The organism is Kluyvera sp. CRP (assembly GCF_019930565.1).
Taxonomy (GTDB): Bacteria; Pseudomonadota; Gammaproteobacteria; order Enterobacterales; family Enterobacteriaceae; genus Kluyvera; species Kluyvera georgiana_A.
In genome coordinates this window covers 4,880,585-4,938,255 of record NZ_CP082841.1, presented here as the reverse complement: position 1 = coordinate 4,938,255, position 57,671 = coordinate 4,880,585, and the positions used below count along the sequence as shown (strand labels likewise).

The 57,671-nt window shown below is 57.0% G+C and carries 48 protein-coding genes (1 of these 48 cut by a window edge); 32 read left to right on the top strand and 16 right to left on the bottom strand.

Going from position 1 to position 57,671, the window contains the following annotated elements; all coding sequences use genetic code 11:
- Both pepB and sseB read left to right on the top strand, forming a co-directional pair.
- Positions 1–1,094: the 3' portion of an aminopeptidase PepB gene (pepB, locus tag K7B04_RS23345; RefSeq protein WP_223803129.1), read on the top strand. Its footprint begins 193 nt before the window's first position; only the last 1,094 of its 1,287 coding nucleotides appear in the window; its start codon lies beyond the left edge, outside the window; the stop codon is at positions 1,092–1,094.
- 121 nt (positions 1,095–1,215) lie between these two features.
- A complete protein-coding gene (sseB, locus tag K7B04_RS23340) occupies positions 1,216–1,992 on the top strand; it encodes an enhanced serine sensitivity protein SseB (protein ID WP_163448281.1) in 777 nt (258 codons plus the stop codon).
- A 36-nt stretch (positions 1,993–2,028) separates the two neighbouring features.
- Here sseB and timP read toward each other — a convergent pair whose 3' ends face one another.
- The 5 genes from timP to K7B04_RS23320 form a co-directional block, all read right to left on the bottom strand.
- A complete protein-coding gene (gene timP, locus K7B04_RS24490; protein ID WP_249221866.1) occupies positions 2,029–2,151 on the bottom strand; it encodes a small toxic inner membrane protein TimP in 123 nt (40 codons plus the stop codon).
- Between the two features lie 362 nt (positions 2,152–2,513).
- A complete protein-coding gene (locus K7B04_RS23335) occupies positions 2,514–3,287 on the bottom strand; it encodes a MurR/RpiR family transcriptional regulator (protein ID WP_163448280.1) in 774 nt (257 codons plus the stop codon).
- Positions 3,287–4,132 (bottom strand): 3-mercaptopyruvate sulfurtransferase, encoded by an 846-nt coding sequence (gene sseA, locus K7B04_RS23330; RefSeq protein WP_163448279.1) that lies wholly within the window; start codon positions 4,130–4,132, stop codon positions 3,287–3,289. Before sseA ends, K7B04_RS23335 begins: the two co-directional genes overlap by 1 nt.
- A gap of 73 nt (positions 4,133–4,205) precedes the next feature.
- Complete coding sequence (locus K7B04_RS23325; protein ID WP_167575239.1) at positions 4,206–5,570, bottom strand: 6-phospho-alpha-glucosidase; 1,365 nt, start codon at positions 5,568–5,570, stop codon at positions 4,206–4,208.
- Between the two features lie 13 nt (positions 5,571–5,583).
- On the bottom strand, positions 5,584–7,128 hold the full coding sequence (locus K7B04_RS23320; protein ID WP_223803128.1) for a PTS transporter subunit EIIC: 1,545 nt from the start codon (positions 7,126–7,128) through the stop codon (positions 5,584–5,586).
- Between the two features lie 260 nt (positions 7,129–7,388).
- Here K7B04_RS23320 and K7B04_RS23315 point away from each other — a divergent pair, with 260 nt between their 5' ends.
- The 13 genes from K7B04_RS23315 to pxpA all read left to right on the top strand — a co-directional run bounded on the left by K7B04_RS23315 (position 7,389) and on the right by pxpA (position 26,387).
- Entirely contained in the window at positions 7,389–12,329 is a 4,941-nt protein-coding gene (locus K7B04_RS23315; protein ID WP_223803127.1) for an alpha-2-macroglobulin, read from the top strand.
- 1 nt (position 12,330) lies between these two features.
- Positions 12,331–14,649: a peptidoglycan glycosyltransferase PbpC gene (gene pbpC, locus K7B04_RS23310; RefSeq protein WP_223803126.1), complete on the top strand. Its 2,319-nt coding sequence runs from the start codon at positions 12,331–12,333 to the stop codon at positions 14,647–14,649.
- Positions 14,650–14,882: 233 nt separating this feature from the next.
- Positions 14,883–15,314, top strand: coding sequence for a nucleoside-diphosphate kinase (gene ndk, locus K7B04_RS23305; protein WP_064543541.1), 432 nt, complete (start codon positions 14,883–14,885; stop codon positions 15,312–15,314).
- Between the two features lie 167 nt (positions 15,315–15,481).
- Complete coding sequence (locus K7B04_RS23300; protein ID WP_163448274.1) at positions 15,482–16,648, top strand: bifunctional tRNA (adenosine(37)-C2)-methyltransferase TrmG/ribosomal RNA large subunit methyltransferase RlmN; 1,167 nt, start codon at positions 15,482–15,484, stop codon at positions 16,646–16,648.
- Between the two features lie 278 nt (positions 16,649–16,926).
- Positions 16,927–17,952: a cytoskeleton protein RodZ gene (gene rodZ, locus K7B04_RS23295; protein WP_223803125.1), complete on the top strand. Its 1,026-nt coding sequence runs from the start codon at positions 16,927–16,929 to the stop codon at positions 17,950–17,952.
- A gap of 26 nt (positions 17,953–17,978) precedes the next feature.
- Positions 17,979–19,097, top strand: a complete 1,119-nt coding sequence (ispG, locus tag K7B04_RS23290; RefSeq protein ID WP_223803124.1) for a flavodoxin-dependent (E)-4-hydroxy-3-methylbut-2-enyl-diphosphate synthase — start codon at positions 17,979–17,981, stop codon at positions 19,095–19,097.
- Between the two features lie 93 nt (positions 19,098–19,190).
- Positions 19,191–20,465, top strand: coding sequence for a histidine--tRNA ligase (gene hisS, locus K7B04_RS23285; RefSeq protein WP_163448272.1), 1,275 nt, complete (start codon positions 19,191–19,193; stop codon positions 20,463–20,465).
- Between the two features lie 33 nt (positions 20,466–20,498).
- Positions 20,499–21,116: a YfgM family protein gene (locus K7B04_RS23280; RefSeq protein WP_064543551.1), complete on the top strand. Its 618-nt coding sequence runs from the start codon at positions 20,499–20,501 to the stop codon at positions 21,114–21,116.
- 10 nt (positions 21,117–21,126) lie between these two features.
- Positions 21,127–22,305, top strand: coding sequence for an outer membrane protein assembly factor BamB (gene bamB, locus K7B04_RS23275; protein ID WP_163448271.1), 1,179 nt, complete (start codon positions 21,127–21,129; stop codon positions 22,303–22,305).
- An 86-nt stretch (positions 22,306–22,391) separates the two neighbouring features.
- A complete protein-coding gene (der, locus tag K7B04_RS23270) occupies positions 22,392–23,867 on the top strand; it encodes a ribosome biogenesis GTPase Der (protein ID WP_163448270.1) in 1,476 nt (491 codons plus the stop codon).
- A gap of 210 nt (positions 23,868–24,077) precedes the next feature.
- Positions 24,078–24,734 (top strand): 5-oxoprolinase subunit PxpB, encoded by a 657-nt coding sequence (gene pxpB / locus K7B04_RS23265; protein ID WP_064543672.1) that lies wholly within the window; start codon positions 24,078–24,080, stop codon positions 24,732–24,734.
- Positions 24,728–25,660, top strand: a complete 933-nt coding sequence (gene pxpC, locus K7B04_RS23260; protein WP_223803123.1) for a 5-oxoprolinase subunit PxpC — start codon at positions 24,728–24,730, stop codon at positions 25,658–25,660. The genes pxpB and pxpC overlap by 7 nt, the downstream gene beginning before the upstream one ends.
- Positions 25,650–26,387, top strand: coding sequence for a 5-oxoprolinase subunit PxpA (gene pxpA / locus K7B04_RS23255; RefSeq protein ID WP_223803122.1), 738 nt, complete (start codon positions 25,650–25,652; stop codon positions 26,385–26,387). The genes pxpC and pxpA overlap by 11 nt, the downstream gene beginning before the upstream one ends.
- Before the next feature lie 39 nt (positions 26,388–26,426).
- Here pxpA and K7B04_RS23250 read toward each other — a convergent pair whose 3' ends face one another.
- On the bottom strand, positions 26,427–26,975 hold the full coding sequence (locus tag K7B04_RS23250) for a winged helix DNA-binding protein (protein WP_163446550.1): 549 nt from the start codon (positions 26,973–26,975) through the stop codon (positions 26,427–26,429).
- Between the two features lie 265 nt (positions 26,976–27,240).
- On the opposite strand from K7B04_RS23250, the gene K7B04_RS23245 reads away from it, so the two are divergent.
- From K7B04_RS23245 to K7B04_RS23210, 8 genes are all read left to right on the top strand, one after another.
- The gene (locus K7B04_RS23245; RefSeq protein ID WP_163446551.1) at positions 27,241–27,963 is read left to right on the top strand and encodes a DUF969 domain-containing protein; all 723 of its coding nucleotides are present in this window, start codon (positions 27,241–27,243) and stop codon (positions 27,961–27,963) included.
- On the top strand, positions 27,960–28,946 hold the full coding sequence (locus K7B04_RS23240; protein WP_223803121.1) for a DUF979 domain-containing protein: 987 nt from the start codon (positions 27,960–27,962) through the stop codon (positions 28,944–28,946). Before K7B04_RS23245 ends, K7B04_RS23240 begins: the two co-directional genes overlap by 4 nt.
- Positions 28,947–28,972: 26 nt before the next feature.
- A complete protein-coding gene (locus tag K7B04_RS23235) occupies positions 28,973–29,968 on the top strand; it encodes a DUF2891 domain-containing protein (RefSeq protein ID WP_223803120.1) in 996 nt (331 codons plus the stop codon).
- Positions 29,969–30,143: 175 nt separating this feature from the next.
- Complete coding sequence (locus K7B04_RS23230; RefSeq protein WP_223803119.1) at positions 30,144–31,661, top strand: cyclic diguanylate phosphodiesterase; 1,518 nt, start codon at positions 30,144–30,146, stop codon at positions 31,659–31,661.
- Positions 31,662–31,751: 90 nt separating this feature from the next.
- Positions 31,752–31,997: a YmjA family protein gene (locus tag K7B04_RS23225; protein ID WP_163446555.1), complete on the top strand. Its 246-nt coding sequence runs from the start codon at positions 31,752–31,754 to the stop codon at positions 31,995–31,997.
- Between the two features lie 45 nt (positions 31,998–32,042).
- Positions 32,043–33,224, top strand: a complete 1,182-nt coding sequence (gene metC, locus K7B04_RS23220) for a cystathionine beta-lyase (protein ID WP_223803118.1) — start codon at positions 32,043–32,045, stop codon at positions 33,222–33,224.
- Positions 33,225–33,311: 87 nt separating this feature from the next.
- Positions 33,312–34,403, top strand: a complete 1,092-nt coding sequence (locus tag K7B04_RS23215) for a Gfo/Idh/MocA family oxidoreductase (RefSeq protein ID WP_223803117.1) — start codon at positions 33,312–33,314, stop codon at positions 34,401–34,403.
- 43 nt (positions 34,404–34,446) lie between these two features.
- The gene (locus K7B04_RS23210) at positions 34,447–34,668 is read left to right on the top strand and encodes a zinc ribbon domain-containing protein (protein WP_223803116.1); all 222 of its coding nucleotides are present in this window, start codon (positions 34,447–34,449) and stop codon (positions 34,666–34,668) included.
- Positions 34,669–34,710: 42 nt separating this feature from the next.
- Here K7B04_RS23210 and xseA read toward each other — a convergent pair whose 3' ends face one another.
- Positions 34,711–36,087, bottom strand: coding sequence for an exodeoxyribonuclease VII large subunit (xseA, locus tag K7B04_RS23205; protein WP_163446559.1), 1,377 nt, complete (start codon positions 36,085–36,087; stop codon positions 34,711–34,713).
- A 160-nt stretch (positions 36,088–36,247) separates the two neighbouring features.
- Here xseA and guaB point away from each other — a divergent pair, with 160 nt between their 5' ends.
- Entirely contained in the window at positions 36,248–37,714 is a 1,467-nt protein-coding gene (gene guaB / locus K7B04_RS23200; RefSeq protein WP_064543580.1) for an IMP dehydrogenase, read from the top strand.
- Positions 37,715–37,783: 69 nt separating this feature from the next.
- Entirely contained in the window at positions 37,784–39,361 is a 1,578-nt protein-coding gene (gene guaA / locus K7B04_RS23195; RefSeq protein ID WP_163446560.1) for a glutamine-hydrolyzing GMP synthase, read from the top strand.
- A 50-nt stretch (positions 39,362–39,411) separates the two neighbouring features.
- Here the strand turns inward: guaA and K7B04_RS23190 are convergent, their stop codons facing one another.
- Both K7B04_RS23190 and K7B04_RS23185 read right to left on the bottom strand, forming a co-directional pair.
- Positions 39,412–39,936: a GNAT family N-acetyltransferase gene (locus K7B04_RS23190; RefSeq protein WP_223803115.1), complete on the bottom strand. Its 525-nt coding sequence runs from the start codon at positions 39,934–39,936 to the stop codon at positions 39,412–39,414.
- A 5-nt stretch (positions 39,937–39,941) separates the two neighbouring features.
- Positions 39,942–41,135 carry an MFS transporter gene (locus K7B04_RS23185; protein WP_223803114.1) on the bottom strand — a complete coding sequence of 398 codons (1,194 nt, stop codon included), beginning with the start codon at positions 41,133–41,135 and terminating at the stop codon, positions 39,942–39,944.
- 97 nt (positions 41,136–41,232) lie between these two features.
- On the opposite strand from K7B04_RS23185, the gene K7B04_RS23180 reads away from it, so the two are divergent.
- Positions 41,233–42,126, top strand: coding sequence for a LysR family transcriptional regulator (locus K7B04_RS23180; RefSeq protein WP_223803113.1), 894 nt, complete (start codon positions 41,233–41,235; stop codon positions 42,124–42,126).
- Here the strand turns inward: K7B04_RS23180 and mscS are convergent.
- Positions 42,123–43,001 carry a small-conductance mechanosensitive channel MscS gene (gene mscS / locus K7B04_RS23175; protein ID WP_163446563.1) on the bottom strand — a complete coding sequence of 293 codons (879 nt, stop codon included), beginning with the start codon at positions 42,999–43,001 and terminating at the stop codon, positions 42,123–42,125. The two genes, K7B04_RS23180 and mscS, sit on opposite strands and share 4 nt — an antisense overlap.
- Before the next feature lie 315 nt (positions 43,002–43,316).
- Positions 43,317–43,520: a YfgG family protein gene (locus tag K7B04_RS23170; RefSeq protein ID WP_167575254.1), complete on the bottom strand. Its 204-nt coding sequence runs from the start codon at positions 43,518–43,520 to the stop codon at positions 43,317–43,319.
- A gap of 351 nt (positions 43,521–43,871) precedes the next feature.
- Here K7B04_RS23170 and K7B04_RS23165 point away from each other — a divergent pair, with 351 nt between their 5' ends.
- Positions 43,872–46,157 (top strand): EAL domain-containing protein, encoded by a 2,286-nt coding sequence (locus K7B04_RS23165; RefSeq protein ID WP_223803112.1) that lies wholly within the window; start codon positions 43,872–43,874, stop codon positions 46,155–46,157.
- On the opposite strand, the gene ppx is transcribed toward K7B04_RS23165, so the two are convergent.
- From ppx to purM, 4 genes are all read right to left on the bottom strand, one after another.
- Positions 46,110–47,657, bottom strand: a complete 1,548-nt coding sequence (gene ppx, locus K7B04_RS23160) for an exopolyphosphatase (protein ID WP_163446566.1) — start codon at positions 47,655–47,657, stop codon at positions 46,110–46,112. The two genes, K7B04_RS23165 and ppx, sit on opposite strands and share 48 nt — an antisense overlap.
- A gap of 3 nt (positions 47,658–47,660) precedes the next feature.
- The gene (gene ppk1 / locus K7B04_RS23155) at positions 47,661–49,721 is read right to left on the bottom strand and encodes a polyphosphate kinase 1 (RefSeq protein WP_163446567.1); all 2,061 of its coding nucleotides are present in this window, start codon (positions 49,719–49,721) and stop codon (positions 47,661–47,663) included.
- A 250-nt stretch (positions 49,722–49,971) separates the two neighbouring features.
- Positions 49,972–50,613 carry a phosphoribosylglycinamide formyltransferase gene (gene purN / locus K7B04_RS23150; protein WP_163446568.1) on the bottom strand — a complete coding sequence of 214 codons (642 nt, stop codon included), beginning with the start codon at positions 50,611–50,613 and terminating at the stop codon, positions 49,972–49,974.
- On the bottom strand, positions 50,614–51,651 hold the full coding sequence (gene purM, locus K7B04_RS23145) for a phosphoribosylformylglycinamidine cyclo-ligase (protein ID WP_223803111.1): 1,038 nt from the start codon (positions 51,649–51,651) through the stop codon (positions 50,614–50,616).
- Between the two features lie 287 nt (positions 51,652–51,938).
- Between purM and bglK the strand changes: the two genes are divergently transcribed.
- The 5 genes from bglK (at position 51,939) to K7B04_RS23120 (ending at position 57,256) form a co-directional block, all read left to right on the top strand.
- A complete protein-coding gene (bglK, locus tag K7B04_RS23140; protein WP_163446570.1) occupies positions 51,939–52,829 on the top strand; it encodes a beta-glucoside kinase BglK in 891 nt (296 codons plus the stop codon).
- 12 nt (positions 52,830–52,841) lie between these two features.
- Positions 52,842–54,272: a 6-phospho-beta-glucosidase gene (locus K7B04_RS23135; protein WP_163446571.1), complete on the top strand. Its 1,431-nt coding sequence runs from the start codon at positions 52,842–52,844 to the stop codon at positions 54,270–54,272.
- Positions 54,273–54,458: 186 nt separating this feature from the next.
- Entirely contained in the window at positions 54,459–55,085 is a 627-nt protein-coding gene (gene upp / locus K7B04_RS23130; RefSeq protein WP_064543612.1) for a uracil phosphoribosyltransferase, read from the top strand.
- An 83-nt stretch (positions 55,086–55,168) separates the two neighbouring features.
- Positions 55,169–56,458 carry a uracil permease gene (gene uraA / locus K7B04_RS23125; protein ID WP_064543614.1) on the top strand — a complete coding sequence of 430 codons (1,290 nt, stop codon included), beginning with the start codon at positions 55,169–55,171 and terminating at the stop codon, positions 56,456–56,458.
- Positions 56,459–56,554: 96 nt separating this feature from the next.
- Positions 56,555–57,256: a DnaA inactivator Hda gene (locus K7B04_RS23120; RefSeq protein ID WP_074398749.1), complete on the top strand. Its 702-nt coding sequence runs from the start codon at positions 56,555–56,557 to the stop codon at positions 57,254–57,256.
- Here the strand turns inward: K7B04_RS23120 and K7B04_RS23115 are convergent.
- The gene (locus K7B04_RS23115; RefSeq protein WP_065355895.1) at positions 57,253–57,591 is read right to left on the bottom strand and encodes an anti-adapter protein iraM; all 339 of its coding nucleotides are present in this window, start codon (positions 57,589–57,591) and stop codon (positions 57,253–57,255) included. The two genes, K7B04_RS23120 and K7B04_RS23115, sit on opposite strands and share 4 nt — an antisense overlap.
- Positions 57,592–57,671: the final 80 nt, after the last annotated feature.

Here is a 57,671-nt window from a genome sequence, read left to right as displayed (position 1 = left end):
GCTGGAACGTTGACCTCGCCTGGGCTTTCTGGGCGGGTTACAAAGGGCCGAAAGGCACCCGTCAGGTTGCATGGCCTGAGCTTGACGATGCACAGCGCCAGGAGCTGGATAACCGTCTGACCTACATCGACTGGGTTCGCGATACCATCAACGCCCCGGCGGAAGAGTTAGGCCCGGAGCAACTGGCGCAGCGTGCGGTAGATCTGCTGTGCGGCGTGGCGTGCGACAACGTCTCTTATCGCATCACCAAAGGTGAAGATCTGCGCGAGCAGGGCTACGCTGGCCTGCATACCGTAGGCCGTGGTTCTGAACGTCCGCCGGTTCTGCTGGCGCTGGATTACAACCCAACGGGCGATAAAGACGCGCCGGTTTACGCCTGCCTGGTCGGTAAAGGTATTACCTTCGACTCTGGCGGCTACAGCATCAAACAGAGCGCATTCATGGACTCCATGAAGTCCGACATGGGCGGCGCGGCGACCGTGACCGGCGCGCTGGCGCTGGCGATCACCCGTGGTCTAAACAAGCGTGTAAAACTGTACCTGTGCTGTGCGGACAACCTGATCAGCGGCAATGCATTCAAGCTGGGCGATATCATCCACTACCGTAACGGTAAAAATGTGGAAGTGATGAACACCGATGCGGAAGGGCGTCTGGTGCTGGCCGATGGCCTGATTGACGCCAGCGCGCAGAAACCGGAGTTGATTATCGATGCGGCGACCCTGACCGGGGCGGCAAAAACCGCGCTGGGTAATGATTACCACGCGCTGTTCAGCTTTGACGATAAGCTGGCTAACCGCCTGCTGGCGAGCGCCAGTGCGGAAAATGAAGCCTTCTGGCGTCTGCCGCTGGCTGAGTTCCATCGTCACCAGCTGCCATCTAACTTTGCTGAACTGAACAACACCGGCAGCGCGGCCTACCCGGCGGGCGCGAGCACGGCGGCGGGCTTCCTGTCCCACTTCGTGGAAAATTATCATGAAGGTTGGCTGCACATCGACTGCTCCGCGACCTACCGTAAAGCTGCCGTTGAGCAGTGGTCGGCGGGCGCGACCGGGCTGGGCGTGCGGACGATTGCTAACCTGTTGACTGCCGAGTAATTTGTTCCCCTCACCCTAACCCTCTCCCCAAAGGGGAGAGGGGACTGTTCGGTTTTCTCCCTCGCCCCTTTGGGGAGAGGGCCGGGGTGAGGGGAATATACCCATACCTTCTGGAACCACTATGTCCGAAACCAAAAACGAACTCGAAACGCTGCTGGAACAAGCGGCGACGGAACCTGCTCATCGCCCGGCGTTTTTCCGCACCCTGCTGGAGTCTACCGTCTGGGTACCCGGCGCCGCCGCCGATGACCAGCAGGTTGTCGACGACAGCGCCTTAGAGCTACAGCACTGGGAAAAAGATGACGGCACCTCCGTTATCCCGTTCTTCACCTCACTGGAAGCCCTGAAACAGGCGGTAACCATCGAGCAGTCGTTCGTCGTCATGCCAGTACGCTCGCTGTTTGAAATGACCCTCGGCGAGACGCTGTTCCTCAACGCCAAACTGCCGACCGGCAAAGAGTTCACCCCGCGTGAAATCAGCCACCTGATTGGTGAAGAGGGTAACCCGCTCAGTACGCAGGAAGTACTGGAAGGCGGTAGCGCGCTGTTGCTTTCTGAAGTGGCGGAGCCACCGGCACAGATGGTGGAATCGCTCACCACGCTGTTCAAAACCCTGAAAACGGTCAAACGCGCGTTCCTGTGCTCGATTAAAGAGCATGCGGACGAGCAGCCAAACCTGCTGATTGGCATTGAAGCGGAAGGGGATATCGAAGAGATTATCCACGCCGCGGGCAGCGTCGCCACCGACACCCTGCCGGGTGATGAGCCGATTGATATCTGCCAGGTGGTGGAAGGCGAGCCGGGGATCAGCCACTTTATGCTGGCGCACATCACGCCGTTCTATGAAAAACGTTGGGGCAGCTTCCTGCGCGATTTTAAGCAGAACCGGATTATCTGACCCGAGGAAAGCCGCCCCGAAGGGCGGCATCCTGGCTTACTTGCCCTGCGCGTTGCTTATCACGCCAACAGCGCTGACGGAGTGACTCCGTTCGCTGTCGGTGCGAAGAAACAAGGCGGCAGAAACAATCAGCACGATACAGAAGTATCGTCTGTTCATTGCGCGGTCCATGCGAAGACCGCATCACAGCAGCACCGCTGGCGATAATGTTGCGATAGCAAGCGCTATGGTGTGCCTGCATTTACGGCCATGGGACATCCTTTCCCGAAGCCAGCGCCCGTTTGCGAGACGGCGGAAAGGGCCGGGATGGATTATACATCAACAGCCAAATAGTCACTCTTGTTACTACCTTGACTTTATCCGATTTTAAAGCCACTATGATGCACACTATGGTGTGCCTGCATTGCTTTAGCAATGTAGCTTGCTGGAAAGGCCGCGAACCGGACCAGCACAAAATAACCGCTGTTACAGGCGGTTTTTTTGTGGCTGAAAAACGTGAAATATCCGACGAGCGGGGAAATTTATCCCGTCGCCTCCAGCAGCAGTAAATCCATCAACAGTACCAGATTGGACTCAAATGACGTGATATCCGCCGCTTCGGCGGCAAAATGCGCGGCTTCGTCATACAGTGCAAAATGCAGATCCGCCAGTCCCGCCAGGGTATTGGCGGAGGCGCGGGTGAAGGCGACGACCGTCATGCCCACGTTGCGGGCGATACGCGCTTTATCCAGCACCTGCTCGGTTTCGCCGCTGCGCGACACCGCGATAAACACCTGGTAGCGCGCGGCGTTACTGAGAAAGATGTTCCGGCTATCGCCCGGGCCGGAAATAAAGGCCGTTTTGCCAAGCACCTGCAGCTTTTTCGTCAGGTACTCGGCAAAGAGATAAGAAAATCCTGCGCCATAGAGAAAGAAGCTCTCCTGCTCGCGCAGCAGGCGGGTAAACTGCTGCCGCTTGTCCGCCGTTGCCCACTGAAAAGACTGCTGGTAGTTGGCGATAAAGCGGTTGAACAGCTCGGGAAATTCCGCGCAGGACTCAGTGCGATGCGCCGCGATATGCGGCGTTTCCGCCAGCAGGCTTTTACAGTGCCAAATAAACTCGCTGTAGCCGCTAAAGCCCAGCTTCTGACACAGCCGCATAATGGTTGCCGTGGAGACAAATGTCGCCTGCGCCAGCTGACGGACGGTGATCTTGCCCACCAGCAGCGGATGCTCTGTCAAATGCGCCAGCACCCGATACTCCGCGCGGGTTAAGGACGCTCCGCGCGTCAGCAGCGTTGCCAGGCGATTATCCATTACTGCACAGGCTCTATCGGCAGGTCGGTGCGGGCACCCCATTCACTCCAGGACCCGTCGTACAGGGTTACGTCGTCGGCCTCAAGCGTGGCCAGCGCCAGTGCGACCACCGCCGCCGTCACACCGGAACCGCAGCTCACGATAATCGGCTGATGTAAGTCGACACCCTGACGAGCAAAGATAGCTTCGAGCTGGTCGGTGGTTCTTAGCTCACCGTCCACCACCAGATCGCCCCAGGGCACGTTGCGCGCGCCGGGAATGTGCCCACGACGCAGTCCAGGACGCGGTTCATCAACCTGGGCATTGAAGCGCGGCGCCGGACGGGCGTCGACGATTTGCGCGGAGCCTTCATGGCTGGCCAACAGCACGTCGGTCAGTCGTTTGACTGCTTCGGCATGGAATGTAGACTCAAACTCGCCCTCAGCGCTTTGTACGTCTCCCTGCTCGAGCAGCAGATCGTCGCGCTGCCAGCCGGCCAGCCCCCCGGCCAGAATAGAGACCCGCTCTGCGCCAAAGGTACGCAGCATCCACCAAGCGCGCGGTGCGGAGAACAGGTTGCCTTCGTCGTAAATCACCAGGTGTTTATCGCGGCTGACGCCCAGCTCGCGCATGGCGACGGCGAATGCCTCCGGGCGCGGCATCATATGCGGCAGCGGCGAGGTGTGGTCGGAGAGGGCTTCAATATCAAAAAAGACCGCGCCCGGCAGATGCCCGGCGCGGTATTCCGCGTGCAGATCGCGATGTTCTTGTCCCGGCGGCGCCATACGGGCGTCGATAATTTGTACTTCCGGGTCATCAACGTGCTCAGCCAGCCAGTCGGCGGCAACAAAAAACGAAGTGGTCATGGTACCCTCCATTGATGAATCATAGAGAGATTGTCGGTGTTTTTGCTCACACCGACAAGCGACCCGCGGTTTATTAGCGCGTTGCCTCACCATTTTGCCAGGCATGTTGCAGCTGCGGCCAGTAATCCCGGTTGGCGACAATCATCTCGTCAAGAATGGCGCGCGCGTGTTCCATTGTCGGCACGGTGCGGTTGAGGGTAAAGGCCTGCAACGCTTTTTCATAGCTGCCCTCAAGCGTGGCTTCAACCAACAGCTGCTCCGAGGCCAGTTGCTGCATCAACAATGTCTGGTGGAACAGCGGCACATTGCCCATCCGCACCGGCTCCGGGCCATTGGCGGTGATGTAGGCCGGGACTTCTACCATCGCATCGTCCGGCAGATTGGCGATGGCGCCCTGGTTTTCGACGATCACTAAATGGCGCTGGCGTAAATCAAAGGCCAGAGAACGGGCCACTTCAACGATAAACTCACCGTGCACGCCAACGTGAAAAGCATCCGGCAAAATACCGGTTTGCTGATACTCTACGGCTGCTGCAAACAGCTTCTTCTCTCGCCCGTCCATCACTTCGTTGGCGCGCGTGTAGTCCGGGTTCTGATGCTCGACGATTTGGTTAGGCATCAGGTAATACTGCAGATACGGGTTCGGCAGATATTCCGGGAAGCAATCCATAATTGGTTTGATATTGCGCCAGGTTTTCACCCATGACGGATCGGCATGCTGCGGGTCCGTTTGCGCGGCGTCTTCGGTCAGCAGGCCGAATTTCGCCACGTGGCGACGTAACTCAGGCAGTTTGTCTTCGCCATCGACCCGAACCTGGGTAAACCAGCCAAAGTGGTTGAGACCAAAGTAATCCACATCGAGCTTGTGGCGGTCGACGCCGAGAATCGCCCCCATATTGCGCATGGCTGCCACCGGCATATCGCAGATGTTCAACACTCGCGCCTGTGGACGCAGACGGCGAATGCCTTCGGCCACAATCGCCGCCGGGTTGGAATAGTTGACGATCCACGCTTTGGGATCGGCGTAGCGCTCAACGAGGTCAATCAGCTCTACCATCGGCAGAATGGTGCGCAGGCCGTAGGCCAGGCCGCCAGGCCCGCAGGTCTCCTGGCCGACCACGCCGTGGCGTAGCGGAATTTTTTCATCCTGCTCGCGCATTTTGTACTGGCCGACACGCATCTGGGCAAAGACGAAGTGCGCGCCGCTAAATGCCGTTTCCGGGCAGGTGGTCACGGTAAATTTGATGCTCTGGCTATGGTCGCGAATCACCTTTTCCACCACCGGGGCGATGGTGTTTTGCCGCGCTTCATCAATATCGTAGAGGCGAATTTCCGCCAGCGGGAAGTCGCTCAGGCGTACCATCAGGCTTTTGACAATGCCCGGCGTATAGGTGCTGCCACCGCCGGCGATAGCCAGAATAAATGGGGATTTCAACATGTTATAGCCTCCTTCAGAGAAACGTCTCAACGGCTTCTCGCATTTTTTTGACGTGCAGCCCGTAGACCACCTGAACGTTGTTACCTTGTTTAATAATGCCTTTCGCACCGGTTGCCTTGAGCTGTGGCTCGTTAATTCGTGCGATGTCCTTCACGGTGACGCGCAGCCGGGTGTAGCAGTTATCCACCACCTCAATGTTGTCGCGCCCGCCTAATCCTTCAATGATGCTGGTGCCCAGCCCATCGTTATTGCCCTTCGCCTGATACTCCTGCTTGCTGTAGAGCTTCGTCTGCTGGTCATCCTCTTCGCGGCCCGGCGTTTTCATGTTGAAGCGTAGGATCAGGAAGCGGAAGATGACGAAGTAGAGCGCGAACATAATCAGCCCGACCACGATGTACATCGGCCAGTTGGATTTCTCCGTCCCCAGCGGCAGGTTGTAGAGAATAAAATCGATAATGCCGTTGGCCCCGATGGCGTGGACGCCGAACAGCGAGAACAACATCATGCCGATGCCGGTCAGCACGGCGTGCACCACAAACAGCAGCGGCGCAACGAACAGGAAGGAAAACTCAATCGGCTCGGTCACGCCGACCAGCAGCGATGTCAGCGCCGCTGGAATGAGAATGGCTTTCGCCGCGGCTTTACGTTCCGGTTTCGCGGTGACGTACATCGCCAGCGCGGCGGCAGGTAAGCCGAACATTTTGCTGATGCCGCGCGCGTCCCACACCACGGTACTGCTCAACTGTTTGACGTCAGGGCAGGCCATTTCAGCGAAGTAGATGTTGCGCGCGCCCTGGTACAGGTTGCCGCAGACCTCGTGCGAACCGCCCAGTTCGGTATACAAAAATGGGGTATAGACCAGGTGGTGCAGACCGGTTGGCACCAGAATACGTTCGAGGAAACCGTAAATCGCCACCCCGAACGGGCCGGAGCCTTTAATCGCCAGCGCCAGCGCGCTGATACCGTGCTGCGCCCATGGCCAGAGTTCGCTCATCACCACGCCAAGGATAATCGCCACCGGCAGAATGATGATGGTGACAAAACAGTGACCGGAGTAGATAGCCATCGCCCCGGAGAACTGCACGCCGGAGTAACGGTTGTAGAGATAGCCAGTCAGCGCGCCGGTGAGGATCCCGGCGAAAACGCCCATCTCCAGTACCTGTACGCCCAGCACCATACTTTGCCCGGCGGTGCGCATCTGGTCAGCCGGGGCCAGTTCGCCCTGCCATTGCAGCGTGAAGTTCATCGCGTTGATAAACACAATAAACGTCACCAGCCCCAGCAGTGCGGCATAGCCTTTATCGCGAGCGGCGAGGCCGATGGGAATACCGACAGCAAAGATCATCGCCAGATTCACCAATAGCGAAACGGCGGATTTGGCGATCAGCTGCCCCAGATGCTGGACCGCAGAGTAGCCCAGAAAAGGGACGTACTCTGCAAGACTGCCGTTGCCCAGCACGTTGCCGAAGGCGATAAACAGCCCGACAATCGGCAGAATCAGGACCGGGCCGTAGAGGGATTTACCAAAATTTTGTAGGGCATTAACGGCTCTTTTCATTATTTTCTCCAACGTTGAACCGCGTAGATGAGACCTCATGACCGGCAAAAGGTAGCAGCAGAAGGGCGGGAGAATCCAGCTATCTTATTGTTTTAAAAACAAAGTACGCATAACGTTACATGTTACGTTATGAGTTGTGATCGCAGTAACATCCCAGAGAGATGGCCAGCAATGTGATCCTTAGCTACTGGCAAACGCCTCCCTGGGGCATAATACTGTGTTGATGACTCAAACAGACTTCACCAGTCAGAGGTTACAGGATGAAACCCTTTCGTTTGGCTACGCTGGCACTCGCGCTGGCAATGACGTTCACGTTGGCCGGTTGCGACAATAAAAACGACGACAAACCCGCAGCCCCTTCGACGCCAGCCGCTGCCGCACCGGTAAAACCCGAGGCCGCCCAGCTTGAAAAACTCGCCCGGCAGAGCCAGGGCAAAACGCTTACCCTGCTCGATGCCTCCGAAGTGCAGCTCGACGGCGCGGCAACGCTGGTGCTCACTTTCTCCATACCGCTTAACCCCGATCAGGATTTCAGCAAAACGGTCCACCTGGTAGACAAAAAGAACGGTAAGGTTGACGGCGCATGGGAGCTGGCGCCGAATCTCAAAGAGCTGCGGCTGCGCCATCTGGAACCGAAACGCGACTTGATTGTGACCGTCGATCCTGAGCTGGCGGCGCTGAATAAGTCGACTTTTGGCACCAGCGTCGAAAAAACGCTGACCACCCGCGATATTGCGCCGAGCGTCGGCTTTGCCAGCCGCGGATCGCTGCTGCCGGGCAAGGTGGTGGAAGGGCTACCGGTGATGGTGCTCAACGTGCCGCACGTTGACGTGAACTTCTTCCGCGTGAAGCCGGAATCGCTGGCCGCGTTCGTCAGCCAGTGGGAATACCGCAGTTCGCTGAGCAACTGGGAGTCGGATGAGCTGTTGAAGATGGCCGATCTGGTCTACACCGGGCGATTTGACCTTAATCCGGCGCGCAACACCCGGGAAAAACTGCTGCTGCCGCTGAAAGATATCGCGCCGCTACAGCAGTCTGGCGTCTACATCGCGGTGATGAACCCGGCGGGACAATACAGCTACAGTAACGCCGCGACGTTGTTTACCCTGAGCGACGTCGGCGTATCGCTGCACCGTTATCACGGCCAACTTGATGTGTTTACCCAAAGCCTGGAAAACGGCGCTGCTCAATCAGCAGTTGAATTGACGCTGTTAAACGACAAAGGTCAGACGCTGGCGCAGGCGACCAGCGACGCCAAAGGTCACGCCACGCTGCAAACCGACAAAGACGCGGCATTGCTGCTGGCGCGTAAAGACGGGCAGACGACGTTGCTGGATCTGAAACTGCCCGCGCTGGATCTGGCTGAGTTCGATGTTGCCGGCGATCCTGGTTATCGCAAGCAGTTCTTTATGTTTGGCCCGCGCGATCTCTACCGTCCCGGCGAAACGGTGATCCTTAACGGCCTGCTGCGAGACAGCGACGGCAAGCCGCTGCCCGACCAGCCGGTGAAGCTGGAAGTGGTGAAACCGGACGGCCAGGTGGTTCGCAGCGTGGTGAGCCAGCCGCAGAACGGTCTGTATCAATTGACCTACCCGCTGGATAGCGGCGCGGCGACCGGCATGTGGCATATCCGCGCCAACACCGGCGACAACCAGCTGCGCGAGTGGGATTTCCACGTCGAAGACTTTATGCCCGAGCGCATGGCGCTGAGCCTGACACCGCAGACGACGCCGCTGGCCCCCGCTGACGACGTCAAATTCGCCGTTTCCGGCTACTATCTGTACGGCGCCCCCGCCAGCGGGAACAGTCTGCAGGGGAAATTGTTCCTGCGCCCGCTGCGCGATGCGGTCGCGGCGCTGCCGGGCTTCCAGTTTGGCGATATTGCGCAAGACAATACTTCCCGTAGCCTGGATGAAATGAATCTGACGCTGGATGACAAAGGGCGGGGAGAAGTGACCACCGCCAGCCAATGGCAGGAAACGCACTCGCCGCTGCAGGTGATTCTCCAGGCCAGCCTGCTGGAGTCTGGCGGTCGCCCGGTAACCCGTCGGGTGAGCCAGGCTATCTGGCCCGCCGCCGAACTGCCGGGGATCCGCCCGCAGTTCGCCAGCAAGGCGGTCTATGACTACCGCACCGACACCACGGTGAATCAGCCGATCGTCGAAGAAAATAGCCAGGCCGCGTTTGACATTGTTTACAGCAACGCTGCCGGTGACAAAAAAGCCGTTTCCGGCCTGCAGGTTCGGCTGATCCGCGAACGCCGCGACTACTACTGGAACTGGTCGGAAAGCGACGGCTGGCAGTCTCGCTTCGATCAAAAAGATCTGGTGGAAGGCGAAGAGACGCTGGATCTCAAAGCCGATGAGACCGGCAAAGTCAGCTTCCCGGTGGAGTGGGGCGCTTACCGTCTGGAAGTGAAAGCGCCAAATGACGCGGTCAGCAGCGTGCGCTTCTGGGCAGGCTATAGCTGGCAGGATAACAGCGACGGTAGCGGCGCGGCGCGACCGGATCGCGTGACCTTAAAACTTGATAAACCGAGCTATCAGCCGGGGGATACCATCAAGCTGCACGTAGCTGCTCCGGCGGCCGGTAAGGGCTATGCGATGGTAGAATCCAGCGATGGCCCGCTGTGGTGGCAAGAAATTGACGTCCCGGCTCAGGGGTTGGATCTGTCTATTCCGGTCGATAAAAGCTGGAATCGTCACGACCTCTATCTGAGCACGCTGGTGGTTCGTCCGGGGGATAAATCACGTTCCGCGACGCCGAAACGTGCGGTTGGCGTGTTGCATCTGCCGCTGGGTGATGAACAGCGTCGGCTAAACGTGGCGCTGGAAAGCCCGCAAAAAATGCGGCCAAACCAGCCGCTGAGCGTCAAAGTGAAAGTGAATCGCAAGGAAGGCGCGGCGCCGAAACAGGTCAATGTGCTGCTGTCAGCGGTTGACAGCGGGGTGCTGAATATCACCGATTACGCCACGCCGGATCCGTGGCAGGCGTTCTTCGGCCAGAAACGTTACGGCGCGGACATCTATGATATCTACGACCAGGTCATTGAAGGTCAGGGGCGGCTTGCCAGCCTGCGCTTCGGTGGCGACGGCGATGAATTGAACCGCGGCGGCAAACCGCCGGTGAATCACGTCACGATTATCGCCCAGCAGGCGCAGCCGGTAACCCTTGATGACAACGGTGAAGGTACCGTTACGCTGCCAATCGGCGATTTTAACGGCGAGCTGCGGGTGATGGCGCAGGCGTGGACGAGCGAAGATTTCGGCAGCGCAGAACAAAAAGTGGTGGTGGCCGCGCCGGTGGTAGCCGAGCTGAACACCCCGCGCTTTATGGCCGGTGGCGATAGCGCGCGACTGACGCTGGACGTCACTAACCTTACCGATAAACCTCAAACGCTGAACGTGAAGATTGCGGCTACGGGCCTGTTGACGCTGAAAAGCGGTCAACCGTCGTCGGTGACGCTGGAGCCGGGCGTGCGCACCACGCTATTTGTGCCCGTCAGCGCCAGTGATGGCTTCGGCGATGGTGAGGTGAACGTCACCGTATCGGGGATGAATCTGCCGGGCGAAACGCTGGCCGACCTGCACAAGCAGTGGAAAATTGGCGTGCGTCCGGCCTTCCCGGCGCAAACGGTGAACAACGGCGCGGTGCTGCAACCCGGTGAAAGCTGGAGCGTGCCGGCTAACCAGAACGCGCTCTTCTCGCCGGTGACACAGCAGGGCCAGCTCCTGCTCAGTGGGAAACCCCCGCTGAACCTGGCGCGCTATATTCGAGAGCTGAAAGCCTATCCGTACGGCTGTCTGGAACAAACCGCCAGCGGCCTGTTCCCGCAGCTTTATACCAACGCCGCGCAGCTAAAAACGTTGGGCATTGCGGGTGACAGTGATGACAAACGCCGTGCGGCGGTGGACATCGGTATCTCGCGGCTGCTGCAAATGCAAAAAGAGAGCGGCGGCTTTGGGCTGTGGGATAAAGAAGGGCCGGAGGAGTACTGGCTGACCGCCTATGCTATGGACTTCCTGGTGCGCGCGGCGGAGCAAGGCTATAGCGTTCCGGCGCAGGCGATTAACAACGGCAACAACCGGCTGCTGCGCTATCTTCAGGAGCCGGGGCTGATGAGCGTTCGCTACACCGACGATAATGCCGCCAGCCGCTTCGCCATTCAGTCCTATGCCGGGCTGGTGCTGGCCCGACAGCAAAAAGCGCCGCTGGGCGCGTTACGCGAGCTATGGGAACGCCGCAAGCAGGCGCGCTCCGGTCTGCCGCTGATGCAGTTAGGTATCGCGCTGAAGGCGATGGGCGACGCGCCGCGCAGTGAACAGGCATTACAGCTGGCGCTGACCACCAAACGCTCGGACCAGACCCGTTGGTTGGCAGACTACGGTAGCGACCTGCGAGATAACGCGCTGATGCTGGCCCTGTTGGAAGAGAACAAACTGCTGCCGGACGCGCAGAATGCGCTGCTGCAAACCCTCTCCGAACAGGCATTTAGCGAACGTTGGCTGTCAACACAGGAGAATAATGCGCTGTTTCTCGCGGCGAGAAGCGTGCTGGACCTGCCGGGTAACTGGCAGGCGCAAACGACGCTGGACAGCCAGCCGTTGCAGGGCGATAAGGCGTTGACGCGCAACCTCGATGCTGAACAGCTTTCGGCGCTGAAAGTGACCAACAGCGGCCAGCAGCCGCTGTGGCTGCGCCTCGATAGCACCGGCTACACGGAACACGCTCCGGCGGCCAGCAGCAACGTGCTGCATATTGAACGCCAGTTCTATGGCACTGATGGGCAGCGTAAATCGCTCTCTTCGCTGCGCAGCGGTGAACTGGTGCTGGTGAAACTGGATATCAATGCCAGCCAAAATGTGCCGGACGCGCTGGTGGTGGATATGCTGCCTGCCGGGCTGGAACTGGAAAACCAGAATCTGGCCAACAGTAGCGCGAACCTGCAGGATAACGGCAGCGAAGTGCAGGAGTGGCTAAACCAGATGCAGCAGGCGGATATTCAACATATGGAATTCCGTGATGATCGCTTTGTGGCCGCGGTGGCAGTGAATGCCAATCAGCCGGTGACGGTGGTCTATCTGGCGCGGGCGGTGATGCCGGGGACCTATCAGGTGCCGCCAACGCAGGTGGAATCGATGTATGTGCCAGCCTGGCGTGCAGTTGGCGCGGCGGACGATATGCTGATCGTCGTACCGTAAGATGCGGATCGTCTGCTTGAAACGCTCCGTCTGGCGCTGGCTGGCCGGGGCGGTGGTACTGTTTTGCGGCGCGGTTGTGCTGGCGGATAAACAGTGGCCGCTGCCGCTGCATGAAGTGTCCCCCGCGCGGGTCGTGGTCGCCGAAGATGGCAGCCCGCTGTGGCGCTTTGCCGACGCCGAGGGGATCTGGCGCTACCCGGTCACGATTGAAGAGGTCTCGCCGCGTTACCTCGACGCTCTCATTCAGTATGAAGACCGTTGGTTCTGGGATCATCCCGGCGTCAATCCGTTTTCAATTGCCCGCGCCGCCTGGCAGGATCTCACTGCCGGGCGCGTGGTCTCTGGCGGCAGCACGCTCACCATGCAGGTGGCGCGGCTGCTGGACCCGCATCCGCGCACTTTCGGCGGTAAGTTTCGCCAGCTCTGGCGTGCTTTCCAGCTGGAGTGGCACCTCTCTAAGCGCGACATTCTTACGCTATATCTCAACCGGGCGCCGTTCGGCGGCACGTTACAGGGGATCGGCGCGGCAAGCTGGGCCTATCTCGGCAAACCGCCCGCCGAACTGAGCTACGCTGATGCCGCGCTGCTGGCAGTTTTACCGCAGGCGCCGAGTCGGCTGCGTCCGGATCGCTGGCCCGAGCGGGCGCAGGCGGCACGCAATAAAGTGCTTGATCGTCTGCTGACGCAGGGCGTCTGGCCTGCCAATGTGGTTAACGAGGCGAAAGAAGAGCCGGTCTGGCTGTTCCCGCGTCAGATGCCACAGCTGGCGCCGCTGTTTGCCCGCGCGATGCTGGCCCGCAGCCGGGAGGAGAAAATTGTCACTACGCTGGATGCCGGGCTACAGCGGCAGCTGGAAGATTTAGCGCTGAACTGGAAATCGCGGCTGCCGCCGCGCAGCTCGCTGGCGATGATCGTGGTGGATAATCGCGACATGAAGGTGCGTGGCTGGGTCGGTTCAGCGGATATTGCCGATGACAGCCGTTTTGGCCACGTGGATATGGTCACCGCAATTCGCTCGCCCGGCTCGGTGTTGAAGCCATTCTTATATGCCATGGCATTGGACAGCGCGTTGATTCATCCGGCGTCCCTGCTACAGGATGTGCCGCGGCGGATCGGCGATTATCGCCCTGGTAACTTCGATAGCGGTTTCCACGGCCCGGTGAGTATGAGCGACGCGCTGGTGCGATCCCTTAACCTGCCCGCAGTACAGGTGCTGGACGCCTATGGGCCGAAGCAGTTTGCCGCGCGTCTGCGTAATGCGGGGCTGCCGCTGATCTTACCGGCAGGGGCGGAGCCGAATTTGTCCTTGATTCTCGGCGGTGCGGGCGCCCGTCTGGCCGATATTACCGCCGCCTATAGCGCCTTCGCCCGTCACGGGAAAGTGGGTAAATTGCGGATGCTGGCAAGCGATCCGCTGGTTGAACGCCCGCTGCTGTCGCCAGGCGCGGCGTGGATTACTCGACGTATTCTGGCGGGGGAAGCGCAGCCTGTGCCGGATGCTTCGCTACCGCAGGTGCCGTCGCTGGCGTGGAAAACCGGCACCAGCTACGGCTATCGCGATGCCTGGGCGATTGGCGTCAACGCGCGTTACAGCATCGGGATCTGGACCGGCAGACCCGATGGCACACCGGTCGCCGGACAATTTGGTTTTGCCAGCGCCATCCCGCTGCTCAATCAGGTGAACAATCTCCTGGCTTCGCGCGGCGTGCGTCAGCAGGAAGGACGCGATCCGAGGCCGGCCTCAGTGAGCGCGGCGGAAATCTGTTGGCCGGGTGGTCAGCCGCTGCCAGCGGGCGACGGTAACTGTCGTCGTCGGTTATCGACCTGGGTGCTGGATAATAGCCTGCCGCCCACGCTGCTGTTGCCGGAACAGGAGGGGATGCAGGGTATCCGTTTCCCGCTGTGGCTGGACGCCGCAGGCAAGCGGGTGGCGGCGGACTGCCCGGATGCTCGCGAGGTCACCCTTAACGTTTGGCCGCTCCCGCTGGAACCGTGGCTCCCCGCCGGGGAGCGCCGCGCGGCGCGACTGCCGCCAGTTTCAGCAACCTGCCCGCCGAGACAGTTGCAAAATGTCGCACCGCTGATGCTCACCGGCGTGCGGGATGACGCGGTCATTCGCCGCCTGCCGGGCGCGCGTAGCGCGCAGGTGGTACTACAGGCCCATGGCGGAGAAGGTCGGCGCTGGTGGTTCCTTAACGGCGACCCGCAGGCGGATGCGGACGACCGTCTGGTGTTAACGCTGGAGAAAACCGGAGCCTATCAGCTGGTGGTGATGGATGATGCGGGGCAAATGTCGGTGGCTAACTTTACGCTACAGTGATGGATATTGTCGGGCGGCGTAATCGGGTAGGCACGATAAGCGTAGCGCCATCGGGCACAACGGGCGCACCATGCCGATGATGGGCTCGGTAGCAGATCTGTTGCTTAAAAGTATTTTATTTTAAAAAAATGTTACCTTCATCCATAGGCAACGGCGCAGAGGCTCATTATAATCCGCGCCAGATCATACAATGCGTATGCACGACAACAGAATAAATTTTATTAGAGGTAATCATGGCTATTGAACGTACTTTTTCCATCATCAAACCAAACGCGGTGGCAAAAAACGTTATTGGCAGCATCTTCTCTCGCTTTGAAGCAGCAGGGTTTAAGATTGTTGGCACCAAAATGCTGCACCTGACCGTTGAACAGGCTCGAGGCTTCTACGCTGAGCACGACGGTCGTCCGTTCTTCGATGGCCTGGTTGAATTTATGACTTCCGGCCCGATCGTGGTTTCCGTGCTGGAAGGCGAAAACGCCGTTCAGCGTCACCGCGACCTGCTGGGCGCAACTAACCCGGCCAACGCGCTGGCGGGTACGCTGCGCGCTGACTACGCGGACAGCTTCACTGAGAACGGTACCCACGGTTCCGACTCCGTTGAATCCGCCGCGCGTGAAATCGCCTTCTTCTTCGGCGAAGGCGAAGTGTGCCCACGTACCCGTTAAGGGGTCGTTTACACTTTATTTCGTGAATGCCGCGTGCAGACGTGGCATCCATGCGCCAGAATTTGTACAATGCAGCGCCCCCGGACGAGCAGACCGCTGTCCAGGGGCGCTTCTTTTTATCAACCCTCCAGGGGCCATAACGTGTAACAACGAGGCCGGAATAGAAAATGTCTGAACAAATTGTCACGCCTGAGAGCGCCATCCCGGCGGTTCCCAACAAAGATGGAAAAATTAACCTGCTGGATCTCAACCGTCAGCAGATGCGCGAGTTTTTTAAAGACTTAGGCGAAAAACCCTTCCGCGCCGACCAGGTGATGAAGTGGATGTACCACTACTGCTGCGACGACTTTGATGAAATGACCGACATCAACAAAGTCCTGCGCGGTAAGCTTAAAGAAGTCGCTGAAATTCGCGCGCCGGAAGTGGTTGAAGAGCAGCGTTCTTCGGACGGCACCATCAAATGGGCGATTGCCGTCGGCGATCAGCGCGTTGAAACCGTTTATATCCCGGAAGACGATCGTGCGACCCTGTGCGTCTCCTCACAGGTCGGCTGCGCGTTAGAGTGTAAATTCTGCTCTACGGCTCAGCAGGGTTTCAACCGTAACCTGCGGGTATCGGAAATTATCGGCCAGGTGTGGCGCGCGGCGAAAATCGTCGGCGCAGTCAAAACCACCGGCGTACGTCCGATCACCAACGTGGTGATGATGGGGATGGGCGAACCGCTGCTGAACCTGACCAACGTGGTCCCGGCCATGGAAATCATGCTCGATGATTTCGGTTTTGGTCTGTCTAAACGTCGCGTGACGCTGTCTACTTCTGGCGTAGTGCCTGCGCTGGATAAACTGGGCGACATGATTGACGTTGCGCTGGCTATCTCTCTGCATGCGCCGAACGACACCATTCGTGATGAAATTGTACCTATCAACAAAAAGTACAATATTGCCACCTTCCTGGAGTCCGTTCGCGGCTACATTTCGAAGTCCAACGCCAACCAGGGCCGCGTGACCATCGAATACGTCATGCTGGACCATATCAACGACGGTACCGAGCACGCGCATGAGCTGGCTGAACTGCTGAAAGACACGCCGTGCAAAATCAACCTGATTCCGTGGAACCCGTTCCCGGGCGCGCCGTATGGTCGTAGCTCCAACAGCCGCATCGATCGCTTCTGTAAGGTACTGATGGGTTATGGCTTTACCACCATCGTACGTAAGACCCGCGGTGACGATATCGATGCCGCCTGCGGCCAGTTGGCCGGTGATGTTATTGACCGTACCAAACGTACCATGCGCAAGCGTATGCAGGGTGAATCTATTGCCGTGAAAACGGTGTAATCCCGCGCCGCGTGCGTCAGAAATGGCGCACGCAAAGTTAAGTGCTTAAGGATTAGGCGAAACGTACTGATCTGGTTAATAATTACGGTGCGTTTCATCAAGTATTGAGGCAGTATGTAGCGTTACATCGACAGCGTGAATAGGGCTTTTGACGCTGTTTTGGAGTAGGGTATACCGGGCAGCTTGTCTGTCTGTTCGATAACACGACCGGATGTTTCGCGGTGCGAGAACGGCTTCGCATCAGAACCTTAAATTTCACGAATCAGCAGTTGTAGCGAATGAATACTGAAACCAACCACGACCAACAAGAAGCACAAACTACGGGTGTCCGTTTGCGTAATGCCCGTGAACAACTCGGACTCAGCCAGCAAGCCGTCGCAGAACGCTTGTGCCTGAAGGTTTCCACCGTTCGTGATATTGAAGAAGATAAGGCGCCTGCTGAACTCGCTTCAACATTCTTGCGAGGTTATATCCGCTCTTACGCTCGCCTCGTGCATATTCCTGAGGAAGAGCTGCTGCCGATGATGGAAAAGCAGGCGCCGGTTCGCGCAGCGAAAGTCGCGCCGATGCAGAGCTTCTCTCTGGGCAAACGTCGTAAAAAACGCGATGGCTGGCTGATGAGCTTTACCTGGCTGGTGCTGTTCGTGGTGGTGGGGTTAACTGTCGCCTGGTGGTGGCAGAACCACAAAGCGCAGCAGGAAGAAATCTCGACCATGGCTGACCAATCCTCCGTTGAGCTGAAGGCCAACGGCAGCGATTCACAAAATATTCCGCTGAATACGAGCGCAGATGCGACCTCGTCTCCGGCAACTACCGATACCGCGGCCGCGCCGAATTCCAGCGCCGCTACACCGGCGGATACTTCCGCGCAGGCGCCGGCAGACACCGCTGCGCCAGCCGCAACCGCCCAGAATAATGCCGTGGTGGCGCCGTCTCAGGCTAACGTTGATACCACCACCGCGCAGACCACCCCTGCACCGCAGACCGCGACCCCTGGCGCGCTGCCGACCGACCCAGCACAAACCGCCGCGCCGGTGGCTGACGCTAACGCGCTGGTCATGAACTTCTCCGCCGACTGCTGGCTAGAAGTGACCGACGCCACCGGTAAAAAACTGTTCAGCGGCCTGCAACGTAAAGGTGGCAATCTGAATCTGACCGGTCAGACGCCTTATAAACTGAAAATTGGCGCACCGGCCGCAGTGCAGATCGAATTCCAGGGTAAACCGGTCGATCTGAGTCGTTTTATCAGAACTAACCAGGTTGCGCGCCTGACCGTGAGTGCTGAACAATCACCGGCACAATAACAGACGCGTAATGCGGGAGATTTTTCATGCACAACCAGGCTCCTATTCAACGTAGAAAATCCACACGCATTTACGTTGGGAACGTGCCGATCGGCGATGGGGCACCTATCGCCGTCCAGTCAATGACCAATACGTGCACGACGGATGTCGAAGCGACGGTTAATCAAATCAGAGCGTTAGAACGCGTGGGTGCGGACATTGTCCGCGTCTCCGTGCCGACGATGGACGCCGCAGAAGCGTTCAAGCTTATCAAACAGCAGGTGAACGTTCCGCTGGTCGCCGATATCCACTTTGACTACCGTATTGCGCTGAAAGTCGCGGAGTACGGCGTCGACTGCCTGCGTATTAACCCGGGCAACATCGGCAACGAAGAGCGTATCCGCATGGTTGTTGACTGTGCGCGCGATAAAAACATCCCGATCCGTATCGGCGTTAACGCCGGATCGCTGGAAAAAGATCTTCAGGAAAAATACGGCGAGCCAACCCCGCAGGCGCTGCTGGAATCGGCGATGCGCCATGTCGATCATCTCGATCGTCTGAACTTCGATCAGTTCAAAGTCAGCGTGAAGGCTTCCGATGTGTTCCTGGCAGTGGAGTCTTATCGCCTGTTAGCTAAACAGATCGATCAGCCGCTGCACCTCGGGATCACCGAAGCGGGCGGCGCGCGCAGCGGTGCGGTCAAGTCCGCAATCGGCCTCGGGCTGCTGTTGTCCGAAGGCATCGGCGACACGCTTCGCGTTTCGCTGGCAGCCGATCCGGTTGAAGAGATCAAAGTCGGTTTCGATATTCTGAAGTCGCTGCGCATCCGCGCGCGTGGGATCAACTTCATCGCTTGCCCAACCTGTTCCCGTCAGGAATTTGACGTGATCGGTACGGTGAACGCGCTGGAGCAGCGCCTGGAAGATATCATCACCCCGATGGACGTCTCCATCATCGGCTGCGTGGTGAATGGCCCTGGCGAAGCGCTGGTGTCGACGCTGGGCGTCACCGGCGGCAATAAGAAAAGCGGCCTGTATGAAGACGGCGTGCGTAAAGACCGCCTGGACAACGATGATATGATTAGCCAGCTTGAAGCCAGAATTCGCGCGAAAGCGTCGGTGCTGGATGAAGCCCGCCGTATCGACGTTCAGCAGGTTGAAAAATAACGAGATGGGAAGCCGCTTGCTTCCCGTGTATGATTGAACCCCGCGGGCGTGTTCTGCGCCGAGGGTTCATTTTTATATATAAAGAGAATTAACGTGGCAAAAAACATTCAAGCCATTCGCGGCATGAACGATTATCTGCCTGGCGAAACCGCCATCTGGCAGCGCATTGAAGGCACACTTAAGCAGGTGCTCGGCAGCTACGGTTACAGCGAAATCCGTTTGCCGATTGTAGAGCAGACCCCGTTATTCAAGCGCGCAATCGGTGAAGTGACCGACGTGGTTGAAAAAGAGATGTACACCTTTGAAGACCGCAATGGCGATAGCCTGACGCTGCGTCCAGAAGGGACTGCGGGCTGCGTACGCGCCGGCATCGAACATGGTCTTCTGTACAATCAGGAGCAGCGTCTGTGGTACATCGGGCCGATGTTCCGCCACGAGCGTCCGCAGAAAGGCCGTTACCGCCAGTTCCATCAGCTGGGAGCGGAAGTGTTTGGTCTGCAGGGGCCGGATATTGATGCGGAGCTGATCATGCTGACCGCGCGCTGGTGGCGTGCGCTGGGTATTGCTGAACACGTTAATCTGGAACTGAACTCTATCGGTTCATTGGACGCGCGCGCCAATTACCGCGATGCATTGGTCGCCTTCCTCGAACAACACGTGGAAGTGCTGGATGAAGACTGCAAGCGCCGTATGTACAGCAACCCGCTGCGCGTGCTGGATTCTAAAAATCCGGACGTGCAGGCGCTGTTAAACGATGCGCCGAAGCTTGGCGACTACCTGGATGAAGAGTCCCGCGAGCACTTTGCTGGCCTGTGCGCGCAGCTGGATGCCGCCGGTATTGCCTATACCGTGAACCAGCGTCTGGTACGTGGTCTGGATTACTATAACCGCACCGTATTTGAGTGGGTCACCAACAGCCTGGGCTCACAGGGTACCGTCTGCGCAGGTGGCCGTTACGATGGTCTGGTTGAGCAACTGGGCGGTCGTGCGACCCCAGCCGTAGGCTTCGCTATGGGCCTGGAACGACTTGTTTTATTAGTTCAGGCAGTTAATCCGGAATTTAAAGCCGATCCTGTTGTCGATATATACCTGGTCGCCTCAGGTACCGGAACTCAGTCAGCCGCAATGCGCCTGGCCGAGCAGGTGCGTGATGCGTTACCGGACGTGAAGCTGATGACGAACCACGGCGGCGGAAACTTTAAGAAGCAGTTTGCCCGCGCGGATAAATGGGGTGCTCGTATTGCCCTGGTTTTGGGTGAGTCTGAGGTTGAGCAAGCCAATGTTGTCGTGAAGGATTTGCGCTCTGGCGAGCAGACAACCGTAACGCAGGAAGGCGTTGCCGCGCATTTGCGCACTATTCTGGGTTAATCTCCAGGACATCATTATCAGGAGAAGGGCTGCGTGGAAATTCATAACGAAAACGATCAGGTTGAAGCGATTAAAAACTTCTTTGCCGAAAATGGCAAAGCGCTGGCCGTTGGGGTAATTTTGGGGATCGGTGCGCTGGTCGGCTGGCGCTACTGGAACTCTCATCAGGTAGACTCGGCCCGGGAATCTTCCATGGCCTACGAAAATGCCGTTTCTTCTCTTAGCTCAGGGAAACCGGAAGCGCTGGCCTCGGCAGAGAAATTCGCCGCCGAAACCAAAAACACCTACGGGTCGTTTGCTTCTCTGGAACTGGCGCAGGTCTTCGTCGATAAAAACGATTTGGCACAGGCGGAAAAGCAGCTGCAGCAAGGGCTGGCTGCCGCTTCTGATGACAACCTGAAGTCGGTTATCAACCTGCGTCTGGCGCGCGTTCAGCTGCAAATGAAGCAGGCTGATGCGGCGCTGAAAACGCTGGAAGGCGTGAAGGGCGAAGGCTGGACGGCGATTGTTGCTGATTTACGCGGGGAAATCCTGCTCAGTAAAGGTGACAAGCAGGGCGCGCGTGCAGCGTGGGAAGCTGGCGCTAAGAGCGATGCATCTCCGGCGCTCAGTGAAATGATGCGCATGAAAATTAATAATTTGTCCGTCTGAGAGGGACCCGATGCAATTGCGTAAACTACTTTTGCCAGGACTGCTTTCTGTCACTCTGTTGAGTGGTTGTTCATTGTTCAGCGGCGAAGAAGACGTTGTGAAAATGTCTCCGCTGCCGACCGTAGAGAACCAGTTTACTCCGTCTACCGCCTGGGACGTTTCCGTCGGTAGCGGGATTGGCGATTTCTACTCCAACCTGCATCCGGCTTATGCGGATAGCGTGGTGTATGCCGCCGACCGTAAAGGCACCGTGAAAGCGGTCAATGCGGATGACGGTAAAGAAGTCTGGTCCGTGAATCTGGCGGAAAAAGACGGCTGGTTCTCTCGTAAACCGGCGCTGCTTTCCGGCGGTCTGACCGTTTCCGGCGGCCACGTGTACGTCGGCAGCGAAAAAGCGCAGGTTTATGCGCTGGACGCGGGCGACGGTTCTATCGTCTGGCAGACCACCGCGGCGGGTGAAGTTCTCTCTCGCCCAACGGCGAGCGATGGCCTGGTGCTGGTTCACACCAGTAACGGCCAGCTGCAGGCGCTGGATGAAAACAGTGGCGTCGTGAAGTGGACGGTGAACCTGGATATGCCAGCGCTCTCTCTGCGCGGCGAATCTGCACCGGCTGTGGCCTATGGCGCGGCGATTGTTGGCGGCGATAACGGTCGCGTGAGCGCGGTCCTGATGCAGCAAGGCCAGCTGATTTGGCAGCAGCGTATCTCCCAGGCGACCGGCACGACCGAAATCGACCGTTTGAGCGACGTGGATACCACGCCGGTTATCGTGAATGGCGTGGTTTACGCCTTAGCCTACAATGGTAACCTGACGGCGCTGGATCTGCGCAGCGGCCAGATTCTGTGGAAACGCGAGCTGGGTTCGGTGAATGATTTCATCGTTGACGGCAACCGCATCTACATCGTCGATCAGAATGACCGTATTCTGGCACTGACCACCGACGGCGGCGTGACCCTGTGGACGCAGAGCGATCTGCTGCACCGTCTGCTGACCGCACCGGCGCTGTATAACGGCAGCCTGGTTGTCGGCGATAGCGAAGGCTACATGCACTGGGTTAACCCGGAAGACGGGCGCTTTGAAGCGCAGCAGAAAGTTGACAGCTCCGGCTTCCTGACGGAACCGGTGGTCGCCGACGGTAAACTGCTGATTCAGGCAAAAGACGGCACGGTTTACGCGATTACGCGTTAATTTCGGCTGTCGTAACTCTATTGGCGGCTCCTGTTTAATCAGGGGCCGTTTGCTATTTTTAGATTTTGAGTAAATGAGGCTTTAACATGGTACCTGTGGTCGCGCTTGTCGGGCGCCCTAATGTTGGAAAATCCACGCTATTTAACCGCCTGACGCGCACTCGTGATGCGCTGGTTGCGGATTTCCCGGGTCTGACTCGTGACCGTAAGTACGGTCGTGCTGAAGTTGAAGGGCGTGAATTTATCTGTATCGATACCGGCGGTATCGACGGCACGGAAGAAGGCGTGGAAACGCGCATGGCGGAACAGTCGCTGCTGGCGATTGAAGAAGCCGACGTTGTACTGTTCATGGTTGATGCGCGCGCCGGGCTGATGCCGGCGGACCAGGCCATTGCTAACCATCTGCGCGCGCGTGAAAAGCCGACTTTCCTGGTGGCGAATAAAACCGATGGTATCGATCCGGATCAGGCCGTCGCCGATTTCTGGTCGCTGGGCCTCGGTGACATTCACCCGATCGCTGCCTCTCATGGCCGTGGCGTAACCACGTTGCTGGAGCAGGTGTTGCTGCCATTCGTGGATGACGTTAATCCGCCAGAAGAGGTGGACGAAGACGCAGAGTACTGGGCGCAGTTTGAGGCGGAAAATGGCGAAGGCGAAGAAGAGCCGGAAGACGACTTCAATCCGCAGGATCTGCCGATCAAAATCGCTATCGTTGGCCGTCCGAACGTAGGTAAGTCAACGCTAACTAACCGTATCCTCGGCGAAGACCGCGTGGTGGTCTATGACATGCCGGGCACCACCCGTGACAGCATCTATATCCCGATGGAACGCGATGAGCGTGAATACGTGCTCATTGACACCGCCGGGGTACGTAAGCGCGGTAAAGTGACGGATACGGTAGAAAAATTCTCGGTTATCAAAACATTGCAGGCCATTGAAGACGCTAACGTCTGTCTGCTGGTGATTGATGCGCGTGAAGGCATTTCCGATCAGGATCTGTCTCTGCTCGGCTTTATCCTCAATAGTGGGCGCTCACTGGTCATCGTCGTCAACAAGTGGGACGGCCTGAGCATGGAAGTCAAAGAGCAGGTGAAAGAGACCCTCGACTACCGTCTGGGCTTTATCGACTTTGCGCGCGTGCACTTCATCTCTGCGCTGCACGGCAGCGGTGTTGGTAACCTGTTTGAATCTATTCGTGAAGCTTATGACAGCTCCACCCGCCGCGTGGGGACAGCGATGCTGACCCGCATCATGACCATGGCTGCTGAAGATCACCAGCCGCCGCTGGTGCGCGGTCGTCGCGTGAAGCTGAAATACGCCCACGCTGGTGGTTATAACCCGCCGATTGTGGTGATTCACGGCAACCAGGTCAAAGACCTGCCGGATTCTTACAAGCGCTATCTGATGAACTACTTCCGCAAATCGCTGGACGTGATGGGCACCCCTATCCGCATTCAGTTCAAGGAAGGTGAGAACCCGTATGCGAATAAACGCAATACCTTGACGCCGACTCAGATGCGTAAACGTAAGCGTTTGATTAAACACATTAAGAAAAGCAAGTAAGCGTTCACGCTAAGCGCGAATTTGCCAAATATATCAAGCCCGCATAATGCGGGCTTTTTACTGCCCGTCGTTCAGATAACCGGATTCGCTCGTACAGATCCAAACTGAAGACATTGACACATTTGCATTATTGCTGAATTGTAAATGGAAATGGTGGCCGACTTTAACATCCATCGGCCTCTGCAACCCAGCATGAGTAAAGGTGAAAACGTGCAGCGAGCGCGGTGTTATCTGTTAGGAGAGAGCGCGGTGGTTCTGGAGCTGGAACCGCCGCTGACGCTGGAAAGCCAGCAACGGATTTGGGGGCTGGCGCAACGTCTGGCGGGAGTGCCCGAAGTGGTTGAAGTGATTCCGGGGATGAACAATATCACCGTGATGCTTCGTAACCCGGCGTCGTTGGCGCTGGATGCCATCGAGCGTTTACAGCGCTGGTGGGAAGAGAGCGAAGCGGTGACTCTGGACTCACGGCAGATAGAGATCCCGGTGATTTATGGCGGTGAGCACGGCCCTGATTTAGCGGATGTGGCGCGGCATACTGGCCTGAGTGAACAGCAGGTTGTTGAACGCCACGCGTCGGCGGACTACATCACCTACTTTATCGGCTTCCAGCCTGGTTTCCCCTATCTTGGCGGCCTGCCAACCGAACTGGCGACGCCGCGACGGGCGGAACCGCGCCTTGCCGTACCGGCGGGATCGGTGGGAATTGGCGGCAGTCAGACGGGAATCTATCCGCTGCCGACCCCCGGTGGCTGGCAAATCATTGGCCGTACCGATTTACGCCTGTTCGACCCGCAGCGAGAGCCTGCGACGCTACTACAGCCAGGCGATCGGGTTCGTTTTGTGCCGTCTAAGGAGGGCGTGTGTTAGAGATTATTCGCGCAGGGATGAGCACCACCTTGCAGGACGGCGGGCGACACGGTCTACGGCAGTCGGGGATTAGCCGCTGCGGGGCGATGGATTCTGCAGCATTGCGCATCGCTAATCTGCTGGTCGGTAACGCCGCCGATAGCGCCGTACTGGAAATCACGCTGGGGCAGTGTGATTTGGTTTTTCATCGCGACGGCTGGTTTGCTCTCGCGGGCGCGGACTGCGCGGCCACGCTCGACGGTCAGCCGGTGTGGTCCGGCTGGCGTTGGCCGGTGCGCGCGGGCCAGCGCCTCAAACTGGCGCTGCCAAAACGTGGGATGCGCAGCTATCTGGCGGTGGCTGGCGGTTTCGATGTGCCTTGCATGATGGGTTCTTACAGCACCGATTTAAAGGCCGGATTCGGCGGCTTTGAGGGGCGAAGCCTGCAAGAGGGCGATCGCCTGCCGCTGCGCCCGGCAACGCGTGACTTCCGTCAGCGTCGCGGCGTGCGTCAACTGCAGTGGGGCAACCGCGTGCGCGCGCTACCGGGGCCGGAGTACCATGAGTTTTCCGCCGCGGCGCACGAGTCCTTCTGGCGCGCGCCATGGAAGCTCAGCCCGCAGAGCAATCGCATGGGCTACCGTATGCAGGGCCAGGTGCTGGAGCGTACGGAATCTCGCGAGATGTTCTCCCACGGTCTGCTCCCCGGCGTGGTACAGGTGCCGCACAACGGCCAACCGATTGTACTGATGAACGACGCGCAGACCACCGGCGGTTACCCGCGCATTGCCTGCGTGATTGAGGCGGACATGTACAACCTGGCGCAAATCCGGCTCGGTGAAACGGTACACTTTGACCTCTGCACGCTGGAAGAGGCGCTGGCCGCGCGCGCTCAGCAGCAGCGTTACTTTGAACAACTGGAATGGCGATTGAACGATGAAGATTGATTTAAACGCCGATCTCGGCGAAGGCTGTGAGAACGACAGCGCGCTGATGCCGCTGATTACGTCGGCCAACATCGCCTGTGGATTCCATGCCGGGGACGCACAGACCATGCGCCAGAGCGTATTGCTGGCGCTGAAACACGGTGTGGCTATCGGCGCGCACCCAAGCTTCCCCGACCGGGAAAACTTTGGCCGTACTGCGATGCAGCTACCGCCTGACGTGGTCTATGCGCAGACGCTGTATCAGATTGGCGCGCTGGCGGCGATCGCCCGCGCCGAAGGCGGTGCGCTAACGCACGTTAAACCTCACGGCATGCTGTACAACCAGGCGGCGAAAGAGCCGCTGCTGGCGGATGCTATCGCCAGAGCGGTGCACAATGTTGAACCGTCTCTTATCCTGGTGGGGTTAGCCGGTAGCGAACTCATTCGCGCAGGCATACATCATGGGCTGACTACTCGGGAAGAGGTGTTTGCCGATCGCGGCTATCTGGCGGACGGCTCGTTGGTACCGCGTAGCGAGGCTGGCGCGCTGATTCACGATGAGGATGAGGCGGTAGCCCGTACGCTGGAAATGGTGCTGAATGGCCGGGTAATGAGCCGTGATGGCGTCTGGGCAAAGGTGAATGCCCAGACGGTGTGTCTGCACGGTGACGGCGCGCAGGCGTTGGCATTCGCTCGTCGGCTGCGCGAAGCGTTCGACGCCCGGCAGATTGCCGTACGCGCCGACTGAGTTTCCTGCGCTCGTCTTCCTTCTCCGGCGAGCGCCTTGCTACAGCGACGCCGCAGCCCGTGCGGCGGTGTCATACAGCGACGAGATGGTCCGCAGCAACTGGGCGGTCTCGCCAATCGAATGTCCCGGAATACCGCTCTCCACCTGAATCGAAATCAAACACGCTTCCCGCACGTCGCGGTATTTCATACACAGCGCTTTCCCTTCTTCCGTAGTGTAGAAATAGAGCTCCTTACCCACTTTCTCACTGGTGACGTAGCCCGCTTTGACCAGTTTTTTCAGCGCATAGGTCACCACGTGGGTGTCTTCCACGTTCAGCACAAAGCAGATATCCGCCAGCTTCTTCTTGCGATTGCGATGGTTCACGTGATGCAAAAGCGACACATCAAACGCCCCCATATCCGGCTCGCCCGCCGCGGTCATACAGCGCACCATCCATTTGTTGAAGGCGTTACTGGTCATGATCAGGGCGTACTCCAGCTCTGATAATTCCGCGCAGCGCTCGGAGATCAGATGGCGTGAGGAGACGATCCGGCTTTCGTTGATATCGTCGTTTGTGGCAGGTGTAGCTGTTTTTTTCGAGGTCATAACTGTCCTTACGCAATTGTGACTATTCGCAAAGAATGTAAATGAAACGAGATAATATAAGAACGTTTTATTGATAAATTGTTTACATGTTATCCGCGTTCAGATATAGATTTTTAGCACAGACCGATGACTCATACGTAGATTTACGCGGTCTGATGACACAACACAACATCGTTCGCCGCAATGCCGCACGCTTCACCTTATGGTGACGCGATAAAAAAGAGCCTTCGGCGTGCAACGCACACTTTGGATAGGGTAAACGTTTATGGACGGTACGACACTGATGCCGCTTATCGGGATTCCGGTGGTGGTGATTGGCTTTGCGCTGCGCTTTAACCCGCTGCTGGTGGTCGTTGTCGCCGGTCTGGCGACAGGACTGCTGGTTGGCATGGATTTCGGCATGCTGCTGGAAACCTTTGGCGAAAAGTTTGTGAATAGCCGCTCGCTGGCGACTTTCATTCTGATTCTGCCGGTGATTGGCCTGCTGGAATACTACGGTCTGAAGGAACGCGCGCAGGCGTGGGTGGCTAAAATTGCCAGCGCCACCTCAGCGCGTATTCTGATGCTCTACTTTGTGGCGCGTGAGGGGACGGCCGCGCTGGGTCTGATGTCACTGGGCGGTCATGCACAGACGGTACGCCCGCTGCTGGCGCCGATGGCGGAAGGGGCGGCGTTGAATGAATACGGCGAACTGCCGCAGCACATCCGCGATAAAATCAAAGCGCACGCCGCCGCCTGCGACAATATTGCCGTTTTTTTCGGCGAAGATATTTTTATCGCCTTCGGCGCGGTGCTGTTGATTGACGCCTTCCTCAAAGAGAACGGGATTAGCGGGATTGAACCGCTGCATATTGGCCTGTGGGCTATTCCGACGGCCATTTCCGCGCTGATTATCCACATGATTCGCCTGCTGCGTCTGGACGCCAGCATTCGCCGTGACGTGATGGCATGGCGCAACGCCCAGGGCACGAAGGCGGTGACGCCATGAGTACACTTATCACCATCAATCGCGTTTATTACCTGATCGGTTTTGTCGTGATGCTGCTGGTTATCATGACGCTGCGCGATCGCGGCAACCCGAAACGTTTTACCACCGCGCTGTTCTGGTTCCTGTTCGGCGGGATTTTCCTGTTTGGCGATCTGATGGTCCAGGAACTGGGGAAATCGCTGGCTTATCGCATTATCGGCGGGGCGGTGATTGTCATTGCGCTGCTGGCGGGCTGTGGGTTGGTTGGCAAAGGCGAATACAAAATGTCGAGCGACAGCGAACGAGTCGCCTCGTCTAACCGACTGAAAAATTGGTTATTCCTGCCTGCATTAATGATTCCAGTAGTGACAGTCATCGGCACGCTGTTCCTGAAAGGCGTATCGGTTGGCGGCGTGTACCTGCTTGACCAGAAGCAACTGACGCTGGCGGCGCTGTGCGTTGCCTGTGTGGCGGCCATTCTGACCGGCTGGTGGTTGACGCGCGGCACGCCGCTGCATGCCATTCGTCAGTCTCGCCGTCTGGTGGACACCATTGGCTGGGCGGTGATTCTGCCGCAGATGCTCGCCATGCTGGGCGGTGTATTTGTGGTCGCGGATACCGGCGAATCGGTGCAGAAGGTGGTGAGCCTGTTTGTGAACCCGGATAACCGCTTCATGCTGGTGGTGATTTACTGCGTCGGTATGGCGCTGTTTACCATGATCATGGGCAACGCCTTTGCCGCCTTCCCGGTACTCAGCGCCGGTATTGCGCTGCCGTTCCTGATTCATCTTCACCACGGCAACCCGGCGCCGCTGCTGGCGATTGGGATGTATGCCGGCTACTGCGGCACGTTGATGACGCCGATGGCCGCCAACTTCAATATTGTGCCCGCCGCGCTGCTTGAGCTGAAAGATAAGTATCAGGTGATTAAGGTTCAGATCCCCACGGCGCTGCCGCTGCTGGTGGTGAACGTCTTTTTAATGTACTTCCTCGTGTTTCGCTAAGCGCGGTGACTTTTTCAGGAGCTGTTATGGAATTAACGCAACATCAGGCTGACGCTTTCGCCCGTATGCCCTTGACCTATTTGCGCCAGGAATATCCAAACCACATCATGCATCTGCTGAATGATGATGGCGATGTGCTGCCGCCCCGTACGTTGCACCCGATTTTTTATGGCTGCTTCGACTGGCACTCGGCGGTACACGGCTACTGGCTACTGCTGCGCTGCGTGCGCCTTTACCCGGATCTGCCGTGCCGCGATGAAATCATCGCGCTGTTTGACGAGCACTTCACCGAGGAAAACGTGGCGCAGGAGCTGGCCTATTTCACCGCGCCGTTCCGCGCGTCGTTTGAGCGTCCTTACGGCTACGGCTGGCTGCTGGCGCTGGCGCAGGAGCTGAAACACGCCTCTCTGCCGCAGGCCGCGCGTTGGTTTGCGACGCTCGAACCGCTGACGCAGGATATCCGTACCCGCCTTATCGATTATCTCAGCAAGCTGACCTACCCGATTCGCGTGGGCACGCACTACAACACCGCTTTCGCGCTGGCGCTGGGGCTGGACTACGCCCGCGCGCAGGCCGATAAGACGCTGGAGGGGGCGATTCTCGACGCCGCTAACCGCTTCTATGTGGCCGACACGCAGTACCCGGCGCATTATGAACCGGGCGGTGACGAGTATATTTCCGGCGCGTTGACCGAAGCGCTGCTGATGAGCAAAGTCGCGGGGAACTTCCCGGCGTGGTTTGATGCCTTCCTGCCGGACGTGGCGTCGGTGTCGGCACTGATGAACCCGGCGGAAGTGAGCGACCGTACCGACCCGAAAATTGCCCATCTTGACGGCCTGAACCTCAGCCGCGCCTGGTGTATGAAACATATCGCCCGCGCTTTGCCGCAAGACCATGCGGCGCAGCAAGCGCTGGGCGACGCCGTGGCGCGCCATCTGGCGGCCAGCGTTGAGCACGTGGTGGGCAGCCACTACAGCGGCGGCCACTGGCTGGCGAGCTTCGCGCTGCTGGCACTGGAGTAAGCTTCTCAAGGTACTCCGGTATCGCCGGGGTACCTTTTTCCCGGCAAGGGAAATGGCAAAATGTTATTGGTCTAATGGCGATTTCTGCTTATCTCGACCATCCTTTCTTTATTCGCGTATTTGCGCGACTCACTATCCACAGCCAAAAATAAATCTCTTCGCCCAGGACATGATAATGCGTAGCGCGCTTCTTCCTGTCATTGCCGCCGTGTGCCTGTTTCTGGCCGGCGTTTTTATTTTGAATACCCAGCTTTGGTATTCCTCTCGCGCGGAAAGTCTTGGCGGCGCCCGATATGCCGCCAATAATATCAACCTTATTCTCGATGAAGCTTTCCGGGCGACCCGCGTGGCCACCGATATTGCGGATAAAGGATGCAATCTGGAGGGGCAATATCAGCTCGGTACGGAAGCGGCATTGCAGCCACATTTGCGCACGATTGTTATTGTGAAAAGTGGCGCGATCTGGTGCTCATCCCTACCGGGAAACCGTATTTTACTGTCACAAATTCCGCCGATGGAGGCGCGTAATTTGCTGTTGGTCCCCGCTCGCGAGACGTCGAATGGGCTGCCGATTCTTATTTATAGCACTCAGTTAACCGCCAGTCGCATCCTGGTCACCATTAGCGACCAGCATATTCGCGGCGCGCTGAATGTCCCTCTGAAGGGCGTGCATTTTGCCTTACGGGTAGGGGAGTCGACGATTGGCATGTCCGGCGACGTGGTGAGCGGAAACGCTCGCTATAGCGGGCAAATCAGCTCGACAAAATATCCCTTCAGTATTGTCTACAATCAGCCGCCGTTATTTAGCCTACAGCGCATGATCACCCGTGGATTAGGCATCCTGCTTTTTCTTGGCGTTATCTCAATTGTCACGGCTTATGTGCTGGGTAAATACCTGAACAAAGAGATGACGCCGGAAGAGATGCTGCGCCGGGCGATAGCCAACGGTGAAATCGTTCCTTTTTACCAGATGGTAGTGAACGGTAGGGAGGGGACGCTGCGCGGCGTTGAAGTGCTTGCCCGCTGGAAACACCCGCGCGCGGGCTATATTTCCCCGGCGTCGTTTATTCCGGTGGCGGAAAAATCGGGGCTGATTGTGCCGCTGACGCGTAGCCTGATGGCGCAGGTCGTGGACAATATGAACGCCATCGAAAGCAAACTGCCGGAGGGATTTCATGTTGGCATTAACTTTAGCGCGTCGCATATCGCCAAGCCGGACTTTGTCGAGGAGTGCCTGCGCTTTAAAGACAGTTTCCACCGCAAGGATCTCAACCTGGTGCTTGAAGTGACGGAACGCGAGCCGCTGCACGTGGATGAAGATTTGGTACAAACGTTGAATACTCTGCACGAGAACGGCTTTGTGATTGCGCTGGATGATTTCGGTACCGGCTATTCGGGATTGTCTTATCTTCATGATTTACATATTGATTATATAAAGATCGACCAAAGTTTTGTCGCACGGGTCAATGCCGAACCGGATTCGACGCGCATTCTGGACTGCGTGCTGGACCTGGCCCGCAAGCTTTCGCTGAGCATTGTGGCTGAAGGCGTCGAAACCAAAGAACAACTCGACTATCTCAACAAAAATGACATTACGTTCCAGCAGGGATACTACTTTTATAAACCGGTGAAATTCACTGAATTGATTAAAATTCTGCTGTCTAAACCGAAAGTGAAGGTGATTGTTGAGTAATTTGCCGCCCGTATGAAAACGCACGTTGACCTGATAGCGCGTAACGTAGGATAGTCACCGTTTTGCCAGTCTTTATTCCAGGAGCTGTCTATGACGCACGAAATCCCGCTGAAATTTTATGACATCGTCGATGAATACTCGACCGAAGCCGCGCAGGCGGTGAATGACGCCGAGCGTGATGCGCTGGCACACTATTTCCAGCTGCTGATTACCCGCTTAATGAACAACGAAGAGATCAGCGAAGACGCGCAAAAAGAGATGGCCGCTGAGGCGGGCATTAAAGAACAGCGCATTGATGATATTGCGGAATTCCTCAATCAATGGGGCAATGAATAGCACGATTTCTCGTCGGCAAGGCCGCTGAAAGGTACGAGGTAAATTATGGGTCATCATTCTCCATCCGATTTTAATATCAGCACGCAAATTACCCAGCTAGGCCGGGATACTTCCCGCCAGGCAGGGTTTGTGAATGCGCCGATTTATCGCGGCTCTACGGTGGTCTTTCCGACGGTTGACGATCTTGAACATAATCGCGCCGAATTTAACTACGGCACAATGGGTACGCCGACCATCGCCAGCCTCGAGAACGCCTGGAGCGTGCTGGCCGGTGCCGCCGGGACCGTACTGTCACCGTCCGGGCTGGGGGCGATTTCGCTGGCCCTGCTGACAACGCTGAAAGCGGGCGATCATCTGCTGATGCCTGATAGCGTTTACCGACCGACCCGCAATTTCTGCGCCGGCATGCTGGCCAAAATGGGCATTGAGACCACCTATTACGACCCGCTGATTGGCGCGGAGATAGCCTCGCTTTTTCGCGCGAACACCACCACGCTGTTCCTTGAGTCCCCCGGCTCGCAGAGCTTTGAGATTCAGGATGTTCCGGCGATGACCCAGGCGGCGAAAAAACAGGGGATCGCCACCATTATCGACAATACCTGGGCGACGCCGATTTTCTTTCGTGCCCACGAGCACGGTTGCGACCTCTCGCTCGAGGCGGGGACCAAATATCTCGGCGGCCATTCTGACCTGCTGATGGGGCTGGTGTCAGCTAATGACGCCTGGTGGCCGCGATTGCGTAAAACCTACGATCTGATGGCCATGCTGCCCGGCGCGGAAGACTGCTTCCTGGCCCTGCGCGGGCTGCGCACGATGCATTTGCGCCTGAAAGAGGCTGAACAGCGCGGTCTGGAGATGGCGCATTGGCTACAGGCGCGCCCGGAAGTGTTGAAGGTTCTGCACCCGGCGCTGCCGGAGTGCCCGGGGCACGAGATCTGGAAGCGTGATTTCACCGGCTCATCCGGGCTGTTTTCGCTGGTGCTGAAGCCCGAATTTACCAAAGCGGGGGTGGCGAATATGTTGGATCATATGCGCATTTTCGCCATGGGCTATTCGTGGGGCGGTTTTGAAAGCCTGATTATTCCGTTCAACTGTGCCGATTACCGCACCGCGACCAGCTGGCAGCCTGGCGGCCTGACGCTGCGCATCCAGATGGGGCTGGAAGATATGGATGATTTAAAAACCGATCTGGCGGCTGGTTTCGACCGTCTGCGCGCTGTGCGCTAAACCCAATAAGCCATCGCGGACACGTTTCTGTGATGGCGCTTCACGCATAATGCCCGCCGTATTGTTTTTCTGCATGAGTCGAATGTTATGAATATTGGTTTTATCGGCCTCGGGTCGGTGGTTGAAACCGCCTATTTACCTGCGCTAAAGGCGCTGTCGCTGCCAGTGAGCTCGATTTGCGGCTATGACAGCAATCCGCTGCGGGTGCTGCCGGGCGTAACGACCTTTAAATCCCTTGCCGCACTGCTGGCGCAGCCCATCGACACGCTGTTTATTACCACCGTTTCGCTGGCGCATTTGCCGGTACTTGAACAAGCGCTGCGTTCGCTGATTCCGCGGATTGTGGTAGAAAAGCCGATTGCCGCCACGCTAGACCAGCTTACCGAGCTGCGCCAGCTGCTTTCGGTGCCGGATAACGCTCGGCGCGTGCTGGCGCTGGATCACTGGATGGCCCGGGACGGCGTGCTGTGTCTGGCACAGGGCCGAATGGATGACCGCTGGCAACCTGAAGATGGCGCGGTAATTGACCGCCCGGTGGTCACCGCGCTGGACGAGATTGTCAGTATCGACGGTTTTCTGCTGGAGCCGAGCGGCTATAACGCCGCGGGTGAACCTATCGCGCTGAATTTTGCCACCGGGCAACCGGATACCCGCCAGCTGCGCCACCCGGACGGGGTGATTGTCGATATTGGCACTCACGTACTGGCGATGATGCGGGAGACGGTGCGCTATCTCGGCGGCAGCGATGACATTGTGCTGCGGGCTGAACGGGTTAAGGACCGCTTAGGGCAGCCCATTGCGCTGGGTGATACCGAAACGGCAGAGGGCGAGGCACATCTGATTGGCACGCTTGGCGGTATTGCGGTCAACCTATGGCTGAATAAATACGCCGGGCCGGGCGTCGAGCACAAGGGCATCCGCATTTCCTTGCGCGACGGGCGAGTGATAAGCCAGAACCGTGGCCCCGAGGGCGAGCGCGTTGAGCTGATTTGTGGCGATTCCGTACTCGGCTGGACCCGTCGCGGCGCAATTTATGCCCACTGTCTCGGCGATCAGATTCTGGGCGCGCAAAGTTTGTATTCCCGTGCGCCGCAGGAAGTGGCGAAGCTCACGGCGCGGCGTATTGGCGAGGTCGAGGCGCTGTTGCAGATTCAGCAGCGGTTACGCGGGACGCACTGAGACGTGATAAAATGGCGGCACAATACGATGTTAAGGAGTTGCCATGGAATTCATCTGCCCAACCTGTCAGGCCTCGCTGGAGGTGCAGGGCCAACAGGCGCACTGCGCGCACTGTGATAAAACCTTTACCCTCGAGCCACGCTGCCCCGAGTGCCATAAGCCGCTGGAAGTGTTAAAAGCCTGCGGCGCGGTAGATTTCTTCTGCCAGAGCGGCCACGGGATGATCTCGAAAAAGCGGGTTGAGTGGGTGCCTGCGGGGGAATAAGCGAGAGGATACCGGGCCTGTAGGCCCGGTTATGTTGAACGATTAAACGGCTTTTTTCCGTGAGCGCGTTTTTTTCACCGGCGTCACTGTTTTAATTTCACTCTCGACCCAGCCGTCTGCCAGCCGGGTCGTCAGCATTTCTCCGGCTTTTGCCTGTTTTGCCTGTTTCAATACCTTGCCATCGCTGGCGGTGGTGACGCTATAGCCGCGCGCCAGCGTCGCCAGCGGGCTGACGGCTTCCAGATGCGTGACCGCATTGCCAAAGCGTTCGCGCTGTTCGCTGAGGCGTGCGCGAATGGTTTCGGCCAGGCGATATTCCAGTTGCTGGATACGCGACTGGGCGCGATGAATACGCGGCTGCGGATTCTGCTGGTTCAGACGTTGCAGCATGCGCTGCTGGCGCTGATTGGCCTGTTTGATCTGGCTTTCCAGCGCGCTGTTCATGCGCTGACGCAGCCGTTCCAGCGAGGTTTGTTGGCGCGCCAGACGCAGCTGCGGATGCTGCTGCTGCAGGCGATGGAACATCTGAGTAAAACGACGGCTACGGTTGGCGAGGTAGTAGTCCATCGCCATGCCCAAACGCTGCTGGGCGGACTGAATCTGACGCAGCAGCTCCTGCTGGTTACGGCTGACGATCTCCGCCGCCGCCGATGGCGTGGGGGCTCGCAGGTCGCCGACAAAATCGGCGATAGTGACGTCGGTTTCGTGGCCGACGGCGCTAACCACCGGAATGCGGCTGGCAAAAATAGCGCGCGCCACGCGTTCGTCGTTAAAGCTCCACAAATCTTCCAGCGAGCCACCGCCGCGCCCGACGATTAATACGTCGCACTCGCCGCGGGCGTTGGCCAACTCAATGGCGCGAACGATTTGCCCCGGCGCATCGTCGCCCTGTACCGCGGTGGGGTAAATCACCACCGGCAGCGAGGGATCGCGACGTTTAAGAACGTGGAGAATATCGTGCAGCGCCGCGCCGGTTTTTGAGGTAATCACCCCGACGCAGTGGGCCGGGGAGGGCAGCGGCTGCTTGTATTGCTGATCGAACAACCCTTCCGCCTGCAGTTTGGCTTTTAGCTGTTCATATTTTTGCTGCAACAGCCCTTCGCCCGCAGGCTGCATGCTCTCGACGATAATCTGGTAGTCGCCGCGCGGCTCATACAGCGTGATGTTGGCGCGCACCAGCACCTGTTGTCCGTGCTGCGGGCGGAACGTCACCCGGCGGTTGCTGTTGCGGAACATCGCGCAGCGCACCTGGGCGTTATCGTCTTTTAAGGTGAAGTACCAGTGGCCGGAAGATGGCTGGGTAAAGTTGGAGATCTCGCCGCTAATCCACACCTGGCCCATCTCTTTTTCGAGCAGCAGACGCACCGACTGGTTAAGGCGGCTAACGGTAAAAATTGCGGGGCTTTGTGAGGATAACATGTGAGCGGGATCAAATTCTAAATCAGCAGGTTATTCAGTCGATAGTAACCTGCCAGAGGGCGATCGCAAGCATTTTTTGCAAAAAAGTGTGGATGCAATCGCTTACGCTCTGTATAATGCCGCGGCAATATTTAATAACCTCCCAGGTGAGATATTGCCCATGCTACGTATCGCAAAAGAAGCCCTGACGTTTGACGACGTCCTCCTCGTTCCCGCTCATTCTACCGTTCTGCCGAACACGGCTGATCTTAGCACTCAGCTGACCAAAACCATTCGTCTGAACATTCCTATGCTCTCTGCGGCAATGGACACCGTGACTGAAGCGCGCCTGGCGATTGCCCTGGCACAGGAAGGCGGCATTGGTTTTATCCACAAAAACATGTCTATCGAGCGCCAGGCGGAAGAAGTTCGCCGCGTGAAAAAACACGAATCCGGCGTGGTAACCGACCCGCAGACCGTTCTGCCAACCACCACTTTGGCAGAAGTGAAAGAGCTGACCGAGCGCAACGGCTTCGCGGGCTATCCGGTTGTGACCGAAGACAATGAACTGGTAGGTATCATTACCGGCCGTGACGTGCGTTTCGTCACCGATCTGAGCCAGCCGGTGAGCGTCTACATGACTCCGAAAGATCGTCTGGTGACCGTTCGCGAAGGCGAAGCGCGTGATGTGGTGTTCGCCAAAATGCACGAACGTCGCGTCGAAAAAGCGCTGGTGGTTGACGATAGCTTCCATCTGCTGGGCATGATCACCGTTAAAGACTTCAAAAAAGCCGAACGTAAACCGAACGCGTGTAAAGATGAGAAAGGTCGTCTGCGCGTTGGGGCCGCAGTGGGCGCGGGCGCGGGCAACGAAGAGCGTGTTGATGCGCTGGTTGCCGCGGGCGTTGACGTCCTGCTGATTGACTCCTCTCACGGCCACTCTGAAGGTGTGCTGCAGCGTATCCGTGAAACCCGGGCGAAATATCCTGACCTGCAAATCATCGGCGGTAACGTCGCGACTGGCGCTGGCGCTCGCGCACTGGCGGAAGCCGGTTGCAGCGCGGTGAAAGTGGGTATCGGCCCAGGCTCCATCTGTACGACTCGTATCGTGACCGGCGTGGGCGTTCCGCAGATCACCGCCGTTTCCGACGCGGTTGAAGCGCTGGAAGGCACCGGTATTCCGGTTATCGCTGACGGCGGTATCCGTTTCTCCGGTGATATCGCTAAAGCGATTGCCGCTGGCGCTGCAGCCGTGATGGTGGGCTCTATGCTGGCCGGTACTGAAGAATCCCCGGGCGAAATTGAACTCTACCAGGGCCGTTCTTACAAATCCTACCGTGGTATGGGTTCTCTGGGCGCGATGTCCAAAGGCTCCTCCGACCGTTACTTCCAGAGCGATAACGCCGCTGACAAACTGGTGCCGGAAGGTATCGAAGGTCGCGTAGCGTATAAAGGCCGCCTGAAAGAGATCATTCACCAGCAGATGGGCGGCCTGCGCTCCTGTATGGGTCTGACCGGTTGTGGTACCATCGACCTGCTGCGTACGAAGGCTGAATTCGTGCGTATCAGCGGTGCGGGTATCCAGGAAAGCCACGTTCACGACGTGACCATCACCAAAGAGTCCCCGAACTATCGCATGGGCTCCTGATAAGTTTCCGCGCCCGGTTTTAAACCGGGCGTTTTGTTATTGTTTCACTTGCCTCGGAATTATCGTCAAATGACAGACAATATTCATAAACATCGCATTCTCATCCTCGATTTCGGATCGCAGTATACCCAGCTGGTCGCGCGTCGCGTCCGCGAACTGGGCGTCTACTGTGAACTGTGGGCATGGGATGTTACTGAAGCACAAATCCGTGAGTTCAACCCGAGCGGCATCATCCTCTCCGGCGGCCCGGAAAGCACCACCGAAGCAAACAGCCCGCGTGCGCCTGAGTACGTATTTAACGCCGGTGTACCGGTATTCGGCGTCTGCTACGGCATGCAGACCATGGCGATGCAGTTAGGTGGTCATGTTGAAGGTTCTAACGAGCGTGAGTTCGGCTACGCCCAGGTTGAAGTGCAGACCGACAGCGCGCTGATTCGCGGTATCGAAGATTCTCTGACCGCAGAAGGCAAACCGCTGCTGGACGTGTGGATGAGTCACGGCGATAAAGTGACCGCGATCCCAGAAGGTTTCGTCACCGTTGCCAGCACCGAGACCTGCCCGTTCGCCATTATGGCGCACGAAGAAAAACGCTTCTACGGCGTGCAGTTCCACCCGGAAGTGACCCACACCCGTCAGGGCATGCGCATGCTGGAGCGCTTCGTACGCGATATCTGCCAGTGTGAAGCCCTGTGGACCCCGGCTAAAATCATCGACGACGCCGTTGCGCGTATTCGTGAACAAGTTGGCGAAGACAAAGTTATTCTGGGCCTGTCTGGCGGCGTGGACTCTTCCGTCACCGCGATGCTGCTGCACCGCGCTATCGGTAAAAACCTGACCTGCGTCTTCGTCGATAACGGTCTGCTGCGTCTCAACGAAGCCCAGCAGGTGATGGACATGTTCGGCGACCACTTCGGTCTGAACATTGTTCACGTGGAAGGCGAGCAGCGCTTCCTGGACGCGCTGAAAGGCGAGAACGATCCGGAAGCGAAACGCAAGATTATCGGCCGCGTGTTCGTGGAAGTGTTCGACGAAGAAGCGCTGAAGCTGGAAGACGTGAAATGGCTGGCGCAGGGCACTATCTACCCTGACGTGATCGAATCTGCGGCGTCTGCCACCGGTAAAGCACACGTTATCAAATCTCACCACAACGTGGGCGGCCTGCCGAAAGAGATGAAGATGGGTCTGGTTGAGCCGCTGCGTGAGCTGTTCAAAGACGAAGTGCGTAAGATCGGTCTGGAACTGGGCCTGCCGTACGACATGCTGTACCGTCACCCGTTCCCGGGCCCGGGTCTGGGCGTGCGTGTGCTGGGCGAAGTGAAGAAAGAGTACTGCGACCTGCTGCGTCGTGCGGACGCTATCTTCATTGAAGAGCTGCACAAAGCTGACCTGTACAACAAAGTGAGCCAGGCGTTCACCGTGTTCCTGCCGGTTCGCTCCGTTGGCGTAATGGGCGATGGCCGTAAGTACGACTGGGTTGTTTCCCTGCGTGCTGTGGAAACCATCGACTTTATGACCGCGCACTGGGCACACCTGCCGTACGATTTCTTAGGCCGCGTCTCTAACCGCATCATCAACGAAGTGAACGGTATTTCCCGCGTGGTGTATGACATCAGCGGTAAGCCGCCAGCCACGATCGAGTGGGAATAATTTTCTCTCTCCGTTAGCGTGCAAAACCCTCTGCCTGGCAGAGGGTTTTTTTATGCCGCTTCGTCACGTCGTCGCCGATACTGCAAACTTGGCTCCGCCCCCGGCACATCGTTAATTTCTCTGACCAGCCTCATTCCGCACTTCAGCAATACCTTCTGTGATGCCAGATGATTCTTGCGCACAATACCGACGACCTCATCAAGTTTTAACGTCGTAAACGCATACTCCACCGCCGCGAGGGCAAATTCTGTCGCCAACCCTTTGCCCCACGCCTCGGGAGCAAAGCGGTAGCCCAGGTTATTCACCGCGCCGAAAGGATATTCGACAATGCGCAGCCCGCCAAAACCGATGATCTGTTCGGGTGTCTCCCGCAGACTGAACGCCCAGTTGCCGAAGCCGTGAGTGTCGCGATGTTCAAGCCACCCCGTCAGGATGCGGTGAGAGTGTTCGATATCCGGATGTGGGCCCGCGGGATTAAAAGTATTGGTCGCCGGATCGCCATAAATACGGAAAAGCGCGTCAAGGTCTGTGATCGCCACCGGGCGGAGGATCAGGCGTTCGGTTTGCAGGTGCATGGGGGTTATCCTTGTCGTGAAGCGTGTTGATCGTTGTTTTTTGTTATGCGAGTAGTCTGGCACAGCGCAATGGTCACCGCCAGCCCAGCGGCTATGACGGCAAGGGCTGCGGATACGGTAAGGCTTCCCTTCATACCCAGCGTCTGATTGAGCCAGGCGTAGGCAAACGGCGAGGCGGCAGCCAGCAGTTGGGCGGGGATCAGCAATACGCCAGTGCGGCGGGCATAGTCTTCGGCGGCGAACAGTTGAAGTGGCAACGTGGCTTTGAATACCGTGGTCAAACCGTTGATTGCGCCGTACCCGAGGACAAATCCTCCGGCCGCCCAGCCAATATGTGTGCTGCTGATACCCAATGCAAAGCACAGCGGTATGAAAAAGACCGTGAGCAGCGTCAGTCTGATAGGGGTTAACACGGAACCGGAGGCGACTTCAAGAAAGCGCGCCCCGGTCTGCCCGACGCCCCACAGAATACCCACGGCGATGGGGAGACCGTGGGCGGCGATAAACTCCGGCAGATGCGTAGAGGTGCCATTAGAGATAAAGGTCACGATGGCAATCAGTGCGGCGTAAAGCCAGCCCATATGAACGTCGCGGGAGAAGGCTGCGCTGGGGCTGCGCGGGCTCACTGGCGGCCGTTTTTGGTTAGGCATTGGGATGAGAATCAGAGCGCTCAGAAACCCGAGCAGACTGTACACCAGCAGCGCATGTCGCCAGTCGATTAGCGTGAGTAATGCACTGCCCAGCGGCCAGAAGAATGCGGAGGCTAGCCCGCCGGCTAAGGTGACGCGGGAAATGGTCGCTCTGGCTCGCTGGCCGTAAAGGTTCACCAGCGCGGCAAACAGACCGTCGTACAGCGCCAGCCGCATGCCGACGCCGGTCAGTATCCAGGCGCAGTACCATCCCGACAAGGTGTGGATGAGAGACATCAAAAGACAGCCTATGGCAATCAGCATTGTGCCGCCGATCACCACACGCTGGCCGCCAAAATGTGCCAGCAGGCGGGCGACCCATGGCGACAGTAGCGCCATGACCAGCATGGCCAGCGTCAGGCCGAAATAGATATGCGTCGCTGCCCAGCCGGTATCTTGCATAATCGCGCGGGCGAAGGTGCCAGGCATGTAAAACGAGATTCCCCAGTTAATCAACTGGTTGCCTCCAGCGGCAAGGGTGACAGAAAGAGGGGCGGCAGGTGTTTTCATTATATTCTCGTCAGTTATGCAGTTGCTGGCAGCATAACGCTCACGCTATTGTGCTGGCAGAGCCCTCCGTTTATGACCCTGATAAGAGAAACTTTGTATGACGACCTTGAATCTGGGATATCTGGCAACCTTCCGCCTGGTGGTGCAGCGCGGCAGCTTTTCGGCAGCGGCTGACGTGCTGGGTATCTCTCAGCCGGCGGTAAGTCTTCAGGTACGTCAGCTTGAACAGTTCTTACAGGCAAGGTTGATTGAGCGTACCGGGCGCGGCGTGAAGGCGACGGCGGCAGGAATGGCGTTGCTGCTGCACGGCGAGCGGATTGAACAGGCGGTGAATGAAGCCGTGCAGTCGGTAAACGAATGCAGCGAGCAGGTGAGCGGTGAGATTACGTTGGGCACCGGGGCTACGGCGTGCATTCATCTGTTGCCGCCGATGCTGCAAGAACTGCGTGAGCGTTACCCGCTGCTGACGGTCGGGGTGACCACTGGCAATACGCCGGATATCGTGCGGGCCATAGAAGAGAATCGGCTCGATTTGGGGCTGGTCACCTTGCCCGCTAGCGGGCGTAGTCTGGAGGTCATGGCGGCTCAACGAGAAGAGTTTGTGCTGATTATTGCCGCGGCGCAACGGACGCCAACGGCAACGCCTGCCGGGTTGCGGGCGCTACCGCTTATCGCATTCGAGCAAGGAAGCGGCACGCGTAGTCTGATTGACGGCTGGTTCCAACGCGCAGGCGTAGAAGCCCGGCCGGTGATGCAGCTGGGCAGTATTGAAGCGATAAAGCGCATGGTGGCCGCCGGGCTGGGCTACAGTATTATTCCGCGTATGGCGGTTGAGGCGCCCCGCGATCGTGAAGGGCTGCACGTCAGTTCGCTGGCGCCACTTTTGCACCGCCAACTGGCGGTGGTGATGCGCCAGGATAAGATCCTCAGCAAAGGGATTGCTGAATTAGTGAAGCTGTTGCAAAGGGCACCCTCGTGCCCCCGGGATTAATCAACCAGCTGTAGCTGTGGATGCGCAGGTGCGGTCACGTTCTCAACGCGAATATCCATCTGTGGATAAGGCAGATCGATGTGATTGGCGTCCAGCGCCTCTTTGATGTTCTCCAGCAGGTCGTAGTAGGTGTTCCAGTACTCGGCATTGCGTACCCACACTCGCACATAAAAGTTCAGCGACGAGGCGCCCAGTTCGCCCAGACGGACGGTGACGCCGCGCTGGCGGTCAATTCGCGAGTCTTTTTCAATCAGCTGATTAATCACGCGCTTCACGTCGGCAATGCGGCTCTGGTAACCCACGCCAATCACCAGGTCGATACGGCGGAACGGGTGACGGGAGTAGTTGATAATGTTATCAGCGATAATCTTGCCGTTGGGGATCACCACTTCTTTGCTATCGCCGGTCAGCAGCGTGGTGGAGAAAATGTGCACCTTCTCTACCGTGCCGGTCATGGCGCCAATCTGTACCACTTCGCCGGCGCGGAAAGGGCGCAGGGAAACCAGCAGCACGCCCGCGGCAAAGTTGGAGAGCGAGCCCTGAAGCGCCAGACCTACAGCCAGCCCCGCAGCGCCGATGACGGCGATGATCGATGAGGTTTCAATCCCCACGCGGCCCAGCGCGGCCACGACAAAGAAAGCCAGCGTGATGTAGCGTACCAGCGCGGTGAAAAACTGGACAATGGTGATATCGACTTTACGTTTGAGCAGCAGCTTCTCCAGCCCGCGAGAAAGCAGGCGTGAGATGGCTTTGCCAACGAACAACAGGATAATAGCGGCAACAACATTCCAGCCAAATTGAATAACCGCATCGCTGTGGCCAGCCATCCATTCAACAGCATTTTTTATTTTTGGAAATAAGGTAAAACCGGTCATCACAAGCCCTGCTGGTTAAAAATAATGGCGAAAAAATCAAATGAAGATATTTAAAATATCTATATATTTGTTTTCATATATCCAAGGTGGATGGGTTAGCGATTATTTGCGCAGTTATTGTCTTTTTTCTGCCCATTTATCAAGACTATAAAAAAACAGCGCGAATGGTGCGGCGAAGCGAAAAGAAAATTTTGTGTATTCGTGCGGGAAACGTTTTTTTACCCAATTTACGACAGGATATGGCCTGTCATGCAGATCCCTTACCGGATGGTTAAACGAGATGCTTAGCCATTCGGTAAGGAATCTTTCGGGGGATTAACGGTCGTCGGGTTGTGCGGGGGGAGTCTGTTGCGACAGGCTGCTCTGCTGGGATTCTTTTTTGTCCTGGTGGTGATGCCACGCACCGATGGAGGAGTAGACGAAGCGTCCGAAGAAGAAGAGGAAACTGATAAGCAGTACGATCCGGGTCATTCGACTGTTAAATCGGTGTCGTTTTCGTAGGCTGGTAACCTGGCTCACAAAGGGGTCCTTTAGCAATACCCATAGACGGGCGATGTGTACATTAAGGCACAGAGTGACGCACGGGTCAATTGAGGGGAATGTAAAAATCCGTCAGATAAAACATTAATTAATGTTATATAAGATATTATACGTATTCACAAAGATAAATTAATAATTAGATAAACGGCAAAGAAAACGAAATTATTGTTTTTATGTACGCGGTTTCTTGACTCACATCAAACTTCATTCGTAGCTGATAACTAAAATTCTCGCTATACCCGCGCATTGCCTTCTTTCGCGGACGTTTAAGCCAGGTTGGATGCCTGTCTGAAAATACCCAGCAGGATTTGGGGTATCTATAGAGCATCTATGAATTTCTGTAAAATATATAAGCAATATCGCGATTGCTGGTGGGGTCTTCCGCTGATATTGCCACTCCTGATCTTGCCAATAATTAGACTTGCTAATACGTACACTTATGTTGGCGGCGGCAAGACCTACCTTTATTATCTGCCGATGCCGTTTCTGCTGTGTATGATGCTGTTTTTCGGCTGGAAAGCGTTGCCTGGGCTGATGGTTGGTATTGGCTGCTATCTCACGCGCGATCTGCATATGGTTGAAGAAATAGGCATCACGCTGCAGTTTCTGATCCCTACGCTGGTGGCATGGGGCGGCTATCAGTACTTCAACAGCGGGCGCAAAATGGTGTCGCATGGCGACACGCGACTCATGGCGCAGCGGTTGTTCTGGCAGATGTTTGTCCCGGCCACGCTGTTTATGTTGCTGCTCCAATTTACGCTGTATATCGGTATTTACCCGAGCTTCAGCGATGTACAATGGACCTCGCCGCTCACCCAGCGCAATTTGATCAACTACCAGTCGCTGCTGATGGGCTACCTGACCGGCGTGCCGTTATGTTATTTGCTGATTAGATTAATCCGCAACCCATACTATATTCGCTCCTTTATTTCGCAGGTGCGCCGGGACTTTGACCCAAAAGTGAAGTGGCCGGAAATGATAGTATGGAGCGGCTTCTTGCTGGGGATTTTCTCCTTGCTGATGAAGCCGCTGGACAGCGGCAGCACCATTTTCAGCACCAACTATACAATCTCTTTGCTGCTGCCCATTATGCTGTGGGGATCGATGCGCTTCGGCTACCGCTTTATTTCGGTGGTCTGGACGCTGCTGCTGATTGTGGCGATTCACTACCACTATCACTACGTGCCACACACCGCAGGTTACAGCGTACAGCTGGCAATTACCTCGTCCAGCTTTCTGGTGTTCTCGTTTATCATTGCTTATATGGCCATGCTCTCAAGCCGTCAGCGGGCCATTCACGAGCGGGTGCGACGGATGGCCTTTATCGATCCCGTGGTCAATCTGCCCAATATGCGCGCCTTGAATCGGGCAATCGGCAAGACTCCATGGTCGGTACTGTGTTTCCTGCGTATGCCGGACCTCGAAGTACTCACGCGGCACTACGGTATTATGCTGCGTATCAACTACAAGCAGAATCTGGCGGAGTACCTGAGCGAGGTGCTGCGTCCTGGTGAAGGGGTGTACCAGTTGACCGGTAGCGACCTCGCCGTACTGCTGCATACGGAATCCTACAAAGAGCGCATTGAAGATCTCTATGCGCGTCTGAAGATGTTCCGCTATAGCTGGAACGGCATGCCGTTACAGCCGCAGATTGGCCTCAGCTACTGCTACATTCAATCGCCAGTGTCACACCTTTCGCTGATGCTGGGCGAGCTGAATACGGTGGCCGAGCTGTCGCTGGTGACCGACCGCCCTGAAAACCTCCAGCGGCGCGGCGCGCAGCATTTACAGCAGGAGTTGAAGGACAAAATCGCCATGATGGTCCGCGTTCAGCAGGCGCTGGAGAACGACCGTTTCCGCCTGATGGCGCAGCCGATCGTCGGCATTCGCGGCGATGATTATCACGAAGTGCTGTTGCGTATGTTGGGCGATGATGATGATGAGATGATCTCGCCAACGCTGTTCCTGCCAGTCGCCCACGAATTTGGTATGGCCTCGCGTATCGACCTGTGGGTACTGGAAAATACGCTGCGCTTTATGGCCAGCCGCCGGGCGACCAACCCGGGTATGCGGCTGGCGCTGAACCTGGCGCCATCAACGGCAAGCGGGCTAGGCTTTTCCAAACAGGTCGCGCTATTGCTGGAAGAGCATGGCATCGAAGCCTGGCAGTTGGTCTTTGAAATTACGGAAAGTCATTCATTGGTCAACGTTGAGCAGGCGCGTCGCACGCTGCGAGAGCTGCAGGAACTGGGCTGTCGGGTGGCGATAGATGATTTTGGTACCGGCTATGCCAGCTACGCCAGGCTTAAGCATATCAGCGCTGATATCCTCAAAATTGACGGCAGCTTTATCCGCAATATTGCTACCAGCAGTATGGACTATCAGATTGTGGCATCGATCTGCCATCTGGCGCGGATGAAGAAAATGCGCGTGGTGGCGGAATATGTGGAGAACGAAGAGATTCGTCAGGCGGCGATTGCGTTGGGTATTGATTACTTGCAGGGTTATAGCATTGGTAGGCCAGCTCCCCTTGAGGAGCTGGCGGCAGTGGAGTGCAAAAGCAGCGAATCAGGCCGCGACAACTTCGTCGGGCGCACGCTCCTCGGTGATTTTTAACAACCAGCCGGTGACGCTCTCCCAGTATTCCTGCTCTTTTTCCAAATCGAGCAGCACCAGCGCGTTCTGAGTAAACCAGTCGTGCGGGAAGCAGAGCGTCCAGTGGTTGGCTTCGGTCGTGAGCTTCAGCGTCGGCGGCGTGGTGGTTGCCTGACGCTGGTTGTTCAGCAGCACGCCCAGGCGTAGCAGCTGGATCATCGGCAGGAACTGCTTCTTCTTGAACAGGGTAAAGCGCGGCAGTTCGTCGAGCTTGATGGCTTTACGATGGAAGCGTACCAACGTCGCCATCAGGTACTGCTGCTCCTGATTGAACCCCGGTAGATCGCTATTTTGCAGAATGTAGGCGGAGTGGCGATGCATGCCGCTGTGATTAATATTCAGCCCCACTTCGTGCAGCATCGATGCCCATTTCAGCAGCGCGTTCAGCTGTGGGTTTCCCAGCTTCGGGTTTTGCTCCAGCCACTGATCGTACATTTGCATGGTGGTTTCGAGTACGCGCTGGGCCTGCTCGCGGTCGATATTGTACTGGTTTGCCAGGCTTTGCGCGGTGCGGCTACGCACGTCCTGATGGCGGAAGCGGCCTTCCATCTCATACAGTACGCCTTCACGCAGCGCGCCGTCAGACAGACGTAGCTCTTTAATGGCCAGCGCGTCGAACACCCCACAAAGAATCGCCAGCCCCGGCACAAACACGCCTTTACGTTCTTCGGAAAGTCCCGGCAGGCTCAGACTGCTGAAGTTCTTATACTTCAGCACTTCTTCCACCAGCTTCTCCAGGCGCTCAGGGGTGATGAAACCGTCTTTTTCGCCCATCTCGAGCAGCACTTCATGCGCGGCCTTAATGGTGCCGGAAGCGCCCATCGCCACGCTCCAGCCCTGGATGCGGAACTGCCATGCCAGCGTTTCCAGCTTTTGCACTGCCGCCATACGTGCGCGCTGGAAGTTCTCGCGGTTGATGGTGCCCGCCAGGAAGAACTGCTGGCCGAAACTCACGCACCCCATACGACGGCTTTCCACCAGCTTGGGTTCGAAATCTTCGCCAATCACCAGCTCCGTTGAGCCGCCGCCGATGTCGATGACCAGCTTGCGGCCTTTCTCCGGCTGCGTGTGCTCTACGCCCATGAAAATCAAACGGGCTTCTTCATTCCCGGAGATGATTTCAATCGGGTAGGGGATCACTTTTTCCGCGCGCTTGAGAAACTCGGTCGCGTTGGCGGCCTGACGTAACGAGTGCGTGCCCACGATACAGACGCTGGAAGGGGAGAAGCCTTGTAGTCGCTCGGCAAACAGTGACAGGCAGCTTAACCCGCGTTCCATGGCCTCTTCGCTCAGCATGTTGTTCTCATCCAGACCGTCAGCCAGATGAACGCGCTGTTTCAGGCGGCCGATGATCTGCATTGCTCCGTCGACGACGCGCGCAATGACCATGTGAAAACTGTTCGAACCAAGATCAACCGCCGCAAACTCCTGCGGCCGGGGTGCTTTGCTTTTTATTGGCATAGGTTAGTCAGGTTGTTCAAGTGATTTGATGTAATCGTAAATCGCCTGCTGCGAGCGGACCTTACGGCGGTTGCCGCGCGGAACATAGCGATTACTCAGTTCTTTATCAATAAAGCGGGCTTTCACCGTGTCGCTAAACAGAATATCGATAATATCGAGGATCCGTTGTTTGAGACGCGGATCGAGCAGCGGCGTCGCCACTTCAATACGGTAATCAATATTACGGGTCATCCAGTCAGCAGAGGAGAGATAAACGCGTTTATCGCCGCCGTTCTCAAAAATATAGATCCTGTCGTGCTCAAGGAAACGATCAACGATGCTGATCACACGAATATTTTCGCTGATCCCCTCTAATTCAGGGATCAAAGAACACATGCCGCGAATCAGCAGATTGACCTGTACGCCCGAACTGGAGGCCGCATACAGGCGATCGACCAGGCCTTTATCCACCAGGTTGTTGAGCTTGAGGGTGATCCCGGCTGCGATACCGTTTTGGGCGTTGGCGATCTCGCGGTCGATCATCTCGTACAACAGGCGGCGCGAGTTCTGCGGGGATACCAGCAGATAGTCGAAGCTCACCGGACGATAGGGGTTCTCAATAAAGTTAAACACCCGGCGCACTTCGTTGGTGATACGCGCGTCGGCGGTCAGCAGCGAGTAGTCGGTGTAAATACGCGCTGTTTTCTCGTTAAAGTTACCGGTGCCGATGTGGGCGTAACGCACCACATCATCGCCTTCTTTACGCGAGATGAGGAACAGTTTGGCGTGAATTTTCAGCCCCGGCGCGGAGAAGATGACATGAACGCCCGCTTCGGTGAGTCGCTTCGCCCAGTGAATGTTGGCCTCTTCGTCGAAGCGCGCCTGTAGCTCGACCACCACCGTCACTTTCTTACCGTTGTGCGCGGCGTGAATCATCGCATCGATGATGCGCGAATCTTTCGCCACGCGATAGATGTTGATTTTGATCGCCAGCACGCTCGGGTCGAAGGAGGCCTGACGCAGCAGTTCGAGCACGTGTTCAAACGTGTGGTACGGATAATAGAGCAGCACATCGCGCTCGCGAATGGCGTCAAAGCCGTTGCGGAACTTATCGAACCACAGGTGACGCAGGCGCGGCAGCGGTTTGTTGACCAGGTTGGCCTTACCGACGTTCGGGAAGCCGATAAAGTCCTTAAAGTTGTGGTAGCGGCCGCCCGGCACGATTGAGTCGTAGCGGGAGATGGTCAGCTTTTTGCGCAGCATTTCGACCATCGCATCCGGCATGTCGCGCTGATAAACAAAGCGCACCGGTTCGGCGGTGAGGCGCTGCTTGAGGCTGGAGGACATCAGCTCCATCAGGCTCGATTCCATTTCGTGCACCAGATCGTACTCGGCGTCACGGGTCATTTTCATCGAGTAGGCGTTGAGCGCATCGTAGTCGAAGAAGCCTTTGAAGATGTCGTCAAGGCAATAGCGCAGGATGTTATCCAGCAGAATCATCGGCTTGCGGCGACGTGGTGTCTCCGGCGGCAGATTAACGAAGCGCGGAACCTTATCAGAAGGAATTTCCAGCAGCGCGTAGTTGATCTCTTCGCCACGGATAATTTCCACCGCCAGATAGGTGTAATCGTCTTTCAGGAACTGCACCAGGTCGGTTTCGCGGTTCAGCAGAATCGGCGTGATGTGCTGGCGCAGGTGCTGCTTAAAGTAGTGACGCAGCCAGCCCTGTTGGTTGACGGACAGCTGGCGTTCGTTAATCAGGAAGATCTGGTTTCGCGCCATCTCCAGCAGCAGTTCGTTGTACAGTCCATCGAACTCCTGGTCGGCTTTCAGCACCCGGGCCTGGATTTTACTCAGCAGGTGGCGGGAATGTGTGGTAACACCCTGTTCTTCGCTGATGATGATGCGACGCTTCAGTTCCGCAAAGCGGACCTTATAAAATTCGTCGAGGTTGTTGGAGTAGATCCCCAGAAAACGCATGCGCTCAATCAGCGGGTTGCTTTTATCTGCCGCTTCCTGAAGGACGCGCTCGTTGAAGGACAACCAGCTCAGTTCTTTTTCGATGTACAGTTTTTCCTGACCCATTACTACTCACACTCCGGTTAATTCACGGGACGCGGCAAAGTCGTCTCACCGTTTATATTGCTAGCTTTGCCGGGTTATGTCCAACTGTGTCATCTTAGTATGACAGTTATCCGGTTTTGCCTAAGAAATTATTCGCTATCCGTTTTGATATGTAAGCTTTTTTTAGCCATTCTTCGTACCTGTGGTACGGATAAAAAGGCATAAAAAAGAGGGCCATAAAGGCCCCCTCATTGTGCGTATCGACGTGATATCACTCTTCCGCCGCGTAGCCCGCGGGCGGCAGCTGCACGCCGTCAAGCCAGGCGTGATTATCCTGCATCTTCAGGCGGCCATCGAGGAACCAGCCCACCACCAGCGGGTAGATAGCATGTTCCTGAACCTGCACGCGTGAAGTGATTTCCGCTTCGTCATCACCGTCAAAAACCGGTACCTTGGCCTGCAATATGACCGGCCCTCCGTCCAGCTCTTCGGTCACGAAGTGCACGGAAGTGCCGTGTTCCGCATCGCCGTTATCCAGTGCCTGACGATGGGTGTTCAGGCCGGGATATTTCGGCAGCAGGGAAGGGTGGATGTTGAGCAGTTTGCCCCGATAGTGCTGTACGAATTCAGCGCTCAGGATGCGCATGTACCCCGCCAGCACCACGACATCCGGCGCGTAGGCGTCAATCTCGTGCATCAGCTCGCGGTCGAACGCCTCGCGGCTGGCGAACTGGCTGGCAGACAGGGCATGCTGAGGAATACCCGCAGAGCGTGCGCGCTCAAGGCCGAAGGCGTCGGCCTTATTGCTGAATACTGCCCGGATGGTGCCATGAATCCTTTTCTGCTCACAGGCATCAATGATGGCCTGTAAGTTGCTGCCGTTGCCGGAAATCAGCACCACGATATTTTTCATTTACTCGATGACCACACGCTGTTCGGAATCCGTGGCTTTGATATAGCCGATTTTCCACGCGTTTTCACCTTTTTCGTTCATCAGGGCGATGGCTTTATCGGCCTGATCCGCCGCCAGGGCGATCACCATGCCGACGCCGCAGTTAAAGGTGCGGTACATTTCATGACGGCTAACGTTACCGGCATCCTGCATCCAGTTGAACACCGCAGGCCACTGCCAGGAGGACTCGTCGATCACCGCCTGGGTGTTGTCCGGCAGTACGCGCGGGATGTTTTCCCAGAAGCCGCCGCCGGTCAGGTGGGCGATGGCGTGAACGTCGACGTTCGCAATCAGCTCAAGAATGGATTTCACGTAAATGCGGGTCGGCGCCAGCAGATGGTCGGCCAGAGTTTTGCCTTCCAGGATGGTGGTGTCCGGGTTGCAGCCGCTGACTTCAACAATTTTGCGCACCAGCGAGTAGCCGTTGGAGTGCGGGCCGCTGGAGCCCAGCGCGATCAGCACGTCGCCATCGGTGACTTTGCTGCCGTCGATGATTTCAGATTTTTCGACCACGCCCACGCAGAAACCCGCCACGTCGTAATCTTCGCCGTGGTACATGCCCGGCATTTCAGCGGTTTCACCGCCGACCAGCGCACAGCCGGACTGCAGGCAGCCTTCGGCGATGCCGTTGATCACGCTTGCCGCCGTGTCGACGTCCAGCTTGCCGGTGGCGTAATAGTCGAGGAAGAACAGCGGCTCGGCGCCCTGAACCACCAGGTCGTTGACGCACATGGCGACCAGGTCAATGCCGATGGTGTCATGACGTTTTAAATCCATCGCTAAACGTAACTTCGTGCCAACGCCGTCAGTGCCAGACACCAGCACCGGTTCACGATATTTTTGCGGCAGCGCACACAAGGCACCGAAACCGCCTAGTCCACCCATCACTTCCGGACGGCGCGTTTTCTTCACCACCCCTTTGATACGGTCAACCAGAGCGTTTCCTGCGTCAATATCAACACCGGCATCTTTATAGCTGAGAGAGGTTTTGTCGGTCACTGCAAGTCTCCACGCATTTGCGATAGCAAGAAAAATCGGCGCAATTCTATCAGTACAGGCAAACGTTTGCGAGCCTATTCTGCACCCAATTTTTCGCCTGCGTATTTTGCTGCGATTCCATCATTAAATTGGTCAAATATGATACTGCTCACGAAAATGAAACCGGGTACACCCTTGTCCTTGCATCCTCTCTGATGAATCCACATCATAGTAATGAAACCGGTTTCTGTTTTTGTTGCATAGCGCCCGGTAAGCGATCTGAAAATGGCCAGAAGGGATTGAATGGAATGAAAATTGCTGCCTTTGATATTGGGGGTACGGCGTTAAAAATGGGGGTGGTCGCCGACAGCGGCGAGCTGCTGGAAAAGGGAAAACAGCCTATCACTGACAGCGATGGCGAGCAGATTCTCGCGGCGATAGCAGGCTGGATCACCGCCCATCCCGAATGTGAAGGCGTCGCCATCAGCGCGCCTGGCTACGTTAACCCGCATACCGGCTATATCGAAATGGGCGGCGCGATTCGCCGCTTCGACAACTTTGCCATTAAAGACTGGCTTGAGGAGCGCACCGGGCTGCCCGTCGCTATCGAAAATGACGCCAACTGTGTGTTATTGGCCGAGCGTTGGCAGGGCAAAGGGGCCGAACTGTCCGATTTTCTGGTGCTGACCATCGGTACCGGCATCGGCGGCGCCATTTTCTGCAACAATCAGCTGGTGCACGGCGCGCGTTTTCGCGCTGGCGAATTCGGTTATATGCAAACTTCACGCCCCGGCTCTCGCGACGTACGCCGCTACTCCATGAACGAAAACTGTACCCTGCGCGTACTTCGCTATCGCTATGCGCAGCATCTTGGCAAAACGCTGGAAGAGGTCACCGGCGAGGAAATTTTCGACCGCTTCGACGCGGGCGATGTCGTCTGCCAGCGCCTGGTCGCCGAATTTTTCAACGGCCTGGGCACTGGCCTCTATAACCTGGTGAACCTGTTCGACCCGCAGACGATTCTCATCGGCGGCGGCATTGTTGAACGTCCCGGTTTCCTGGCGCTGATGCGCGAGCACCTTGCCTGGTTTGGCATTGCCGACTACATCGATACCGTCAGCCACGGCAACGACGCCGGGCTTATTGGCGCGGTTTACCATTTCAATCAGCACTATTCGCAGCGACAACTTACTGATTAACGAGGGAAAGATATGTCTGGATTTAAAGCTGGGTTTCTCTGGGGCGGCGCGGTCGCAGCACATCAACTGGAAGGCGGCTGGAAAGAGGGCGGCAAGGGGGTAAGCGTCGCGGACGTGATGACGGCGGGTGCGCACGGCGTGCCGCGTGAAATTACCGACGGCGTGCTGCCGGGGAAAAATTACCCCAACCATGAAGCCATCGACTTCTACCATCGTTATAAAGACGACCTGAAGCTATTCGCTGAGATGGGCTATAAATGCTTCCGTACTTCTATCGCCTGGACGCGTATTTTCCCGAACGGCGACGAGCTGACGCCAAACGAAGCGGGCCTGCAGTTCTATGACGATCTGTTCGATGAGTGCCTGAAGCTGGGGATTGAGCCGGTTATCACGCTGTCGCACTTTGAGATGCCGTATCACCTCGTCACGGAATACGGCGGCTGGCGCAACCGTAAGCTGATTGAATTCTTTGTCCGCTTCGCCAAAGTGGTGTTTACCCGTTACCAGCACAAAGTGAAGTACTGGATGACGTTTAATGAAATCAACAACCAGGCCAACTACCACGAAGATTTCGCACCGTTTACCAACTCTGGCCTGAAGTACCAGCCGGGTGAGGATCGCGAGCCGGTGATGTACCAGGCGGCACACTACGAGCTGGTGGCCAGCGCCCTGGCGGTGAAGGCGGCGCGTGAAATCAACCCAGCGCTGCAAATTGGCTGCATGATCGCCATGTGTCCTATCTATCCGCTGACCTGCGCGCCGAACGACATGATGATGGCAATGAACGCCATGCATCGCCGCTACTGGTTTACCGACGTGCACGTGCGCGGTAAGTATCCGCAGCACCTGCTGAACTACTTCCAGCGTCGCGGTTTTGCGCTGGATATCACCGATGAAGACCGTCAGGCGCTCACTGAGGGCTGCGTCGACTACATCGGCTTTAGCTACTATATGTCGTTTGCCACCAAGGCCACCGAAGATAACCCGCAGCTCGACTACGACGAAACCACCAGCCTGGTTTCCAACCCGTACGTGCAGAAGTCCGACTGGGGCTGGCAGATTGACCCGGTGGGCCTGCGCTACTCGCTGAACTGGTTCTACGATCACTATCAGCTGCCGCTGTTTATCGTGGAGAACGGCTTTGGCGCCATCGACGTGCTGGAGAGCGACGGTACGGTGAACGACCAGTATCGTATCGACTATCTCTCCGCGCATATCGCTGAAATGAAAAAAGCGGTCGTGGAAGATGGCGTGGATCTGATGGGCTACACGCCTTGGGGCTGTATCGACCTGGTATCCGCGGGCACCGGCGAGATGAAAAAGCGCTATGGCTTTATCTATGTCGACAAAGACAACGAAGGCAACGGTACGCTGGCGCGCAGTCGTAAAAAATCTTTTGCCTGGTATCAAAAGGTGATTGCAACCAACGGCAGCGAGCTTTAACTCGCTGAATAGATAAAATAAAACCCCGCTCGTCGGGGTTTATTTTTATCCTGTCTTATACTGACAGATGCGCCATTCGCCGTTTTGCTTGATCCTGGTCAATCATCATAGGTATGGCGCAGCCGAAAAAAAGCGGTATAATCCCGCGATTTTTTTTGTGGCTGCCCCATCTAAAGGAGAAAGAGAATGAAGATTGTGGAAGTTAAACACCCACTCGTCAAACACAAGCTGGGCCTGATGCGTGAGAACGACATTAGCACCAAACGCTTCCGTGAACTCGCCTCCGAAGTCGGTAGCCTGCTGACTTATGAAGCCACTGCCGGTCTGGAAACGGAAAAAGTGACTATCGAAGGCTGGAACGGCCCGGTAGAAATCGACCAGATCAAAGGTAAGAAAATTACCGTTGTGCCAATCCTGCGTGCAGGTTTGGGGATGATGGATGGCGTACTGGAAAACGTCCCAAGCGCGCGTATCAGCGTGGTGGGTATGTACCGTGACGAAGAGACGCTGGAGCCGGTACCGTACTTCCAGAAGCTGGTTTCCAACATTGATGAGCGTATGGCGCTGATCGTTGACCCGATGCTCGCGACCGGCGGCTCCGTTATCGCCACTATCGACCTGCTGAAAAAAGCGGGCTGCTCCAGCATCAAGGTGCTGGTGCTGGTTGCTGCGCCGGAAGGTATCGCGGCGCTGGAGAAAGCGCATCCGGACATCGAGCTGTACACCGCATCGATCGACCAGGGGCTGAATGAGCAGGGATACATCATCCCGGGCCTCGGCGATGCCGGCGATAAGATTTTTGGTACCAAGTAAACGAAAAAATAAAAAGAGCCGACTTTGATAGTCGGCTTTTTTTTGAATAAAAAACCCAGACTAATAACACAGAGGAAAACACAATGACGCGCCGCGCAATTGGGGTAAGTGAGAGACCACCGCTTTTACAGACCATCCCGCTTAGTTTGCAGCATTTATTCGCCATGTTTGGCGCAACCGTGCTGGTGCCCGTGCTGTTCCACATTAACCCAGCCACCGTGCTGCTGTTCAACGGCATCGGCACGCTGCTGTACCTCTTTATCTGTAAAGGGAAAATCCCGGCCTACCTCGGGTCGAGCTTTGCCTTTATTTCTCCGGTGCTGCTGCTGCTGCCGCTAGGTTATGAAGTGGCGTTGGGCGGCTTTATTATGTGCGGTGTGTTGTTCTGCCTGGTCTCTTTCATTGTGAAGAAAGCGGGTACCGGCTGGCTGGACGTGATGTTCCCGCCGGCGGCGATGGGCGCAATCGTTGCCGTCATCGGTCTTGAGCTGGCGGGCGTAGCGGCCAACATGGCAGGCCTGCTGCCGCCGGATGGCCAGTCAGCGGATACCAAAACCATTATTATTTCCCTGGTGACGCTCGGCGTGACCGTATTCGGCTCCGTGCTGTTCCGCGGCTTCCTGGCGATTATCCCGATTCTGATCGGCGTGCTGGTCGGTTATGCGCTGTCCTTCGTGATGGGCGTAGTGGATACCACGCCGATTGCGCAGGCGCACTGGTTCGCGCTGCCAACCTTCTATACCCCGCGCTTCGAGTGGTTCGCTATCTTCACTATTTTACCGGCGGCGCTGGTGGTGATTGCCGAGCACGTCGGTCACCTGGTGGTGACGGCGAACATCGTTAAAAAAGACCTGATTCGCGACCCGGGCCTGCATCGCTCAATGTTTGCTAACGGTCTGTCGACGGTGATTTCTGGTTTCTTCGGTTCTACCCCGAACACCACTTACGGTGAAAACATTGGCGTGATGGCGATTACCCGCGTGTACAGCACCTGGGTTATCGGCGGCGCGGCGATTATTGCGATTCTGCTCTCCTGCGTCGGCAAGCTGGCGGCGGCCATTCAGATTATCCCGCTGCCGGTGATGGGTGGCGTGTCTCTGCTGCTGTACGGGGTGATCGGCGCATCCGGTATCCGCGTGCTGATCGAATCGAAAGTGGATTACAGCAAAGCACAGAACCTGATCCTCACCTCCGTGATTCTGATCATTGGCGTCAGCGGCGCGAAAGTACACATCGGCGCGGCCGAGCTGAAAGGTATGGCGCTGGCGACGATCGTCGGTATCTGCCTGAGCCTGGTCTTTAAACTTATCAGCGTACTGCGCCCGGAAGAAGTGGTGCTGGACGCCGCGGACAGCGACGAAGCGAAGTCGTGATCCGCAAACCGGGCGGGATCGCCGCCCGGTTCTCTCATCCGTTATTTCTGTGGTAAACTCTTCACGTTTTTTCGTAAGCCCATGTTGAGGTCTCCTCTGAACGCACCGGCACAGCTCTCTTTGCCACTTTATCTTCCCGACGACGAAACCTTTGCGAGTTTCTTCCCGGGCGATAACCCTTCTTTACTTGCCGCACTGCAAAATGTGCTGCGGCAGGAACATAGCGGATACATCTATATCTGGGCGCGCGAAGGCGCCGGGCGCAGCCATTTGCTGCACGCGGCTTGTGCCGAACTCTCTCAGCGCGGCGACGCGGTTGGCTATGTTCCGCTGGATAAACGCACCTGGTTTGTACCGGAGGTGCTGGAAGGAATGGAGCAGCTCTCGCTGGTCTGTATCGATAATATCGAGTGCGTGGCGGGAGACGAACCGTGGGAGATGGCGATCTTCAACCTGTATAACCGCATTCTGGAATCCGGCAATACGCGCCTGCTGATCACCGGCGATCGTCCGCCGCGCCAGCTGAATTTGGGCCTGCCGGATCTCGCTTCGCGCCTGGATTGGGGGCAAATCTACAAGCTGCAGCCGCTCTCGGACGAAGACAAGCTCCAGGCCTTGCAGCTGCGTGCCCGTCTGCGCGGTTTTGAAATGCCGGACGATGTCTGCCGCTTTATGCTCAAGCGCCTGGACAGGGAGATGCGAACGTTATTCCAGACCTTGGATCAGCTCGATCATGCCTCCATCACCGCCCAGCGTAAGCTGACCATCCCGTTTGTAAAAGAAATTCTGAAACTCTAGGTTTCCTGCGCGCCGTAAGGGCAAAGCTGGAAAGCGCATACCGTCTGACGCGGACAGCGCCGGAGCTCCGGCATTTCATTGCCGGGGCAAAGCGTGCGTTGTTTGAAATAATCCCACAGCGAAAGGCTATACGGGAACGCGTGCAGCACCTGAATTTTCCTGACTTTCCCGTTCACAACCATGCCAAACGGCGTGCTGTCCATCACCGAACCCTGACGTAAAAAGTAGTCACCTTTACACCAGAGAATCATCTGTAGGTTTTTGGCGCTGACGGCCAGACTATACATGGTCCCGGTATCAGGGCAGACAATGAATTTCTGAATATTCCAGTTCATTTTGCTCCTTATCATCAGGTTTTTTCGTTGTGTAAACGCAGAATTGCCGATGTGAGTTGAACTGTCACCTCAGTTTAAAT

Excerpts from the sequence above, each read along its gene's own strand:
- sseB (WP_163448281.1), top strand. The coding sequence starts at position 1,216 with ATGTCCGAAACCAAAAACGAACTCGAAACGCTGCTGGAACAAGCGGCG.
- timP (WP_249221866.1), bottom strand. The coding sequence starts at position 2,151 with ATGAACAGACGATACTTCTGTATCGTGCTGATTGTTTCTGCCGCCTTG.
- K7B04_RS23335 (WP_163448280.1), bottom strand. The coding sequence starts at position 3,287 with ATGGATAATCGCCTGGCAACGCTGCTGACGCGCGGAGCGTCCTTAACC.
- sseA (WP_163448279.1), bottom strand. The coding sequence starts at position 4,132 with ATGACCACTTCGTTTTTTGTTGCCGCCGACTGGCTGGCTGAGCACGTT.
- K7B04_RS23325 (WP_167575239.1), bottom strand. The coding sequence starts at position 5,570 with ATGTTGAAATCCCCATTTATTCTGGCTATCGCCGGCGGTGGCAGCACC.
- K7B04_RS23320 (WP_223803128.1), bottom strand. The coding sequence starts at position 7,128 with ATGAAAAGAGCCGTTAATGCCCTACAAAATTTTGGTAAATCCCTCTAC.
- K7B04_RS23315 (WP_223803127.1), top strand. The coding sequence starts at position 7,389 with ATGAAACCCTTTCGTTTGGCTACGCTGGCACTCGCGCTGGCAATGACG.
- pbpC (WP_223803126.1), top strand. The coding sequence starts at position 12,331 with ATGCGGATCGTCTGCTTGAAACGCTCCGTCTGGCGCTGGCTGGCCGGG.
- ndk (WP_064543541.1), top strand. The coding sequence starts at position 14,883 with ATGGCTATTGAACGTACTTTTTCCATCATCAAACCAAACGCGGTGGCA.
- K7B04_RS23300 (WP_163448274.1), top strand. The coding sequence starts at position 15,482 with ATGTCTGAACAAATTGTCACGCCTGAGAGCGCCATCCCGGCGGTTCCC.
- rodZ (WP_223803125.1), top strand. The coding sequence starts at position 16,927 with ATGAATACTGAAACCAACCACGACCAACAAGAAGCACAAACTACGGGT.
- ispG (WP_223803124.1), top strand. The coding sequence starts at position 17,979 with ATGCACAACCAGGCTCCTATTCAACGTAGAAAATCCACACGCATTTAC.
- bamB (WP_163448271.1), top strand. The coding sequence starts at position 21,127 with ATGCAATTGCGTAAACTACTTTTGCCAGGACTGCTTTCTGTCACTCTG.
- der (WP_163448270.1), top strand. The coding sequence starts at position 22,392 with ATGGTACCTGTGGTCGCGCTTGTCGGGCGCCCTAATGTTGGAAAATCC.
- pxpA (WP_223803122.1), top strand. The coding sequence starts at position 25,650 with ATGAAGATTGATTTAAACGCCGATCTCGGCGAAGGCTGTGAGAACGAC.
- K7B04_RS23250 (WP_163446550.1), bottom strand. The coding sequence starts at position 26,975 with ATGACCTCGAAAAAAACAGCTACACCTGCCACAAACGACGATATCAAC.
- K7B04_RS23245 (WP_163446551.1), top strand. The coding sequence starts at position 27,241 with ATGGACGGTACGACACTGATGCCGCTTATCGGGATTCCGGTGGTGGTG.
- K7B04_RS23240 (WP_223803121.1), top strand. The coding sequence starts at position 27,960 with ATGAGTACACTTATCACCATCAATCGCGTTTATTACCTGATCGGTTTT.
- K7B04_RS23235 (WP_223803120.1), top strand. The coding sequence starts at position 28,973 with ATGGAATTAACGCAACATCAGGCTGACGCTTTCGCCCGTATGCCCTTG.
- K7B04_RS23230 (WP_223803119.1), top strand. The coding sequence starts at position 30,144 with ATGCGTAGCGCGCTTCTTCCTGTCATTGCCGCCGTGTGCCTGTTTCTG.
- K7B04_RS23225 (WP_163446555.1), top strand. The coding sequence starts at position 31,752 with ATGACGCACGAAATCCCGCTGAAATTTTATGACATCGTCGATGAATAC.
- metC (WP_223803118.1), top strand. The coding sequence starts at position 32,043 with ATGGGTCATCATTCTCCATCCGATTTTAATATCAGCACGCAAATTACC.
- K7B04_RS23215 (WP_223803117.1), top strand. The coding sequence starts at position 33,312 with ATGAATATTGGTTTTATCGGCCTCGGGTCGGTGGTTGAAACCGCCTAT.
- K7B04_RS23210 (WP_223803116.1), top strand. The coding sequence starts at position 34,447 with ATGGAATTCATCTGCCCAACCTGTCAGGCCTCGCTGGAGGTGCAGGGC.
- xseA (WP_163446559.1), bottom strand. The coding sequence starts at position 36,087 with ATGTTATCCTCACAAAGCCCCGCAATTTTTACCGTTAGCCGCCTTAAC.
- guaB (WP_064543580.1), top strand. The coding sequence starts at position 36,248 with ATGCTACGTATCGCAAAAGAAGCCCTGACGTTTGACGACGTCCTCCTC.
- guaA (WP_163446560.1), top strand. The coding sequence starts at position 37,784 with ATGACAGACAATATTCATAAACATCGCATTCTCATCCTCGATTTCGGA.
- K7B04_RS23190 (WP_223803115.1), bottom strand. The coding sequence starts at position 39,936 with ATGCACCTGCAAACCGAACGCCTGATCCTCCGCCCGGTGGCGATCACA.
- K7B04_RS23185 (WP_223803114.1), bottom strand. The coding sequence starts at position 41,135 with ATGAAAACACCTGCCGCCCCTCTTTCTGTCACCCTTGCCGCTGGAGGC.
- K7B04_RS23180 (WP_223803113.1), top strand. The coding sequence starts at position 41,233 with ATGACGACCTTGAATCTGGGATATCTGGCAACCTTCCGCCTGGTGGTG.
- mscS (WP_163446563.1), bottom strand. The coding sequence starts at position 43,001 with ATGACCGGTTTTACCTTATTTCCAAAAATAAAAAATGCTGTTGAATGG.
- K7B04_RS23165 (WP_223803112.1), top strand. The coding sequence starts at position 43,872 with ATGAATTTCTGTAAAATATATAAGCAATATCGCGATTGCTGGTGGGGT.
- ppx (WP_163446566.1), bottom strand. The coding sequence starts at position 47,657 with ATGCCAATAAAAAGCAAAGCACCCCGGCCGCAGGAGTTTGCGGCGGTT.
- ppk1 (WP_163446567.1), bottom strand. The coding sequence starts at position 49,721 with ATGGGTCAGGAAAAACTGTACATCGAAAAAGAACTGAGCTGGTTGTCC.
- purN (WP_163446568.1), bottom strand. The coding sequence starts at position 50,613 with ATGAAAAATATCGTGGTGCTGATTTCCGGCAACGGCAGCAACTTACAG.
- bglK (WP_163446570.1), top strand. The coding sequence starts at position 51,939 with ATGAAAATTGCTGCCTTTGATATTGGGGGTACGGCGTTAAAAATGGGG.
- K7B04_RS23135 (WP_163446571.1), top strand. The coding sequence starts at position 52,842 with ATGTCTGGATTTAAAGCTGGGTTTCTCTGGGGCGGCGCGGTCGCAGCA.
- upp (WP_064543612.1), top strand. The coding sequence starts at position 54,459 with ATGAAGATTGTGGAAGTTAAACACCCACTCGTCAAACACAAGCTGGGC.
- uraA (WP_064543614.1), top strand. The coding sequence starts at position 55,169 with ATGACGCGCCGCGCAATTGGGGTAAGTGAGAGACCACCGCTTTTACAG.
- K7B04_RS23115 (WP_065355895.1), bottom strand. The coding sequence starts at position 57,591 with ATGAACTGGAATATTCAGAAATTCATTGTCTGCCCTGATACCGGGACC.